The 55522-nt window shown below is 67.6% G+C and carries 54 protein-coding genes and 1 pseudogene (2 of these 55 only partly in view); 22 read left to right on the top strand and 33 right to left on the bottom strand.

The genetic code is table 11. The annotated features are described in order from the left end of the window. On the bottom strand, window positions 1–1130 hold the 5' portion of the coding sequence (locus ACYQ0R_RS12000; RefSeq protein WP_459824069.1) for an FAD/NAD(P)-binding protein. 139 nt of this gene lie to the left of the window's left edge; only the first 1130 of its 1269 coding nucleotides appear in the window; it begins with the start codon at window positions 1128–1130; its stop codon lies beyond the left edge, outside the window. Window positions 1131–1232: 102 nt separating this feature from the next. Between ACYQ0R_RS12000 and ACYQ0R_RS11995 the strand changes: the two genes are divergently transcribed. From ACYQ0R_RS11995 to ACYQ0R_RS11980, 4 genes are read left to right on the top strand one after another with little or no spacing between them, the layout of a single operon-like run. Beyond that, window positions 1233–2507, top strand: coding sequence for a GTP-binding protein (locus tag ACYQ0R_RS11995; protein WP_459824067.1), 1275 nt, complete (start codon window positions 1233–1235; stop codon window positions 2505–2507). 10 nt (window positions 2508–2517) lie between these two features. Next, on the top strand, window positions 2518–2715 hold the full coding sequence (locus ACYQ0R_RS11990; RefSeq protein ID WP_459824064.1) for a DUF7511 domain-containing protein: 198 nt from the start codon (window positions 2518–2520) through the stop codon (window positions 2713–2715). Between the two features lie 23 nt (window positions 2716–2738). Then, window positions 2739–2996 carry a hypothetical protein gene (locus tag ACYQ0R_RS11985; protein WP_459824061.1) on the top strand — a complete coding sequence of 86 codons (258 nt, stop codon included), beginning with the start codon at window positions 2739–2741 and terminating at the stop codon, window positions 2994–2996. Next, the gene (locus ACYQ0R_RS11980) at window positions 2993–3214 is read left to right on the top strand and encodes a 30S ribosomal protein S14 (RefSeq protein ID WP_459824058.1); all 222 of its coding nucleotides are present in this window, start codon (window positions 2993–2995) and stop codon (window positions 3212–3214) included. The genes ACYQ0R_RS11985 and ACYQ0R_RS11980 overlap by 4 nt, the downstream gene beginning before the upstream one ends. 84 nt (window positions 3215–3298) lie before the next feature. Here ACYQ0R_RS11980 and ACYQ0R_RS11975 read toward each other — a convergent pair whose 3' ends face one another. Then, entirely contained in the window at window positions 3299–3529 is a 231-nt protein-coding gene (locus ACYQ0R_RS11975) for a DUF7543 family protein (RefSeq protein ID WP_459824056.1), read from the bottom strand. Window positions 3530–3845: 316 nt separating this feature from the next. On the opposite strand from ACYQ0R_RS11975, the gene ACYQ0R_RS11970 reads away from it, so the two are divergent. Together ACYQ0R_RS11970 and ACYQ0R_RS11965 are read left to right on the top strand one after the other, a co-directional pair. Next, entirely contained in the window at window positions 3846–4955 is a 1110-nt protein-coding gene (locus ACYQ0R_RS11970; protein ID WP_459824054.1) for a M24 family metallopeptidase, read from the top strand. An 84-nt stretch (window positions 4956–5039) separates the two neighbouring features. After that, window positions 5040–5939 carry a dihydrodipicolinate synthase family protein gene (locus ACYQ0R_RS11965; protein WP_459824052.1) on the top strand — a complete coding sequence of 300 codons (900 nt, stop codon included), beginning with the start codon at window positions 5040–5042 and terminating at the stop codon, window positions 5937–5939. A 246-nt stretch (window positions 5940–6185) separates the two neighbouring features. Here ACYQ0R_RS11965 and ACYQ0R_RS11960 read toward each other — a convergent pair whose 3' ends face one another. The 3 genes from ACYQ0R_RS11960 to ACYQ0R_RS11950 all read right to left on the bottom strand — a co-directional run bounded on the left by ACYQ0R_RS11960 (window position 6186) and on the right by ACYQ0R_RS11950 (window position 11092). Continuing rightward, the gene (locus ACYQ0R_RS11960; protein ID WP_459824050.1) at window positions 6186–7247 is read right to left on the bottom strand and encodes a phosphotransacetylase family protein; all 1062 of its coding nucleotides are present in this window, start codon (window positions 7245–7247) and stop codon (window positions 6186–6188) included. A gap of 3 nt (window positions 7248–7250) precedes the next feature. Beyond that, on the bottom strand, window positions 7251–9359 hold the full coding sequence (locus ACYQ0R_RS11955) for an acetate--CoA ligase family protein (RefSeq protein ID WP_459824048.1): 2109 nt from the start codon (window positions 9357–9359) through the stop codon (window positions 7251–7253). A 65-nt stretch (window positions 9360–9424) separates the two neighbouring features. After that, entirely contained in the window at window positions 9425–11092 is a 1668-nt protein-coding gene (locus tag ACYQ0R_RS11950) for a PAS domain-containing sensor histidine kinase (protein ID WP_459824045.1), read from the bottom strand. A 247-nt stretch (window positions 11093–11339) separates the two neighbouring features. Here ACYQ0R_RS11950 and folP point away from each other — a divergent pair, with 247 nt between their 5' ends. Both folP and ACYQ0R_RS11940 read left to right on the top strand, forming a co-directional pair. After that, entirely contained in the window at window positions 11340–13856 is a 2517-nt protein-coding gene (folP, locus tag ACYQ0R_RS11945; RefSeq protein ID WP_459824043.1) for a dihydropteroate synthase, read from the top strand. Window positions 13857–13948: 92 nt separating this feature from the next. Further along, window positions 13949–15385 carry a DHH family phosphoesterase gene (locus ACYQ0R_RS11940; RefSeq protein ID WP_459824041.1) on the top strand — a complete coding sequence of 479 codons (1437 nt, stop codon included), beginning with the start codon at window positions 13949–13951 and terminating at the stop codon, window positions 15383–15385. 38 nt (window positions 15386–15423) lie between these two features. On the opposite strand, the gene thsA is transcribed toward ACYQ0R_RS11940, so the two are convergent. Further along, window positions 15424–16980, bottom strand: coding sequence for a thermosome subunit alpha (gene thsA, locus ACYQ0R_RS11935; RefSeq protein WP_459824039.1), 1557 nt, complete (start codon window positions 16978–16980; stop codon window positions 15424–15426). Between the two features lie 159 nt (window positions 16981–17139). On the opposite strand from thsA, the gene ACYQ0R_RS11930 reads away from it, so the two are divergent. Further along, on the top strand, window positions 17140–17970 hold the full coding sequence (locus ACYQ0R_RS11930; RefSeq protein ID WP_459824038.1) for an amidohydrolase family protein: 831 nt from the start codon (window positions 17140–17142) through the stop codon (window positions 17968–17970). Window positions 17971–18066: 96 nt separating this feature from the next. On the opposite strand, the gene ACYQ0R_RS11925 is transcribed toward ACYQ0R_RS11930, so the two are convergent. Then, the gene (locus tag ACYQ0R_RS11925) at window positions 18067–18657 is read right to left on the bottom strand and encodes an endonuclease dU (RefSeq protein ID WP_459824036.1); all 591 of its coding nucleotides are present in this window, start codon (window positions 18655–18657) and stop codon (window positions 18067–18069) included. Window positions 18658–18669: 12 nt separating this feature from the next. Then, window positions 18670–18852 carry a DUF5786 family protein gene (locus ACYQ0R_RS11920; protein WP_459824034.1) on the bottom strand — a complete coding sequence of 61 codons (183 nt, stop codon included), beginning with the start codon at window positions 18850–18852 and terminating at the stop codon, window positions 18670–18672. Between the two features lie 135 nt (window positions 18853–18987). On the opposite strand from ACYQ0R_RS11920, the gene ACYQ0R_RS11915 reads away from it, so the two are divergent. The 5 genes and pseudogenes from ACYQ0R_RS11915 to ACYQ0R_RS11895 all read left to right on the top strand — a co-directional run bounded on the left by ACYQ0R_RS11915 (window position 18988) and on the right by ACYQ0R_RS11895 (window position 22758). Beyond that, entirely contained in the window at window positions 18988–19611 is a 624-nt protein-coding gene (locus tag ACYQ0R_RS11915; RefSeq protein WP_459824032.1) for an MBL fold metallo-hydrolase, read from the top strand. A gap of 305 nt (window positions 19612–19916) precedes the next feature. Then, on the top strand, window positions 19917–20384 hold the full coding sequence (locus tag ACYQ0R_RS11910) for a 30S ribosomal protein S15 (RefSeq protein WP_459824030.1): 468 nt from the start codon (window positions 19917–19919) through the stop codon (window positions 20382–20384). Between the two features lie 45 nt (window positions 20385–20429). Further along, window positions 20430–21626, top strand: a complete 1197-nt coding sequence (locus ACYQ0R_RS11905) for an exonuclease RecJ (RefSeq protein ID WP_459825756.1) — start codon at window positions 20430–20432, stop codon at window positions 21624–21626. Then, window positions 21623–21881: pseudogene (locus ACYQ0R_RS11900) on the top strand (KEOPS complex subunit Pcc1); the annotation flags it as partial. The gene ACYQ0R_RS11905 and the pseudogene ACYQ0R_RS11900, both read left to right, overlap by 4 nt. Before the next feature lie 235 nt (window positions 21882–22116). Further along, the gene (locus ACYQ0R_RS11895) at window positions 22117–22758 is read left to right on the top strand and encodes a 30S ribosomal protein S3ae (RefSeq protein WP_459824028.1); all 642 of its coding nucleotides are present in this window, start codon (window positions 22117–22119) and stop codon (window positions 22756–22758) included. Window positions 22759–22808: 50 nt separating this feature from the next. On the opposite strand, the gene ACYQ0R_RS11890 is transcribed toward ACYQ0R_RS11895, so the two are convergent. The 3 genes from ACYQ0R_RS11890 to ACYQ0R_RS11880 are packed head-to-tail and all read right to left on the bottom strand — an operon-like array spanning window position 22809 to window position 24140. Further along, the gene (locus ACYQ0R_RS11890; RefSeq protein ID WP_459824026.1) at window positions 22809–23432 is read right to left on the bottom strand and encodes a DUF655 domain-containing protein; all 624 of its coding nucleotides are present in this window, start codon (window positions 23430–23432) and stop codon (window positions 22809–22811) included. 56 nt (window positions 23433–23488) lie between these two features. Next, window positions 23489–23845, bottom strand: a complete 357-nt coding sequence (locus ACYQ0R_RS11885) for an RNA polymerase Rpb4 family protein (protein WP_459824024.1) — start codon at window positions 23843–23845, stop codon at window positions 23489–23491. 1 nt (window position 23846) lies between these two features. Continuing rightward, the gene (locus ACYQ0R_RS11880) at window positions 23847–24140 is read right to left on the bottom strand and encodes a 50S ribosomal protein L21e (RefSeq protein ID WP_459824021.1); all 294 of its coding nucleotides are present in this window, start codon (window positions 24138–24140) and stop codon (window positions 23847–23849) included. 184 nt (window positions 24141–24324) lie between these two features. On the opposite strand from ACYQ0R_RS11880, the gene ACYQ0R_RS11875 reads away from it, so the two are divergent. Then, a complete protein-coding gene (locus ACYQ0R_RS11875) occupies window positions 24325–25128 on the top strand; it encodes an endonuclease III domain-containing protein (RefSeq protein WP_459824019.1) in 804 nt (267 codons plus the stop codon). A gap of 11 nt (window positions 25129–25139) precedes the next feature. On the opposite strand, the gene ACYQ0R_RS11870 is transcribed toward ACYQ0R_RS11875, so the two are convergent. The 3 genes from ACYQ0R_RS11870 to ACYQ0R_RS11860 form a co-directional block, all read right to left on the bottom strand. Beyond that, window positions 25140–25664: a DUF7332 family protein gene (locus tag ACYQ0R_RS11870; RefSeq protein WP_459824018.1), complete on the bottom strand. Its 525-nt coding sequence runs from the start codon at window positions 25662–25664 to the stop codon at window positions 25140–25142. A gap of 79 nt (window positions 25665–25743) precedes the next feature. After that, window positions 25744–26136, bottom strand: coding sequence for a methylglyoxal synthase (locus ACYQ0R_RS11865; protein WP_459824015.1), 393 nt, complete (start codon window positions 26134–26136; stop codon window positions 25744–25746). Between the two features lie 120 nt (window positions 26137–26256). After that, entirely contained in the window at window positions 26257–28182 is a 1926-nt protein-coding gene (locus tag ACYQ0R_RS11860; protein ID WP_459824012.1) for a beta-CASP ribonuclease aCPSF1, read from the bottom strand. A 230-nt stretch (window positions 28183–28412) separates the two neighbouring features. On the opposite strand from ACYQ0R_RS11860, the gene ACYQ0R_RS11855 reads away from it, so the two are divergent. Next, entirely contained in the window at window positions 28413–28916 is a 504-nt protein-coding gene (locus ACYQ0R_RS11855) for a DUF7984 family protein (RefSeq protein WP_459824010.1), read from the top strand. 38 nt (window positions 28917–28954) lie between these two features. Here the strand turns inward: ACYQ0R_RS11855 and ACYQ0R_RS11850 are convergent, their stop codons facing one another. From ACYQ0R_RS11850 to ACYQ0R_RS11840, 3 genes are all read right to left on the bottom strand, one after another. Beyond that, window positions 28955–29116, bottom strand: coding sequence for a hypothetical protein (locus tag ACYQ0R_RS11850; RefSeq protein WP_459824007.1), 162 nt, complete (start codon window positions 29114–29116; stop codon window positions 28955–28957). Window positions 29117–29210: 94 nt separating this feature from the next. After that, entirely contained in the window at window positions 29211–30077 is an 867-nt protein-coding gene (locus ACYQ0R_RS11845) for an SDR family oxidoreductase (protein WP_459824004.1), read from the bottom strand. A 30-nt stretch (window positions 30078–30107) separates the two neighbouring features. Next, on the bottom strand, window positions 30108–30875 hold the full coding sequence (locus ACYQ0R_RS11840; RefSeq protein ID WP_459824001.1) for a hypothetical protein: 768 nt from the start codon (window positions 30873–30875) through the stop codon (window positions 30108–30110). A 258-nt stretch (window positions 30876–31133) separates the two neighbouring features. Here ACYQ0R_RS11840 and nth point away from each other — a divergent pair, with 258 nt between their 5' ends. Then, window positions 31134–31817: an endonuclease III gene (nth, locus tag ACYQ0R_RS11835; RefSeq protein ID WP_459823999.1), complete on the top strand. Its 684-nt coding sequence runs from the start codon at window positions 31134–31136 to the stop codon at window positions 31815–31817. Window positions 31818–31891: 74 nt separating this feature from the next. On the opposite strand, the gene ACYQ0R_RS11830 is transcribed toward nth, so the two are convergent. The 11 genes from ACYQ0R_RS11830 to ACYQ0R_RS11780 all read right to left on the bottom strand — a co-directional run bounded on the left by ACYQ0R_RS11830 (window position 31892) and on the right by ACYQ0R_RS11780 (window position 43326). Beyond that, complete coding sequence (locus ACYQ0R_RS11830; RefSeq protein WP_459823997.1) at window positions 31892–33064, bottom strand: 3-dehydroquinate synthase II; 1173 nt, start codon at window positions 33062–33064, stop codon at window positions 31892–31894. Between the two features lie 44 nt (window positions 33065–33108). Further along, a complete protein-coding gene (locus ACYQ0R_RS11825; RefSeq protein ID WP_459823995.1) occupies window positions 33109–33900 on the bottom strand; it encodes a 2-amino-3,7-dideoxy-D-threo-hept-6-ulosonate synthase in 792 nt (263 codons plus the stop codon). A 178-nt stretch (window positions 33901–34078) separates the two neighbouring features. Beyond that, entirely contained in the window at window positions 34079–34984 is a 906-nt protein-coding gene (gene trpA / locus ACYQ0R_RS11820; RefSeq protein ID WP_459823993.1) for a tryptophan synthase subunit alpha, read from the bottom strand. 1 nt (window position 34985) lies between these two features. Further along, a complete protein-coding gene (gene trpB / locus ACYQ0R_RS11815) occupies window positions 34986–36281 on the bottom strand; it encodes a tryptophan synthase subunit beta (protein WP_459823991.1) in 1296 nt (431 codons plus the stop codon). Beyond that, complete coding sequence (gene trpC, locus ACYQ0R_RS11810) at window positions 36278–37087, bottom strand: indole-3-glycerol phosphate synthase (RefSeq protein ID WP_459823990.1); 810 nt, start codon at window positions 37085–37087, stop codon at window positions 36278–36280. The genes trpB and trpC overlap by 4 nt, the downstream gene beginning before the upstream one ends. A 168-nt stretch (window positions 37088–37255) precedes the next feature. Beyond that, window positions 37256–37738: an MGMT family protein gene (locus tag ACYQ0R_RS11805; protein WP_459823988.1), complete on the bottom strand. Its 483-nt coding sequence runs from the start codon at window positions 37736–37738 to the stop codon at window positions 37256–37258. 215 nt (window positions 37739–37953) lie between these two features. After that, a complete protein-coding gene (locus ACYQ0R_RS11800; protein WP_459823985.1) occupies window positions 37954–38436 on the bottom strand; it encodes a DUF371 domain-containing protein in 483 nt (160 codons plus the stop codon). After that, on the bottom strand, window positions 38433–40169 hold the full coding sequence (gene pheT, locus ACYQ0R_RS11795; protein ID WP_459823982.1) for a phenylalanine--tRNA ligase subunit beta: 1737 nt from the start codon (window positions 40167–40169) through the stop codon (window positions 38433–38435). The genes ACYQ0R_RS11800 and pheT overlap by 4 nt, the downstream gene beginning before the upstream one ends. After that, window positions 40169–41707: a phenylalanine--tRNA ligase subunit alpha gene (gene pheS / locus ACYQ0R_RS11790; protein WP_459823980.1), complete on the bottom strand. Its 1539-nt coding sequence runs from the start codon at window positions 41705–41707 to the stop codon at window positions 40169–40171. The genes pheT and pheS overlap by 1 nt, the downstream gene beginning before the upstream one ends. Window positions 41708–41796: 89 nt before the next feature. Next, window positions 41797–42906: a methylmalonyl Co-A mutase-associated GTPase MeaB gene (gene meaB, locus ACYQ0R_RS11785; protein WP_459823978.1), complete on the bottom strand. Its 1110-nt coding sequence runs from the start codon at window positions 42904–42906 to the stop codon at window positions 41797–41799. Continuing rightward, on the bottom strand, window positions 42907–43326 hold the full coding sequence (locus ACYQ0R_RS11780; protein WP_459823976.1) for a cobalamin B12-binding domain-containing protein: 420 nt from the start codon (window positions 43324–43326) through the stop codon (window positions 42907–42909). It lies immediately after the preceding gene. Between the two features lie 107 nt (window positions 43327–43433). Between ACYQ0R_RS11780 and ACYQ0R_RS11775 the strand changes: the two genes are divergently transcribed. Beyond that, window positions 43434–43856, top strand: a complete 423-nt coding sequence (locus tag ACYQ0R_RS11775) for an RDD family protein (RefSeq protein ID WP_459823974.1) — start codon at window positions 43434–43436, stop codon at window positions 43854–43856. Between the two features lie 41 nt (window positions 43857–43897). Here ACYQ0R_RS11775 and ACYQ0R_RS11770 read toward each other — a convergent pair whose 3' ends face one another. Then, window positions 43898–45313, bottom strand: a complete 1416-nt coding sequence (locus ACYQ0R_RS11770; protein WP_459825754.1) for a D-aminoacyl-tRNA deacylase — start codon at window positions 45311–45313, stop codon at window positions 43898–43900. A gap of 155 nt (window positions 45314–45468) precedes the next feature. Between ACYQ0R_RS11770 and ACYQ0R_RS11765 the strand changes: the two genes are divergently transcribed. Continuing rightward, on the top strand, window positions 45469–46956 hold the full coding sequence (locus tag ACYQ0R_RS11765; RefSeq protein ID WP_459823971.1) for a geranylgeranyl reductase family protein: 1488 nt from the start codon (window positions 45469–45471) through the stop codon (window positions 46954–46956). A 1113-nt stretch (window positions 46957–48069) separates the two neighbouring features. Here ACYQ0R_RS11765 and ACYQ0R_RS11760 read toward each other — a convergent pair. From ACYQ0R_RS11760 to ACYQ0R_RS11750, 3 genes are all read right to left on the bottom strand, one after another. Beyond that, a complete protein-coding gene (locus tag ACYQ0R_RS11760; RefSeq protein WP_459823969.1) occupies window positions 48070–48999 on the bottom strand; it encodes a branched-chain amino acid transaminase in 930 nt (309 codons plus the stop codon). A 93-nt stretch (window positions 49000–49092) separates the two neighbouring features. Continuing rightward, window positions 49093–49836: a 3,4-dihydroxy-2-butanone-4-phosphate synthase gene (ribB, locus tag ACYQ0R_RS11755; protein WP_459823966.1), complete on the bottom strand. Its 744-nt coding sequence runs from the start codon at window positions 49834–49836 to the stop codon at window positions 49093–49095. Then, window positions 49836–50582: a DUF120 domain-containing protein gene (locus ACYQ0R_RS11750; RefSeq protein WP_459823964.1), complete on the bottom strand. Its 747-nt coding sequence runs from the start codon at window positions 50580–50582 to the stop codon at window positions 49836–49838. The genes ribB and ACYQ0R_RS11750 overlap by 1 nt, the downstream gene beginning before the upstream one ends. A 211-nt stretch (window positions 50583–50793) precedes the next feature. On the opposite strand from ACYQ0R_RS11750, the gene argS reads away from it, so the two are divergent. After that, entirely contained in the window at window positions 50794–52566 is a 1773-nt protein-coding gene (gene argS, locus ACYQ0R_RS11745) for an arginine--tRNA ligase (protein WP_459823961.1), read from the top strand. A 42-nt stretch (window positions 52567–52608) separates the two neighbouring features. Next, complete coding sequence (gene ddfA / locus ACYQ0R_RS11740) at window positions 52609–52842, top strand: DdfA family disk-determining factor (protein ID WP_459823959.1); 234 nt, start codon at window positions 52609–52611, stop codon at window positions 52840–52842. A gap of 39 nt (window positions 52843–52881) precedes the next feature. Here the strand turns inward: ddfA and ACYQ0R_RS11735 are convergent, their stop codons facing one another. Continuing rightward, a complete protein-coding gene (locus tag ACYQ0R_RS11735) occupies window positions 52882–53274 on the bottom strand; it encodes an SHOCT domain-containing protein (RefSeq protein ID WP_459823956.1) in 393 nt (130 codons plus the stop codon). A 370-nt stretch (window positions 53275–53644) separates the two neighbouring features. On the opposite strand from ACYQ0R_RS11735, the gene ACYQ0R_RS11730 reads away from it, so the two are divergent. Further along, window positions 53645–55522, top strand: partial view of an amino acid permease gene (locus ACYQ0R_RS11730; RefSeq protein WP_459823953.1) — the 5' portion only. The gene runs 459 nt beyond the window's last position; the window shows 1878 of its 2337 coding nt (coding positions 1–1878); it begins with the start codon at window positions 53645–53647; the stop codon falls past the right edge of the window.

Genomic DNA, 55522 nt, shown 5'->3' with positions numbered 1-55522 from the left:
GTGCCGAGGGCCAGCGCTCCCGTGACGTACAGCGGGGCGGAGCCGCCGTCGGAGCGCCGCCAAGCGAGCGTGTCGTCGTCGAGGATCGGAATGCCCCGGTACCCCCGACCGAGGTCGAGCGCCTCGGCGACGGTGTCGACGAACGGATGCTCGAACACCGGCTCGAACCCGGTCGCGAGCACGACGCGGTCGCCGAGCAGCTCCATCCCGTGGTCCAGCGCGAGCCGAACAGACTCGTCGTCGCTCGCGGCCGACTCGACACATCCCTGAACGAGGGTGATCGAGTCGTCTGCGGTTCGCTCGTCGAGCTCCGTGTAGAGGTACGGCGGAACCGTCGCCGTGTGCCGAGCGTTCTCGACCACCTCGAACCGCTCGCGCGACCCCGGCGGATGGACGTGGAGGTTCTCCTCGATGTGCGACCAGTTGATCCACGGTGGATCCGCCTCGGACACCTCCCACTCGAGCGGGTGTCGGGTGAGCAGCACCACCGACTGGCTCTCGCTCAGCTCGCACGCGAGCTGTGTCGCCGTGATACCCCCGCCGACGACGATGGTTCGGTCGACCGACGCCGCGGGATCGAACCCCTCCCAGACGTGGTCGATGCGGTCGAGACCGCTCGCCCAGTCCGGCCATCGGTACCGGTCGCCGTGGCCGATCGCCAGAACACAGTGGTTCGTGACGACCGGTCCCGTGGTCGTCTCGAGCCGGAGCCCGGCCGCACCGGAGCGGTCGTGGATCGCCTCGACGGTAGCGCGTCGGTGGAGCGTGTCGAGCCCCTTCCGCTCGACGACGGCCTCGGCGTAGTCGGAAAACAGCTCGAGCGACGGCCGCGCCGGGTAATCGACCGTCGGAACGAGCTCGTCCGTTCGGTCGTGCCCCTCGGCGAAGCTCTCGAGACCGAACGGCTCCGTACCGACGTGGTGGACGAACGTCGATCGGAGCCGCTCCATCCCGCAGGCGGCTGCCTTCTCCTGAAACGAGGCGAGCAGTCGCTCGTGGGGATCGATGATGCGTACGTCGGATCTGTCGACCGGGGTGTCTTCGAGAAGCCGCTGGAGGAGGTAGCTGCCATGGACTCCGCCTCCAACGATCGCACAATCGAGCCGTCGGGGTGAGTTGCGTGTCGTCATACGATGCGTCGCATCCGTACTCGAAACCAGCCCGCAGGTGTTAATAAGAATTTTGAATAAGATAATAAGATATATTACTTTGTATGCCTACATTAGTAATACATGGCCGGAGAGACGATACCCGTGACGGTGCTGTCAGGGACGCTCGGTGCCGGGAAGACGACGACGCTCAATCACGTGCTCCGCGAGAGCGGCGACCGGGACCTCGCCGTCCTCGTCAACGACATGGGCGAAGTCAACGTCGACGCGGATCTCGTCGCCGAATCCTCCGACATTTCGGCGGATGACGAGGAGCTCATCGAGCTCTCGAACGGTTGTATCTGCTGTGAGCTGCGCGGCGACCTGCTCGACGCGATCGGTGGACTCACACGCGACCGCGAGTTCGATGCGGTCGTCGTCGAGTCGACGGGCGTCGCCGAGCCGCTTCCCGTCGCGCAGACGCTGACGCTCGGCTTCGACCAGTCGGATCTCGATCCGACCGAGTTCTACGAGGAAACCGGCGTCGAGCCGCTCGAGAACTGCCACCTCGATACGACGGTGACGGTCGTCGATGCCCATCAGTTCATGGAGGCGATGCAGTCGGACGAGATCCTCGACGACGACGGCACGAAAAAACATCTCGGCGATCTGCTCGTCGAGCAGGTCGAGTTCTGTGACATCCTCCTGTTGAACAAATGTGACCTCGTCGACGAGGAGACGCTCGCCGAGGTCGAGGCGACGCTCGAGACGCTCCAGCCACGGGCCGAGATCGTTCGGACGACCCACGGCGAAGTCGCCCCCGACAGTATCGTCGACACCGGCCGATTCGACTTCGAGGAAGCGAGTCGATCTGCCGGCTGGATGCGGGAGCTGCAGGAGCCACACGAGTCTGCCGAGGAGGAGCACGGCGTCACCTCGTTCGTCTTCGAGGCACGGCGACCGTTTCACCCCGAGCGGTTCGCCGACCTGCTCGACGCGTTCCCCGAGACGGTCGTCCGGTCGAAAGGCCACTTCTGGCTCGCCGGCCGCGAGGAGATGGCGCTCATGCTGAACGTCGCCGGGCGATCGATCCGGGTGGCACCCGCCGGACGCTGGGTCGCTGCCTTACCGGCCGAGGAGCGCGTCGAGCAGTTCGAGACACACCCCGAACTCGCGGAGGAGTGGGACGACGAGTGGGGGGATCGCGGAACGCGACTGGTCGTCATCGGAACCGAGATGGACCACGAGTCGATCCGCGACCGCCTCGAGCGCTGTCTCCTCACCGCCGAGGAGATGGAGGCCGACTGGGAGGCGTTCGACGACCGGTTCCCGACGTTCGAGGCTGCCGAGGAAGCGACCGAGGACGAGACGGAGTCTCCCGAAAATGACGGACAAGAAGAGATCGGAATCGCGGACTGAACGCGGCCGTGTGACCGATCGCGGGCCGGAAGCGACGACCCCACCGGCAGGAAGAAAGCCGACACCGGAGTGTCTCGCGGTCGTCGAATCGACCGACTCGGAAGGCGATCTGTGTACGATCTACTCGATCGCCTCCGAGGACTCGCTGGTGACGGCGTGGCTGTCGGCCCACGAAGGCTCGTACTGCACGCTCGAGGAGCGACGGTAACACATCACCATTCCAAGCAACCGATGTCCACGACGTTTCAAACTGCGGTCAACAAGCACGTATCGCCGACGAAGCGCCACGAAGCGATCGACGAACTCGCACGAGCGGGCGAGACGACGAACCTCGCGATCCTCGTCCGAATGGACGGGCTCCCCGGCGAGTTCCGCCGACGCGCCCTCAACGGACTCGCCGGGTGTAACGCCGCGGCGACTCTCGAGGAGCTCGCCGAGGACCAAACTGTCGACCCGTCGCTGAGACGGAGAGCGGAGACGTTGGCATGACGGAACGCGAGGCGTCGACTTCCACGGACGGGGCGACGGGCTCCGCGAGCGAACCGAGTACCGATGCGGACGGAGCGGAGACGCGACGGTCGGAGCAGCGACGCGTCTGTCGTGACACCGGACGGGAACAGGGGCTGGTTGGGGCGTACGATATCTGGCTGTGTCGACAGTCGTTCCGAGAGCTGGCCCGCGAGATGGGGTTTCGAAAGTACGACTGACCGGTCGGAACGGACCGAAGCGGCCTCCACCTCGTATTGGATGAGATCGGTCGTTTGGCTACGGAAACGACAGGCCGAGGCGGATCACTCGCTGTGCGTGTACGACTCGCGCCACTCGACTGCTCGGTCGGCGGCGTCGGCGGGGTCGTCGTAGCGCTCGCGCTCGTACACGCGCCCGTCGGCCGCCTGTTCCATCACGTCGAGGCGAACGACGGCACCGCCGTCGGTTCGTCTGCGAAGCCGCACCGTCGCGTACCCGTCCGACCGCTCCCACTCCGTCACGACATCGTCCGCACGCGAACGCGTCCACTCCATACTCGAAAGGGTCGCCGGCGTCGGGATAAGCGTGCGGGTCCGCGGTTCCACGCTCCGCTCGGCGGTCCGTCGAACCGCGTCAACCCTCCGTATCGGGTCCGGGAGTGTACTTACACCGCGGGCAGACGGGGTAGCCGAGGGTGTCGTACGGCACCGACGTGGACGGCGCCGTAGTTTCACATTTCGGACATTCAAACGTCGCTGAATCCTGGGCTGCCATGAGTACGAATAGCGCATCCGAGCATATAGTAACGCGCTGCTTATACGACCCGCTCGACACCTTCATTTATATATTCGTGTCGGACGGATCTTCTGTATGTCCGATGATGTGTACGTGAGACGACGAAAGCGAGCGGCGAGGCGGTGCCGCGAGACCGAGGCCGACGCGATCGTCTGTTTCCCGAGCCGGAACCTCCAGTACCTTACGGGCTACACGGAAGAGCCCGGCGAGCGCCACCTGCTTCTCGTCGTCCCCGCCGGCGGCGACCCGGGATTCCTCGTTCCGAAGCTGTCCGCCGCCCGGATTCGCGACGCCACGTCGGTCGATGACATCCGAACGTGGAGCGACGGCGACGATCCGGTCGTCGCGGTTCGCGAACTGCTCGCCGACCGTGGCGTGCGGGCGGGTCACCTCCTCGTCGACGATACGATGTGGGCGCGGTTCACGCAGGATCTCCGGACCGCCGCGCCGGACGCGACGTGGGGACTCGCGAGCGAGGCGCTCGCGGACCTCCGCATCCGGAAGGACGAGACGGAGCTGGCGGCGCTCCGCGAGGCGGCCGGGATCGCCGACACCGTCGTCGAGGAGCTGCGGGAGCTCGGAGCCGACGTGGTCGGCCGGACCGAAGCCGAACTCGCGGACTGGATCGACGACCGGCTGACCGCACACGGCGGGACCGAGCCCGCCTTCGAGACGATCGTCGCCGCGGGCGAGAACGGTGCGAAGCCACACCACCATCCCGGAGACACGGCGATCCGCACCGGCGAGCCGGTCGTCGTCGATTTCGGCACCCGGGTCGACGGCTATCCCTCGGACCAGACGCGCACACTCGCGTTCGGCGGGACACCGCCGGAGACGTACCGCCGCGCCCACGAGGTCGTCCGAGAGGCGCAGGCCGCCGCTGTGGACGCGGTCGATCCGGGCGTTCCCGCGGCGACGGTCGACCGCGCCGCCCGAGACGTCATCGCGGAGGCCGGCTACGGCGACGCGTTCATCCATCGGACGGGCCACGGCGTCGGGCTCGACGTCCACGAGGAGCCGTATCTCGTCGCCGGTAACGACCGGGAACTGGAGCCGGGGATGGTGTTCTCCGTCGAGCCAGGCGTGTATCTCGACGGCGAGTTCGGCTGCCGGATCGAGGACCTCGTCGTCGTCACGGCCGACGGCGTCGAACGTCTGAACACGACCGACCGCGGCTGGCGGTGAGCATCCGAAGCCATGGAGGTTGGCCGACGAGCCGCGTTTCGCCGCGAGGGAAACGGCTAGGTGGATGGCGTCGGACGGGCCGGCATGGAGCTCGGATCGGCAGTTCGTGGCGTCACGCCGCCGCTCGTGACGCCGTTCGACGGACCGGACGGAGAGACGGTCGACCACGACGCGCTCGCGAACGTCGTCACGCACGCCGTCGAGGGGGGTGTCGCCGGACTGTTCCCGAACGGCACGACGGGAGAGTTCGCGAGCCTTACCGCCGCGGAGCGCGCTGCCGTCGTCGAGACGACCGTCGCGAACGCCGGCGGTCGCCCCGTCCTCGCGGGCGTCGCCGACACCGCGATCCCGGACGTGCTGGCGCATACGGACCGGGCGGCCGATGCCGGTGCCGACGCCGTCGTCGTCACGCCCCCGTACTTTCACGCCGAGTCCGGCGAGGGCGGAAACCGACGGTTTCTCGAACGGATCGCCGACGACGCGACCCTCCCCGTGTTCGTCTACGACATCCCCTCGTGTACGGGGAATCCGCTGTCGCCCGAGACGGTCGTCGCGCTCGCCGACCACTCGAACGTCGTCGGAATGAAGGACTCGAGCGGCGACTTCGCCGGGTTCTGCCGGCTACTTCGCGAGACGCCCGAGGAGTTCGTGCTCCTGCAGGGGTTCGACGCGCTGCTCCTCCCGTCGCTTCGGATGGGCGCGACCGGCGGGGTGCACGCACTCTCGAACGTGGTCCCGTCGGCGTTCGCGGAGCTCTCTCGGCTCGCACGGACGAGCGAGGGAGAGTCCTCCGCCGCTCGCGCCGAGGAGTTACACGAGGGGATCGGCGCGCTGTTCGACGCCTGCCTCGAGTACGGGTTCGCGCCAGCGACGAAGACCGCGCTGTGCGAGCGCGACGTGATCGAGAGCGCCAGGGTGCGCCCGCCGCTGAAAGCGGCCGAGCCGGACGCGATCGCGGCACCGCTTGTCGGGTTACTGGACTGAAAGCCTGCTCGTCGACGCCTGTACCGCCGAAAGGAAGGAACGTGCGAGCGGGGTGTGTACGGGATGCCGTGTGCCTCGGCCCCCGTGCGGAGTTCGGCGGGCCTCGGTCATAGCTACACCCCCAAATATTTCCGCATCTCCCGCTCATCGCTCTCCGGCAATCTCGCTTCTCGGTTTCCGGCAATCTCGCTTCTCGGTCTCCAGCAAAGAACTCCCGCGAGCAACGACGCCCGCGGTCGTCGTGAATCAGACGATTCCGTCGACGTCGACGTGGTCGGAAAGCAGCCCGCGCATCGTCTCGACGGTTCGCGCGTCGCGGGTACGCCCGCCGCGAACGACCGACTCGGCACGGTCTATCGCGGTGACGGTGTCGGTGTTGAGCGCGAGCACCGGCTTGCCGGCTTCAGCCGCCTTCCCGAGCACGGCACCGGAGGGGCGGTGGCCCCCGGTCAACACGAGACATTTCACGCCGGAGGCGTCGATCGCCGCAGTCTGTACGTCCGCGCGGTCGCCACCGGTGATCACGGCGGCGTCGCGAGCGCGACGGAAGTGGCGAAGCGCCTCGTCGCCGCCCATCGCGCCGACGAGGAATCGTTCGACGAACGCGTCCGTCGGGGAGTCGGTTAGAAGCTCAGCGCCGAGCTCGTCGGCGAGGTCGCCCACGGTGACGCCCGCGAGCTCGCGCTGCCGCGGGATCGCGCCGAACACGGTGATCCCCTCCGATTCGAGGAACGGGATACCGTCCTGGTCTAGCGATTCGAACGCGGTGTCCGACACCTTGTTGAACACGACGCCGGCGAGCCGGTCGCCGAACGTCTCGGCGGCCGCGATCACCTCGTCGAGGTCGCCCGGCGTCTCGTAGCCAGCCACGAGCACGACGCGCGCGTCGAGCAGGTCGGCCACGTCGGCGTCGGTCAGATCGACGACGCCGCCGGTCGTCCAGTCACCGCCGCCCTCCACGAACATCTGGTCGCGGTCGGCGGCGAGCTCCTCGAACTCCTCTCGGACGCGCGCGTGAAGCGCATCGACGTCCTCGGTGCCGCGGATCGCGCCCTCGATGAACGTCGGCGAGTAGACGACGGGCTCCATCTGGTGCATCTCGGCGTCGAGACCGAGCACCTCGCGGGCGAGCATCGGGTCCTGGTCGAGCGTCTTGCCGACGTTCGACTGCAGACGCGTGCCCTTCGGTTTCATGTAGCCGACGCTCTCGTCGCGGTCGGCGGCGAGCCGCGCGAGCGCGAGGGTGATGGCAGTCTTTCCGGCGTGTTCTCCGGTCGCGGTGACGAGTGTGGTGGTGGTGTCTGTCATGAATTACTCGAGTCGTTCGGGGTCGACGGTGAGTCGTACGTCGACGGCGGCGGCGTTCGCCCCGTCGGCGTCGGGCAGTGCAACGAGCGGGTTGATGTCCAGCTCCAAGATCGCGGGGAAGTCGGTCACCAGCTGTGAGAGTCGACCGATCGTCTCGACGATCTCGTCGATGTCGACCGGGTCGCGTCCGCGGGCACCCCGCAGCAGCGGCGACGACTGGATCTCCTCGGTCATCTCGCGGGCCTCCGGCTCGGAGACGGGCGCGACGCGGAACGTCGTGTCCTCCATCACCTCCACGAAGATCCCGCCGAGTCCGAACATCAAAAGCGGGCCGAACTGCGGGTCGCGGTTCATGCCGACGATCGTCTCGACGCCGTCGTCGAGCTCGACCATCTCCTGCACCTGGACGCCAAGGATCGTCGCGTCCGGCTGGTAGTTTCGCGCTCGGGTGATCAGATCCTCGTAGGTGTCCGCGACGTCCTCGTCGGCGACGCCGACCGCGACGCCGCCGATGTCGGATTTATGCAGGATATCCGGCGAGACGATCTTCATCACGACGTCGCCGTCGATGTCGGCTGCGACCGCGCTGGCGCGCGCCGGCGACTCGACGATCGCGCCCTCCGGCGTCGGAATGCCGTAGGCGTCGAGCAGCTCCATCGCCTCGACGCCGAGGCGGTTGTCGTCGCGGTCACGAACCGACGAGAGGATCTCACGGGCGCGTTCGCGGTCGACGTCGAACGACATCGGCTCGGCGTACTCGCGCTCGCGGATATCCCGATAGCGACCGAGCGTCGCGAGACTCTCGATCCCGCGGGCGGGATCGAAGTAACAGGGGATCCCCTTCGCCTGCAGCCGCTGTTTCGGCTCCCGGGTCCGGTCGCCACCCATCAGACAGGCGGCGACGGGCGCATCCATCTCCTCGCTCACGTCGAGGATCGCGTCCGCGAGCTCGTCGAAGTCGATCGTCGCCGTCGGCGCGGCGAGCACGAGCGCGGCGCCGACGCCGTCGTCCTCGACGGTGATCTCGAGCGCCTCCCGGAATCGGTCGACATCGGCGTCGCCGATCACGTCGACGGGGTTGTGGATGTTCGCCTCGTCGGGCATCGACTCGCGGAGCGCCGCGGTCGTCGCCGAGGCAAACGACGCCATGTCGAGGTCGGCGTCACCGACGGCGTCCGTCGCCATCACCCCGGGGCCGCCGGCGTTGGTGACGATGGCGACGCTGTCGGTGTCCGGCAGCGGTTGGCTCCCGAGGATCCCCGCCGCGTCGAACAGCTCGTCGACGGACTCCGCGCGGATGACGCCCGCCTGGTCGAGACCCGCCTCGTACGCCTTCTCGGAGCCTGCGAGGGTGCCGGTGTGTGAGGAGGCGGCCTGCGCGCCGGCGCTCGTGCGGCCGGATTTGACGGCGACGATCGGGGTGTCCTGTGTCGTTTCGCGGGCGGTCTCGATGAACTCCCGGCCGTTCTCGATCCCTTCGAGGTAGCCGATGATCACGTCGGTGCCGTCGTCGTCGCCCCAGTGGTCGACGAAGTCGGTCTCGTCGAGCACCGCCTTGTTGCCGAGCGAGACGACGTCTTTGAAGCCGACGCCGTTGTCGTTCGCCCAGTCGAGTACGGCGGTGACGAACGCGCCGGACTGACTCATAAAGGAAAGCCCGCCCGGCAGGGCGTTCTCCGGGCCGAACGTGGCGTTCATCCCGGACGGCGTCGACATGATGCCGAGACTGTTGGGGCCGACGAGGTTCAGCTCGTACTCGTCGGCTATCTCTGCGAGCCGCTGCTCGCGGGTCGCGCCCTCCTCGCCCGTCTCGCCGAACCCGGCCGTGATCACGACGACGTTCGTGACGCCCGCCTCGCCGCACGCCTCGATGGCGTCCAACACGATCGACGGGGGGACGACGATCACCGCGACGTCGGCGTCGGCCTCGTCGATCTCGGCGACACAGGGCGTTCCGAGCACCTCGTCGTAGTTCGGGTTGACTGGAACCGTCTCCCCGTCGAAGTCGTCGAGCAGGTTCGACGTGACGGCGCGACCGACGGCACCCTCTCGGGTGGTCGCACCGACGACGGCGACCCGGTCCGGGTCGAACATCTCGTTGAGCGTACCCATCAACGTACGACTACGCGAGGCGCTGGTTTAAAAACGGGTGGGATGGCGTTCAGTAGTCGAGTCAATCATGTGAACGGGTCACGACGCCCATGATCAGCGTTCTCGGCCGTGTATCGATTCCGTGCCGAACGACGGCGCTCGCCCGACGCGCGCGGAAGCGAGACGGTGACGACGTTCCCGTTCGCGTGGGTGTCGAACGCGAGCTCGCCCTCGGAACGGTCGACGACCCAGTACACCAGCCACAACCCCATCCCCACGGGGTGATACAGGTCGGTCATCTCCCGCCGGTCGGTGACGATCTGCGTCTCCTCGGCCGGTATCGGTGGGCAGTTGTCCCGGATCGCTATCTCGATACGGTCTTCGAGCCTGTCGACCTCGACGCGGACGTTCGGGGTTTCGGAGGCGTGTTCGACGGTGTTTTCGAGCAGTTCGGCGAGCGCGTACTCGATCTCCGGATGCGTCGCGGCGATCGCCTCCGGTGGATGCTCCGCGACGAACCGCCCCTCCGGACAGGTGTCGCGAACCGCCGAAACGACGTCGGCGACCATATCAGTGACGTCGAGCGACGTCAGCGAGCCGTCGCGGTTCAACATCTCGATCACGTTGCGCTGTTTCTCCGCGGTGTCGAGAAGCTCCGCTCCGACCCGACGGATCGTCTCAGCGTGGTCCGCGATCGCGTCTCTTTTCACGTCGGCACTCGGACGCCCGCCCTCGACCGGGTCCGGCCGTCCACCCTCGACCGGGTCCGGCCGTCCACCCTCGACCGGGTCCGGCCGTTCACGAACGGCATCCGGTTCGTCCGAACGCGTACCGCCGTCCGAGTGAACCGCTCGGTCGGACCCGGTCTCTCGATCGGACCCGGTCTCTCGGTCGGCATCGCCGGAGCCCGCGGCGTCAGCCGTCGCCACCTGGCTGGCGATCCGCTCCGCGGTCCCGGTGATGACGTTCATGTCGTTGCGGAGCGTGTGCCGCAGAAGGTTGTCCATCACGGTGAGCTGGCGACTGCGTTTGTACTCCTCGCTTACGTCGCGGGCGAAGCCGGCGATCCGGACCACCTCGCCGTCCTCGCGGATCGGCTCGCCCGGCACCCGGACCCATCGGCTGTACTCCGTTGCGGGATCGACCCGATAGTCGATCTCGACGGACTCGCCCGCGGAGAGACGGTCCATCGCTCGTTCAACGTACGGACGATCGTCGGGGTGGACGCGGTCGAGAAACGCGGTCGGGTCGCGCTCGAGTTCGGACGGCGTGATCCCGAACACGGTCTCGGCGGCGTCGTTGACGAACAGCAGCTCCTCCCAGTCGGCCGTAAACATCCAGAGCACGTCCGAGGCGCTCGCCGCGATCTCTTGTAATCGCCGTCTCGTCTCCAGTTCCTGCGTGACGTCGCGTGCACTCACCACATACCCGTCGAGCCCCGTCTCGTCCGGCGAGTAGAGCCTGCACCGGAGCCTCGCCACTCCGCTGTCGGCGGTTTCGACCCGACACTCGATCCGGTCCCTCGACGGCTCTCGGCTCCCGGCGACGCCGTCCGCGAACCGGCGGCGGAACTCGTCGGCGTCGTCGGGGTGAATGAACTCGACGGCGTCGGCGCCGAGGAGGTCGTCCGGATCGTACCCGAGCAGCTCCTCGACCGCGGCGTTGCAGTAGCGGAACCGTCCGCTTGCGTCCAGCACGACGATCGGCTCCCGGGTGAGATCGAGGAGCGTGAACGCGTCGTGCCGGTCGTGCATGCTGGAACGACCGACCGACACGAATAAAACGGTGGTCATCTAATTATCATGGTTGAAAAAGAGGAGTCGGAGACGCGATGGGGGCTCGCAAGCGCGCACGTGATCTCGTCTCTCTGCCACCCGCCCGAGCGACCGGCCTGCCACCCACCCGAGCGACCGGCCTGCCACCCACCCGAGCGACCGGCCTGCCACCCACCCGAGCGACCGGCTTCGTTACGCCTAAGCGACGCCGCACTGACAACGTGATATGCACTACCACGAGGCGGCGAGGTTCCTGTTCGACCTCCGTCGCTTCTCCATGGAGCCGGGAACCGAGGGCGTCGAGGCGTTACTCGAACATCTCGGCAATCCGGAGGACGACATACCGTTCGTCCAAGTGGCCGGCTCGAACGGAAAGGGAAGCACCGCACGCATGACCGAGTCGATACTCCGCGAGGCAGGACTCTCCGTCGGCCTGTACACCTCGCCCCACCTCGAATCGCTTGCCGAGCGGATCCGCGTCGACGGACGACCGATCACGAACGAGGCGGTCGCGTCGTTCATCGAGGCGGTGAAACCGTGGCTCGTCGACCGCGCCGCCGCCGGGGAGCCGCTCACGTTCTTCGAGGTCGTCACGGCGATGGCGATCCGCGACTTCGCGCGGCGCGACGTCGACGTCGCGGTCCTCGAAGTCGGGCTCGGCGGCGAGTACGACGCCACCAGCGCGGTCGCTCCGATCACGACCGCGGTGACGAACGTCTCGCTCGAACACACCGCCGTCCTCGGCGACTCGATCGCCGAGATCGCTCGAACGAAATCCCGCATCGTCGCCGGCGGCGCGCCGGTCGTCACCGCCTGCGACGGCGAGGCGCTCGACGTGGTTCGCGAGGTCGCAGCGGAGTTCGACGCGCCGGTGACGACGGTTGCGGGCCCCGGCGTCGACCGCGGCGAGGAGCGCGACGACGCGCTCGTGGCGACGTACGAGGGACGGGTGAGTCCGACCGACGCAGGAGTCGGATTCGACGGTGCAGTGACCGGCTCCCATCGGATCCCCCTCGTCGGGGAACACCAGGCAACGAACGCGGCGGTCGCGACCGCGCTCGCGCTGCGGACGGTCGAAGCGCTCGGTGCGGAAGCTCCGGAGCGCGCGATCGCAGACGGGCTCTCGCGGGCGACGTGGCCCGGCCGGTTCGAGGTGATGGGAACCGATCCCCTCGTCGTGCTCGACGGCGCGCACAACCCGGCCGCCTGCGAGACGCTCGCGGGAACGCTCGCGGAGTACGACTACGAGGAGCTCCACCTCGTGTACGCGGCGATGCACGACAAAGACCACGCGGAAACGATCGCGGCACTGCCCGACGCCGCGAGCGCCGTCACGTGCCGTCCGGATCTCGACCGCGCCGAGGACCCCGAGGTGTTGGCCGCGGCCGCACGCCGGGCGGGAGTGCCGGACGTGACGGTTGGCGACGACGTCGCCGCCGCGTTCGCCGGCGCGTTCGAGCGCGCCGACGACGCCGACTGCGTGCTGCTCGCCGGGTCGCTTTTCGCGGTTGCCGAGGCGCGAACCACGTACACCCGAACGGTGACGCCGAAATCGCTTCGAAGTCAAAGCGGACCCGTTCGCGTCCTCGAGAACGAGGATGTCGATCCGGTGACCGCAGACCGAGTGCGGGATGGTATGGACCATCAGCTCGTGACGCTCCGGCTTCGCGGAAACACCGCGCGACGCGTCGCGGCGACGATGCGCGCGGTCGACGGTGAATGCGCGGTCGGCGGTGCGGGCGTCGAGAGCGGCGAGCTCGTCCCCGTCACCCTCGCCGGAACGATCGCGCAGTTCCGTGCGTTCCGTAACCGACTGGCGCGCGAGGACGACGGAGTTCGGCGAGTCGCGGCCGACATCGCGGCGCGGCTCGGACTCGCCGAGCCCGACGAACCGGAAGACGTGGCGACGAACGAGTACCCGTGGAGCGACGGGACGGCGGTGATGGGCGTACTCAACGTCACGCCCGACTCGTTCCACGATGGCGGGCGTCACGAGGCGTTCGCCGACGCGGTTGACGGAGCCGAACGGATGGTCGCGGCCGGCGTCGACATCATCGACGTCGGCGGTGAGTCGACTCGACCCGGGGCGGAGCCGGTGCCGGTCGACGAGGAGATCGACCGGGTCGTCCCGGTCGTGGAGGCGGTCAACGAGGCGGACGCCGTTGCCGACGGCGACGTGCTCGTCTCCGTCGACACGCGGAAGCCGGCGGTGGCGGAGGCGGCGCTTGACGCGGGCGCGGACGTGATCAACGATGTGACCGGGCTGGAGGACCCGCGAATGCGCGAGGTCGTCTCGGACGCCGGCTGTCCGGTCGTCGTCATGCACAGCATCGACGCGCCCGTCGACCCGGAGAACGATCCGGAGTACGGCGACGTCGTCGCCGACGTGATCGCCGATCTGCAAGAGCGGCTCCTGCTGGCCGAGAAGGCGGGTATCGACCGCGAGCGCGTGATCGTCGACCCAGGGCTCGGATTCGGCAAGTCCGCCGTCGAGAGCTTCGAGCTGCTCGGACGGACCAGTGAGTTCGCGGCGCTCGACTGTCCCGTCCTGATCGGCCACTCACACAAGTCGCTGTTCGAGGCGGTCGGCTGCGGCCCGGACGACCGCGAGCACGCGACCGTCGCCGGCACCGCGGTCGCGACCGCCAACGGCGCTGACATCGTCCGCGTCCACGACGTCGCGGAGAACCGGGCGGCGATCGACGTCGTCGCGGCCGCGATGGATCCGTCGTCGGTCGAGTAGCCATCGACCCCGGCGGGTGGCGGTCGGCAAATCTCGACCCGGTCACTCGGGGAGACGGCAGCGTTTTGAGTCGTCGCCCCACAGGTGCCGGCATGGTTCGACGCCTGCTCCTCGGCTGTAGCTCGGTCGGATACACGCTCGTCGAGCGGGCACAGGGGAGACGCGGCGAGCTGTACGCGATCACGGACGATCCCGGCTGGGCGTCGACGCTCCGTGACGGCAACGTCTCCACGGTTGAGGCCGACCCGACCGACCCGGAGACGTATCCCGACGACGTCGCCGTCGTTATCGTCGCGAGCGACGATCCGGGGTGTAACGCCGCCGCCACCGCCGCGGCGCGAGACAGGTTTCCTGCAGCGCTGATCGTTGCACACGTCGGCGAGGGACCGGCCGACGACCAGCGAGCGAGGATCGAGGCGGCCGCGGACCGCGTCGTCGACCCGGTGAAGGCGATCGCCGGCCGGGCGCTGCAGGCGGCCGGCGCGGACGCACAGGAGCGACCGGTTCGACTGCTCGACGCCCTCAGATCGCTCTCCGGGCCGCTTCTCGTCGTCGCCCACGACAACCCCGATCCGGACGCCATCGCGAGCGCACTGGGCGTGGTCAGGATCGCGGAGCTGGTCGGCGTTCCGGCCGACGCCTGTTACGGCGGCGACGTCGCCCATCAGGAGAACCGCGCGCTGGTGAACCTCCTCGACCTGGATCTCCGGACGATGGCGGAGATCGACATCGAGGAGTACGGGGGCGTGGCCCTCGTCGACCACTCCCGGGCCGGAATCAACGACAGTCTTCCGGAAGGACACCCGGTCGACGTCGTTATCGACCATCACCCGCCGCGCGGCCCCGTCGAGGGGTCGTTCGTCGACATCAGACCGGAGGTCGGCGCAACGAGTACGCTAATAGCTGAGTACCTCTCCCGGCTCGGGGTCGAGCCGGGTCGGACGCTCGCAACCGCGCTGGTGTACGGGATCCGGATCGACACGCGGGATTTTACCCGGGCGGTGTCGATCCCGGACTTCGAGGCGGCGGCGGAGCTGACGCCACACGCCGCCGACGACGTGCTCGAGCGGGTCGAGAGCCCGAGCGTGAGCCGCGAGACGTTGCGGGTGCTTGCCCGCGCGATCGAGAACCGCGAGGTTCGCGGGTCGACGGTCGCCTCCTGTGTCGGCGAGATAGCCGACCGCGACGCGCTCGCACAGGCCGCCGAACGGCTGCTCGACTCCGAGGAGGCGTCCATCACCTTCGTGTACGGTTACATGGATGGCGTGATCTACGGCTCCGCCCGCTCGCGGGGGGCCGACGTCGATATCGGCGAGCTGCTCCGCGAGGCGCTCGACCCGGTCGGCTCCGCGGGCGGTCACGCGAACATGGCGGGCGCACAGGTCCCCCTCGGCATCCTGGAGACGGTGTCCGACGACGAGTCGCTGCCGGACGTCGTCGCGGAGTTCGTCTCCGGGCGCTTCTTCGAGGCGTTCGAGGATCCGCCGTCGCTGCCGACGGGAGATCCGACGGAGTTTCCGACGGACTGAGTCGCGGTCCCGACTACGGCCCGAAGCGCGCGGCCGCGTCACTCAGCGGAGATAACGTCGTCGATGCGGAGGAGCATCGTCGCGGACTCCGTCGCCGACTCGAACGCCTCGCGTTTGACCGCCGCGGGGTCGACGATCCCGGAGTCGAGGGGGTCGCCGACGCGCGCGGCACGTCCCTCGGCGATGACGCCGGCACGGCCCTCCGCGTCGTGGCGCGCCCGGAGGTCGACGAGCGTGTCGATCGGGTCCGCGCCGGTGTTCTCGGCGAGCGTCCGGGGGATCGCGTCGACGGCGTCGGCGAACGCCTCGATCGCGAGCTGTTTGCGTCCCTCGACGCCCGCGGATTCGCTGCGGACGTGGGCTGCAACGGCGATCTCCGTCGCACCCGCGCCGGGAACGACGCCGCCGGAATCGAGCGCGGCGATAGCCACGTCGACGGCGTCGTGCATCGCGCGTTCGAGTTCGTCGACGACGTGCTCGGTCGATCCGCGGACGAACAGCGTCACCGCCCGGGCGGCGTCGCCGCCGCGGACGAACGCGAGCTCGTCGTCGCCGTACGCCTCGATCTCGATCGACTCGAGCCGACCGAGATCATCCGCCTCGATCTCGTCGAGAGTGCCGAGCCGCTTCGCGCCGGTGACGTCCGCGACGTCGGCCGCGTCGGAAGATTTCACGCTCTCGAACGCGAGAATCCCGGCGTCCGCGAGGAAGCCGGCGACACGGTCGTCGATCGACTTCCGGCAGAACAGCACGTCGACGCCGGCCTCGGAGAGCGTCTCCGCATAGCCGCGAAGCTCGGCGTCCTCTGCTTCGATAGCCGCGTTGAGCCCCTCGACGGAGCTGATCGAGTACTCGGCGTCGACGTCGCCCTGTCGGACCTCGAGTTTCGCATCGAGGATCGCGACGGTCGCGTCGCTCACGCGCCGGGGCATCTCGTCGTGGACGGGCTCCTCGTCGACGATCACGCCGTCCACGAGCTCCGTCGCCGCCGCCGCGGCGCCGGCCCGCGGGTGGACGTGAATCCGGTCACGGGCGACGCCGTCCTCGTCGGCGACGCGTCGGACGGCGTCGACGACGAGTTCCGCAAGGTCGCGGGCCGCCACGTCGCCGGTTCCCTTACCGGTCATCGACGACTCCGCGACGGACGCGAGCAGGTCGTCGTCGAGCTCGCCGTCGACGACGACGTCGTCGATCGCCTCGTTCGCGAGGCGCGCGGCCTCCGCGTACCCCTCGACGATGGTCGTCGGATGGACGTCGTCGTCGAGGAGGTCCTCTGCGCGGGCGAGCAGCTCGCCGACCAGCACGGCCGCGGTCGTCGTTCCGTCGCCGACGGCATCCTCCTGTGACTCCGCGACCTCGACGATCATCTGTGCGGCGGGGTGGTCGATATCCATCTCGTCGAGGATCGTCGCGCCGTCGTTCGTGATCACGACATCGCCCGTCGAGTCGACGAGCATCTTATCCATTCCTCGGGGGCCGAGCGTGGTGCGTACCGCCTCGGCGACGGCCTTGCCGGCCGACACGTTCGACTCCTGCGCGGCCCGACCGCGCGTTCGCGAGCTGTCCTCCGAGAGAACGTACATGGGTTGTTGCATACGAGACGCCATACTCGATCCGAGAGATGGTTTGCGGTTCTATATATATTTTGTTCCGACTCGATCAAAACTGGCGGAAGAAACGGCGGTGGATCGTGAGCGGTCGGTCACTCGGTCGGACCGACAGGCACATCCGTGATGAACTGGAGGTACGGATAGATGCTGGGGTTGGAACACGGGTTCCGGATCGTCGACATCCACACCACGCTCGACCCCGACGAGCAGTCCGTCGCGGCGCACGGCCGGGACATCACGCCGGAGCGGTTGGAACGGGAGATGCATCAGGCGGGCGTCGTTCGCGCCGTCGCCAGCCCCGGCCGTCGCGCGTCCGGGCGGAGCTACCTCCGCGCCAACAACGCCGTCGCCCGGCTCTCCGTCGACCGGCCGTTCGTCGCGTTCGCCCGACTCAACGGACCGCGCGATCCCAGGGATCACCCCATCGCGACGCTCCGAAATCTCCGGGCGGAGCGCGAGGACCACCACGCCCGTCCCGACGACGTCGAGCAGTACTCCTACGACGACCGGTTCCACGGATTTACCCTCGTACCGCCGTACGACGGGCTCCCTAACGAGGACGTGTTGGAACAGCTGGAGCTCGCCGATCTTCCCGTGCTCGTTCATGCTGGCGAGCGGTTTCCGCCCGAGGCGGTCGAGCGGGAGCTACTGTCGTACGACTTCCCGGTCGTGCTCGCGAGCTTCGGCGGCTATCCGCTGAACGCGGACCTGATGAACCGGACGCTGGACCTGCTCGGCGAGTACGACCGACTGTACGTCGACACCAGCGCCGTCCGATACCGTGAGGTGCTAGAACGCGGCGTGCTGGAGCATCCCGACCGGGTGCTGTTCGGCTCCGGCGCGCCGGACGTCCATCCGAACGTCGGCGTGATGGAAGTGTTAACGCTCGACGTCTCCGAGGACCTAATGCGTCGAGTGCTCGCGAAGAACCCGTCACGGATCGTCACCGGTCTCGCCGAAGGTGCTGACGCGTAACCGATCCCTCCCTACTTCGCTCGGCCTTTCGACATCGGGCCGGTAGCGACGATCGACGCGGCTCGCCAGCCAGCTCGCACGCTCACGAGGGAACGCTCAGTCCGCGATTGCGGCCCTGTGAGCGCTTGCGGCGATCGACGCGATCCTGACCGGCTCGGGCTGACGACACCCCTCACGGGTGAGTCGCCGGACGATATCGACCGCACGGTCGGTCTCGAGTCCGACGGCGCGGACGAACAGCGAGTCGGCGGTTCGCGAGGAGTCGGCGGTTCGCGAGGAGCCGGCGATGTCGACCCGGCGTCTGGGCGGGAGCGATCGATAGATTGCGAGCCGGCGTTCGAGTTCGTTGCCGTCGAACTCTCGCTGAAGGGCCGACTCGAGCCCCGGACTGGCCTCGTAGCTCACGGAGAGAACTGGCCGATCCAGCGTCTCGTGCAGTCGGTCGAGGTCGAGAACGTTGAACCAGGCCGGGGCGACGCCGGCACACAGCACCCGGCGGACGTCCTCGCGGCCGAGTTCGCGAAACAGCTCGATGACCGCGTCGGTCGCATCGACGCCGCCGACGGTACAGCGCTCGAAGCCGAGTCCGTCGAGGACGCCGTCGGCGCGGACGACCGATCCGGCGATGTAGCTCGTCGGATCGTCGTCTGAAAAGGCGATGCCGAGCGTGCGACTCCCCGGTTGCACTACGCCGCCTCGCTACGTCTCCTCGCTTTTGATCTCCTGGAGCCGGTCGAGAAGCTCGTCGTTCGAAGCGCCGGGCTCGTACTCCACGGACCCCTGGTGGGTCTCCTGGGCAGCGCGGACGCCGTCCTCGTCGTCGAAGTCCGCGTCGAGGTCTTGGTTCTCCTGTTCGGATTCATCGTAGCTCCCGAAGCCCATATTCACCTAAATATTAGGGATCATGACGGATAAATGCACGGTCAAGTGCGAGCGCCACTCGACCGCAGTCGGACGGCGACGTCGACCCCGGCGATGAGACACATCCTTTTCAACGATGGCGGCCATGTCGGCGGTATGGAACCGATAGCCGTCACCGCGAGCGCCGAGACGTTCACCTGCAACGCGTATCTCGTCGACGGCGAGGCGACGACTCTCGTTGACGCCGGCGCGATGCCGGGCGTCGAGGAGGTGGTGGCCGAGCAGGTCGACGAGCTGGATCGGGTCGTACTGACCCACCAACACGGCGACCACGTCGCGGAGCTCGACGCCGTCCTCGACCGGTTCGAGCCGCGTGTGCTCGCCCACGGCGACCATCCGCGCCGCGATGTCGCGATCGTCGACGGCGACGAGATCCTCGTCGGCGACGAGGCCTGCGAAGTCGTGCATACGCCGGGACACGCCCCCGACCACGTCGCGCTGATCGGCGACGAGCGGCTGTACAGCGGCGACGTCGTCGTGTACAACGACGGCGCGTTCGACGACGGCTCGTTCGGCCGAACCGACATGGCCGGGCAGTCCCGGGAGCAGCTGATCGAGAGCCTCCACGAGATCCTCGACCGACTTCCGGAGACGGTCTCCGCGATGTATCCGGGCCACGGCGACGTGTACCGCGAGGACGACGGCGAGACTGTCCGTGCGGTCATCGAGCGCGCGACGGAGCGCGCGGAGCGCCGGGAGCCGAAGTATCCCGAGGAGTAGTCGTGGTAGCCGGGGTGTCGTGGTAGCCAAGGCACCTGGATAGCCGAGGCGTCCGGCGGCCGCCCACGCACCGGCCGACGGGGCGACAAGAACACGCTTAAGAGGGGCGACGACGACCGTTTCGACGGGAACAGCACAGCTGCAGATCCGACTCGCCGGGGCGCTCGCCCACGGCTTGGGAATGTAGCAGTGCACCGACGCCTCCGGCGGCGCGGCCGTCGGACCGCCAAACGGTGGTTCGTCGCCAGCCGCGTCGCGCGGAGCCGCGGTCACGTTTTGCGGTTGTGCCGTTCCAATCTCAGACAATGGCACGAATGCACACGCGCCGTCGCGGCTCGTCCGGTTCGGACAAGCCGGCGACGGACGAAAACCCGGAGTGGAGCGACGTCGACGCCGAGGCGATCGAGTCTCGCGTCGTCGAACTGGCCGAACAGGGACACGACCCCAGCGTCATCGGACTCAAGCTCCGTGACGAGGGCGTCAAAGGCACCCCGATCCCGGACGTCAAACTAGCGACCGGGAAGAAGCTCACCGAGATCCTCGAGGAACACGACGCCGCCGCGGAGCTCCCAGAGGACCTTCGAAACCTCATGGCCCGCGCGATCCGTCTGCGCGAGCACATGGCGGAGAACGGACAGGACCACCAGAACAAGCGCGCGCTCCAGAACACGGAGTCGAAGATCCGCCGTCTGGTGAACTACTACCGCGGTGACGAACTCGACGAGGAGTTCACGTACACCTACGAGAACGCCGTCGAGCTGCTCGAGGAGTAACCGTCTGAACGCGACCGAGAGACCACGCCGACACACCACGATCCAGTGACCGAAACCGCTGCCACCCGAAACGCTGCCCCGGACGCGCTCGCCAGCGTGCTCGCCGACGCGTCGTTCGTTCGGCTCGTCGCGAGCGACGATGGCGACTCGCTGGCAGCGGCCGGGCTGATCGCGAAGGCGCTCCGCACGAATGCCACGCCGTTTCAGGTCCGGATCGACCGCGACCCCGGTCCCGACGGAGCCGAGGGAGGCCAGGCCGACGCCCGGAGGGAGCCGGACGACACCGCGATTCGGATCGGTACGATGGCCGGAGACCACGCAGTCCCGGGTGTCGACCGTCCGGCGAGCACGACCGCGTTCGCCGTCGCTCGCGAACTGGGCGACGATCCGGATCCCGTCCTCGCGCTGGCGGGCGTCGTCGCCGCGGGGTCGGTCCCCGGCACCGACGGCTCCGGCGATGCCCTCGCGGTCGCGGAGAGCGGCGACGTGGTGCGTCGACGGCCCGGCGTCGCGATCCCGGCAGCGGATCCCGCCGACGGAGTGTCGGCGTCGACGCTCGTCCGAACGTCGTACTCCGGGGATCCGGAGGCGACTCGCGCCGCGCTCGCGGAGCTCGGACTCCCCGCGTCGCTCGACGACGAAGCGCATCGACGGCTCGCGTCGTTGGTCGCGGTCGACGTCGTCGGCGCGGAGTCAGCGAGCGACCGGGCCGCTTCGGCAGTCGAGCGTGCGCTTCGACCGTACGCCATCGAACGTGTCGAGCCGGCCGCGCCGTTCGCGACCGTCGGCGGCTACGCCGACGTGTTGGAGGCGCTCGCTCACGAGGAGCCCGGTACGGGTGTCGCCCTCGCGCTCGCCGACGACCCGAGCGACGAGCTCCGGAGCGCGGCGCTTGACGTCTGGCGGACGCACGGCGTCGACGCCCATCGGGCGCTCGACGGAGCGACAACGGGACGATACGACGGCTGCGTCGTTACCCGCATCGACGCCACTCCGGCCACGCTGCCGACGATCGCCCGGCTCGTTCGCGACTTCAGGTCGCCGGAGCCGGTCGCGATCGCCGTCGACGAGGCGGCCGGCGAGATCGCGGTGAGCGCGGTCGACCCGCTGGGGATCGAAGCGGTCTGCCGCGGCGTCGCCCGCGAGTTCGACGGCGACGGCTGGGGCACCGAGACGCGTGGCGGCGTCAGCGTATCCAACGACACCACGGAGGCGCTCGCAGCCCTCAGGGAGGCGCTATGACGGACGACGAGACGAGAGACGAGACGAGAGTCGGCTCGCGGACGGCAGCCGTCCGAACGACCCACGCCGACGCCGACCGCGTAGCCGCCGCACTCGGCCCGGACAACACCGACTCCATGGCGATGCGAGTCGACGGCGACCGGATCGCGTGTACGGTCGAGCGGTCGACCACCGGCGGGCTTCGATCGACCGTGGACGACTACGTGGTGAATCTGCAGGTCGCGGACGAACTCATCGAGCGCGCACGCGCACATCGCGGCACGAACCGCGACGCGAATCGCGGCACGAACCGCGACGCGAATCGCGGCACGAACCGCGACGCGAATCGCAGCACGAACACGTTCCGCGGGGACGACCCCGCGGACGCCGACGCGTCCGGCGGGGAACGGTCCCGACCGGACGACACGGATCGCTCCCGACCGGATCCCGGGAGTCGATCCGAGACGACTGGCGGGGACCAGCCCCGCACGAACGGGTCCGACGACAACACATGAGCGAACGATCAGTGTCCAAGAGCAGAGGCGAAAAGCGCTGGTACACAGTACTGGCACCCGAACAGTTCGATCGCGCGGAGCTCGGCGAGACGCTCGCCGAGGAGCCCGACCAGGTGGTCGGCCGCACGATCACGACGACGCTCGACGAGCTCACCGGCGACTCGGGCGCGAACAACACGAAACTCACGTTCAAGATCACCGACGTCGGCAGCGACACTGCCTACACGGAGTTTATCACGTACGAGCTGACGCGGGATTACCTGCGCTCGCTCGTCCGCCGCGGCGCGTCGAAGGTCGAGGCATCGATCACCGTCCTGACGACCGACGACTACCGTATCCGCGTCCAGCCGGTCGCGCTGACGACGAAGAAAGCGGACCGGTCACAGGAGAAGGCGATCCGCCGCGTCATGATCGACAAGGTGCACGCGGCCGCAGAGGAGCGAACTTTCGAGTCGTTCGTCGACGCCATCGTCGACGGGAACCTCTCGTCGGCGATCTACGGCGAGGCGAAGACGATCTACCCGCTGCGCCGCGTCGAGGTCCAGAAGCTGACCCTCGAGGCGCGTCCCGCGGAGGTCGCAGCCGAGGAGGAGGCCGCCGTCGACGTCGATGCCGACGAAGTGGCCGTCGACGAGTAGCCGGCCGACAGCGCCGCAAGACGACCGGTAGCGCCGCAAGACGACCGGTCTCACTCCTCGCGGCCGACGAACGCCTGATACTTCAGGTCCTCCTCGCGGATCTCCTCGACGATCCGATCGACGATCACTTCCCGGGGCCGGTGGAGCCCGGAGACACGGTCCGAGAGCTCCTCGAAGCTCTCGAAGGGACCGCGCTTGCGCTCATCGAGCACGTTGTTCCGCAGCTTCTTGCCGATTCCGGGCAGCAGGTTAAGCTGGTGAAGCCGGAGGGTGATCGGCTGTGCCTCGTTGTAGAAATCGACGAACCGACGCTCCTGACTCTCGACGACGTCCTCGACCGCGTACTCGACCTCGGCAGCCGCGTTCCGGGTGAGATCGTCGAACGCGACCTCACGGTATCGGGTCACGGAGTCGTCGTTCAATGGAAGGCGGTCGCTCACGGAGACGTCGGTCTCCTCGGCAAGCGCCAGCTCGTACAGTCGAAACGCGTCGACGCCGAGTCCGTACGCCACCGGTGACTTCTGATACCCCGGCCGGTCGTCGTCCGGCCGACCGGTCGGGAGCACGTCGAGGAGGACGACCGCCGGTCCGGCGTCACCTCCTTCGGAGCCTTCGGCGTGGTCGGCGGCGGCATCTTCGCCTTCCCCGGCCGCCACGTCGTCGTTGTCGCTCATACGCGTATCTACGTGATGGATGGTTAAAAACAGCCGCCGCAGACGGGCCCGTCTCTTCAGGCGTACTTGGCGACGACGTCCAACACGTCGTCCAGCTCGTCTCCGTCAAGCGAGTAGCGTTCCTGGGCGAACACCGACCGAAGCTCCGTCCGGTCCTCCGGGAGAAGGTCCGCGATCTTGATCGCGGTCGGCACGTCGATCGGCTCGAGCTCGGCGAGCTCCTCGACGAGCTCGCGCGACTCGTCGGCGTCGAGGTGCGCGAAGCGGTTGACGTGCTCGATGGCGCGTGCGAGTTCGTAGCGCAGCTCGCGCGACTCGTCTTCCGCCCGCTCGGCTTCGATCTCGACGAGGATCTCCTTCGCCTCGGAGGTAGTAATGTACTCCTCGTCGATCCGCTCTTTGAAGATCGTCATCTCAGTTCTGCTGGGCGCTCATATGTGCGGCACGGACGATGAGCGTTTTCGTCTTGCCGCCGTCGGTGATCTCCACTTTGAACGCCGCACCCTGCTTGCCGACCACCGTTCCGGTTCGACCATCGAACCGGGGATGGAAGCGGCCTTCCTGGACGCTCGGGTCGATCTTGAGGTGGACCTGCGTCCCCTCGTCGAACTCCTGGATCGCGCGTTGCGGCGGCGACGTGCCGCGGTCTCGCGGCTTGTTTGACAGCTTATCGCGGGTCGCCTTCTGGGGCCCATTGGAACTCGGCATAGTCGTGTGCCCCTGTTCCGCTGCCGCAGTTATAAATCGTGCGTTACGGCCCGCGATAGCGGACGTGTACCACACCGTTTTGCCACCCACGCCGCGTCTCGGCACCGAAACCGTCGACTCACCGTCGTCGCCTCGATCGAAGCGGCCTCCGATCACCTTTCACCGCCGAGCACGAAGCGATCGTATGGCGGACGAGCCCGCGGAGAACATCAGCGGTGGGGCCAGCGGCGGCGGCGCGTTCGACGAGTTCGAGTCCGGCGAGCGCGACAGTCGAGCGGAGGCGGTCGTCGACGCACTCGGCGAGATGTACTGGCGGAAGGCGTACGGCGGACAGGACGGGTTCGAGTGTCTCGTCCGAACGATCCTCTCACAGAACACCTCCGATACGGCGAGCCAGCCTGCCCACGACTCGTTGATGGCTCGCTACGGGCCGGCCGAGGAGCTTGCCGCGTCGCTCGCGAACGCCGACCGCGACGAGCTGGCCGAGACGATCGCCTCCGCCGGTCTGTACAACCGCAAGTCGGCGGTTATTCAACAGGCAGCCGAGTGGGTGCTCGAGGAGTTCGGTTCGACGGACGAGTTCGACACGCTCGTCGTTGAGGGCGACCCGACTGCGGTACGCGAGACGCTGCTGTCGGTCGACGGCGTCGGACCCAAAACGGCCGACTGCGTCCTCCTTTTTGCCGGCGGTCGCGGCGGCGTCTTTCCGGTCGACACCCACGTCCACCGGATCGCGCGGAGACTGGGCCTCGCACCGCCGGAAGCCGACCACGAGGCGGTTCGCGAGGCGATCGAGGCGGATGTCCCGCCGGAGAAATGCGGATTCGGTCACACCGCGATGATCCAGTTCGGGCGGGAGTACTGTACGGCCCGGAAGCCCGCCTGTCTCGACGGCCCGGAGGCGTGTCCGCTGTACGACCTGTGTGACCGGGTCGGAGTCGACGAGATCGACGGCGAGGTCGTCGATCCCGCGAACGTCACCGACTAACACGAAACGAACTAACAGGGAACTGGTTCGGTCGCCCCCGACACGGGCGGGCGCTCCTCCTCGTATGCCGACTGTCCGATCGCACCGTCGAACATCGGCAGCCGGAGTTCGTACGTGTAGAGGATGTCGAACGCCGCGAACGGGTTCACGCCGGTCGCCACCAGCCCAGCGCGGCTCAGTCGGACGCCCGCCGCGAGGGTGACGATCCTATCGTTCTCGAGCGTGCCGGACAGCTCGACGCCGAACTCGCCGCCGTTGCTCGGGTCGGTCAGCACCGAGAGGTGGACCAGCGAATCGATCGTCGCCGGTGGGTCGCCGATGACGAGCGGATACCCCTCGCCGGCGAAACACTCCGTTATCGGGGCGACCTGCGCGTCGTCGACCCCGTCCACGGGATCCGTGTCGAGGGGTGCAGCCGACGCACCTCCGACACCGACTGCACCACTTCCGGTAAGCGCTCCCCCTGTCATGATGGCAAACAGCAGAACGCCGACGACCGCGACGGCGGCCGGACGGCTCGGCGACGGGTCTCCCATCGGATCGATCGATGCGTGTCGGGGACATAACTCCGGCGGGCGAGTTCTCAGTGCCGATATCGCTCCCCGGGCGAGCGCGTCACTGGTCGCCGACGTCGATGAGCTCCTCGACGATCAACCCCTCGACGAGCAGCTCCGCGGAGGCGACGTTCGTCGCCAGCGGGACGTCTTTCACGTCACAAACGCGCAACAGCGCGGAGACGTCCGGTTCGTGTGGCTGTGCCGTCAACGGATCCCGGAGAAACACCAACCCGTGGATCCGGTCGTTCGCAACCATCGCGCCGATCTGGAGGTCCCCACCGAGCGGTCCCGACGACTGGCGGTCCACCGTCAGACCCGTCTCGTCGGTGATGCGTTGTCCGGTCGTTCCCGTCGTGACGAGCTCGCAGTCCGCCAGCACGTCCGCATACGAGTTCACGAACGCCACCATCTCGTCTTTCAGTTCGTCGTGTGCGATGAGCGCGATGCGCATACACGGGTATCCCGCCGAGTACGCTTAAAAGGTCACGAGCGGTCGTTCGCGGTGAAGCGGTGGCCACGAGATGACACCCCGTATCGACGAGGTGTGTGATCGTGACAACGTTCGGGACCGCTACTTGAACCGGAACGTCTCCAGGTTCTTCGGCGCGAACGTCCGCATGTTGTAGTCGTGATACAGCGCCGAGGAGAGGTCCTGCACGGAGCGCTCGTCGCCGTGAACACAAAGCACCTTCTCGGGACGCGGGTTCATCGTCTTCACGAAGTTCTCCAGCCCTTGTCGGTCGGCGTGGCCGGAGAAGCCGTCGACCGTCTCGACGCCCATCTCGAGGCTGAGCGTGTCGCCACGGCCGCCGTTGCTCCAGCCGGAGACGGGGATCTCGTCCCAGCCGTTCTGGATCCGACGGCCGAGCGTCCCCTGCGCCTGGTAGCCGACGAACACGAGATTCGAGTCCGGATCGGAACCGACGTGGTGGAGCCACGACATGATCGGGCCTCCTTCGATCATCCCGGAGGTGGAAAGGATCACACACTGGTCGTCGTCGGCGACCTCCTGTCGCTCGTCCTCGCCCCCGTCGATGTGGTTGAACTCGTCCGCGAGAAACGGGTTTTCGTCCTCGTGGAAGATCCGGTCGCGGAGGTCGTCGCGGAGATACTCCGGATACGTCGTGTGGATCGCGGTCGCCTCCCAGATCATCCCGTCGAGGTGGACGGGCATCGAGGGGATCTCGCCCTCTCGCATCGCCTCCTCCAACACGAGCATGATCTCCTGGGAGCGACCGACGGCGAACGCCGGAATGACGACTTTTCCGCCCTGCTCGTACGTCTCGGTTATCACCTCCTTCAGCTTTCGCTCGGAGTCGTCCTGATCGGTCTGGTAGTCGTTGCGACCGCCGTAGGTGGACTCCAACACCAGCGTCTCGACGCGCGGGAAGTCGTTGACCGCGCCGTTGAACAGCCGGGTGTCCTCGTAGTGGATGTCGCCGGAGAAGGCAACGTTGTACAGCCCGTCGCCGACGTGGAAATGCGTCACCGCGCTGCCGAGAATGTGGCCCGCGTTGTGGAAGGTGAGCTTGATGTCCGGCGCGATGTCGGTGACGTCGCCGTACTCCAGCGGGATCGTGTGTTTGATCGCCTCGCGGACCTGCGCCGACTCGTACGGCGGCGTCCGCCCCTCCTTCGCGGCGACGTCGAGGTAGTCGAGCGTGAGCAGCCCCATCAGGTCGCGGCTCGGCTCGGTCGTGTAGATCGGACCGTCGTAGCCGTATTTAAACAGGAGCGGAACCAGCGCGGAGTGGTCGAGGTGGGCGTGGGTTAACACGACCGCGTCGAGCGTGGCCGCGCCCGCGCCGAGCGCTTCGGGGACCTGCAGGTACGGCACCTCCCCTTCGGCGCCGGGCTTGTCGCCGCAGTCGATGAGGATCCGGGTCTCGGGCGTCGAGAGGATAAAGGCGGCGCGTCCGACCTCGCGACAGCAGCCGAGCGTCGTGATCCGTACCCACTCGTCGTCCGACATCTCCTCGCGGTGGATCTGTCGGCCCACACGTTCGAGGATGTCGCGGCGCTCCTCGCGTTCGTTTTTCAGGAAGCTCCGGACGTTCGAGACCGTCGAGGACTCGATCGGCGGCGTTCGAACGACTTCCGGCGTCCAGCCGACCTCCTGGGTTATCTCCCGAAGCGTGGAGCCGCGTCGGCCGATCACCATGCCGGGTTTCTGGGCCTGAATGACGACCTCGCCGGTGTCCTCGTGGAAGTCGAGGTCGGTCACGCCGGCCTCCTCGGGAATCACGGAGCGAACCTTCTCCTCGGCCTGCCGCGGCGGCGATAACGACGTTGGGTCCGGACGGATCGTGATCCGCTTGCGGAGCTTGGAAGCGAGCCGCCGGATCAGGTCGCCGTCGCCGGCGAACCGCTTCGGGTCGCGGGTGTACACGACCAGCTCCGGGCCCTCGTATTTGACGTCCGTAACCGTGATGTCGGTCGGAATCTCCTGTTCGATCTCGGCTTTCAGATTCTCGAGTTGCTTATCGACTTGACTCATATCTCACTGCGGGTCGTCGGTGCCGACCTCGACGGCGGAAGCTGCCCGGAGAACCGATCCGGGACTCGTCGCCGAACGGCCGGCCATGACGGAGTAGGCATAATGGAAGTCCTGTCCGTAGTTGATACCGTGCGGGAACAGCCAGCGAAAACCCGCTTGCTCGGAAGTAGTCCGCGGTCGTTATAAAAGCCTTCGCAAAGAGCAAGCCGTTCGCGCCGGTATGCGGTCGTATGCACGTCACGCCCGCCGTCGTCACGGAGGAACACGCGTGGGTCCGCGATCGAGCCGACGTCGTGGTGCCGATACTCAACGACACTCGCGCGCGGCTCGGCGATCTGTTCGACACCCACGTCGACCCCGTCGACCCGGAGACGTATCGCCGCGAGGTCGACGTCGTCTTCGCCGACGGCGAGGCTGCGGTGAACGTCGCCGGCTACGCTCGCCTCCTGCGAGAGCTCGACGTCGAGGACGATTATCCGGGGTTCGTCGTCGACGAGGTGCTCGGGCGCGAGCTTGCGGCGACGATCGCCGGCGGACAGCCGCTCTCCCTGCTCGCGCAGGCGACGTTTCACCTCACGGACGTCCACGTCGGCACGGATGCGACGGCCGACGGACGAGGCGCGGCAGGAGCCGATGACCTCGACGCGGCGCTCGCCGCCGGCTTCCAGACGCGGCTCCCCGGCTGGGACTGGCGAGCCGAACCGAGCCCATTCGCCGTCGACCCAACGGAGTAGCCGCACCGTCGAGCCGGATCCGGGTCCCCGGTCGTGGCTCACCCGTCGTCGAGCTCGGTCGTCCGTTGCTGCAGGAACGCCACGTCGGAGTCGTTCGTCGACTGGAGCCGGACGTCGAGCGCCGCGTCGGGACTGATCCCCGCATCGGCGGCCGTCTCACCAGCGTCAGAATCGACGATAATGGTTTGAACACCCCGCAAGAGCGACGAACGCGCCCCGCCAGAGCGACGAACACGCCCCGCCAGAGCGACGAAGGCTCGAGGAGCGCGCGATCCGCGTGCGGCACGGCTGCCGCTACTTGACGAACTTCGCGATCGTCTCGAACCCCTTATCGCGGATCGAGTCCGGGAGCAGCCGAGCGAGGACGCTCGCCTTTGCGAGCGTTCCGGGCTGCACACGAGTGGGCGGCTTCGTCGCGCTCGCCGCGTTGAGGATCTCCGCGGCGACTAGCTCCGGCTCCACCGAGCCGGGGCCGTCGCCGCCGACGAGCTGTGTGTCCTCGAACAGCGTATAAAAGTCGTCGTACGCACCGGACCGTTCGATCCCGTCCGCCTCCATGGGATCCGCCTCGCGACCCGCGCGGTCGGCAAAGTTCGTCTTCACGGGGCCGGGCTCCACGACGACGACGTCGATCCCGAACTCCCGGACCTCGTTGCGCAGCGCGTCCGACATGGCCTCGAGCGCGAACTTCGAGCCGCTGTACACGCCGCTGCCCGGAAACGCGACCCGACCGGTCACCGACGACACGTTGATGATGGTGCCGTCGCGCTCGCGGCGCATACCGGGCAACACGGCGCGGATCAGCCGATGCGGGCCGTACACGTTCACGTCGAACTGCTCGTGGACTCGGTCGGTCGTCACGTCCTCGACCGGTCCGAACTGCCCGTAGCCGGCGTTGTTCACGAGCGCGTCGATCGCTCCCTCCTCGTCGAGGATCCGGTCGACGACGCGGTCGACGTCCTCGGGGTCGGTAACGTCGAGCGTCGCCAGCTCGCAGCCGGCCTCGCCGAGCGTTTCGATGTCCGCGGGGTTCCGAGCGGTGGCATACACCGTCCATCCCTCGTCGTTGAACGCGTGGGCCGTCGCCCGGCCGATTCCCGACGAACAACCGGTGATGAGTACCGTCTTCTGCACGCGTCGATGCTTGGCCGCCGACGGCATAACTCTCCCGACCGGGACCGACGTGGAGAGCTACGCGTCTGGCTTCGGCCGGATGAGGTCCGCGAGCGCGACGAGGAGCCCAAGGAACCAGCCGAGCGGGATGGAGATGCCGACCCACATCAGCACGTAGCCGAGTCCGGGGAGCCCCCACTGTTCACCGAACGTCTCGAGGTCGAACGCGCCGCGGAGCCACTCGTTGATCCCGCCGACGGACAGGAACGTGTCGAGGATCCAGCGGGCGAGATCGTAGCTCGGCGGAAGGATGATCTGCTCAAGCGTCGGCGTCACCAGCGCGGCGACGACCGGCGGAAGGAAGATCGCGGTCATCGCGAACGGGTACGCGAGGAGAACGCTCACGAACCGCCCGCCGACTTTCGAGAAGCCGGCCGCGAGCGCAGCGGAGACGATCGCGACGACGCTCGCGGCTCCGACCGCGATCACGTCGTCGAACGGGAGCTGGAGATGCGTCACGAGTGTGAGCGTCCCCCACAGCACCGTCGCGACGATCACCGCGCCGGCGATACCGAATCGCGCGACTGCGGAGTCGAGCTTCGCGGCATAAAATCGGGTGGCGAACCCCACGAGGAGCAGCGGATACGCCACGGCGACGAGCGGCGCACCGATCGCCGCCCACAGGTAGTACGCGACGGTTTGTGGCGTCGTCTCGGGTTGCCACTTCCCCAACACCGTGCTCGGATCGAGCTGTCGCGGAAAGACGAGCTCCATCCACGTCTCATGGAGGCGGACCACGTCCAGGAGGAGCGCCTCTAGCAGTCCGATCTGCCCTCGTCGTTCCATCCTCGACAACTCACACCCCCGGTGACGTGAACTTTGTGCCTTCGACACGTTCGTCGGACGCGCGTCGGCTCCGGCTCACGACGGGCGATCCACCTCGGAGCGACGCGATGTGCCGATCGCTGTGACGGCCACGACGACACGACGACACGACGACACGACAACAAGACGACACGACAACACGACGACACGGCGTACCGTCGATCGTCGAGCGTCGACCGGTTCCGAACCGTTCAATGTTGCCGACGCGCAGTACCGCATATGGGCATGCCGCACGATGATCGCGAAGCGCAGGTCACCGAGGTTCTCGACCGGCTGTACGAGGAGTACCCCGACTCGACGATCTCGTTAAACTACTCGAACCGTCTCGAACTGCTTATCGCCGTGATCCTCTCGGCGCAGTGTACGGACGAGCGCGTGAACGACGTGTGTGCCGACCTGTTCGAGACGTATCGGACGCCGGAGGAGTACGCGAACGCGCCACAGGAGGAGCTGGCGTCGGCGATCGACTCGATAACATACTACAACAACAAGGCGTCGTACATCCGGTCGGCGTGTGCGGACATCGTGGCACAACACGACGGGGAGGTGCCGGATACGATGAGCGATCTCACCGACCTCGCGGGCGTCGGTCGAAAGACCGCCAACGTCGTGCTCCAGCACGGTCACGACATCGTCGAGGGGATCGTCGTCGACACCCACGTCCAGCGCATCTCTCGACGGCTCGGGATCACCGAGGAGCAGCGCCCGGAGGCCATCGAGGCGGATCTCCTCGAGATCGTTCCCGAGGAGGACTGGCAGCAGTACACGCACCTGTTCATCGACCACGGTCGCGCGACCTGTACCGCGATCAACCCGGACTGTGCGGACTGCGTGCTCGAGGACGTCTGTCCCTCCTCGAAGCTCGACTCGGACGTGGATCTCGCAAGCAACGATCCGTGGTGAGAGAGTCAGCGACGAGCGTCGACGCGCAGATAACGTATGACCATCACGCCTCCGACGACCGCATCTCGGTACACCTACTTTTCGATGATGCTCTCCTCGACCGCCTCGCCGAAGTGTCGAGCGACGTCCTCGTAGTAGACGAGCACCTCGTCGCCGGCTTCCAGGTCGGTGACGGCGGTGCGACCGGACGCGGTGGCGACTTTCACCGTCTCGGCGTTCTGGATGAGCGTCTCGACCCGGTCGACGCCGTCGTCCGTCTCGATCTCCGCCTGGATCCGGAACATCGGTCGCTTTTCTATCTTCACGCGGCCGACGATCGCCTCGCGAGTGTGCCCGTCGGTGTCGACGACCTGTACCTCGTCACCGCTGGATAGCTCCGCGAGGTAGTTCGTTCCCCCCTCGGGGTTGCGGACGTACGCGTGTACGGCACCCGCGTTTACGCGGAACGGACGGGACTCGACGTACGGGGATTCGGCAGTCTCCGCGTGGACGAAAAACAGTCCGCGGGACATCGAGCCGACGAGCATCCCCTCGTCGTCGTCCATCAGCGAGCCCGTGTCGATACACACTCGGTCGGCCATACCCGTCCGTTCGACCGCGGTGACCTCCGCGTGCCGTAACTCGAGCCGCTCGCGGTCGGCGGCGTCGCGGGCGTCGACCGCACCGCGGATCTCGTCGGGGGAGTCAGCGTCGAGCAGGACGCCGTCCGCACCGATCTCCAGCGTCTCGAAGGCAGTCCGTGCCTCGGCTGCGGTCGTCGCACCGGCGATCAGGTGCGTCTCCTCGCCGACGCGCGCGATGAGGTTCTCCAGCGGGATGATCGACCAGTCCTCGCCGACGACCACGGTATACTCGGCGTCCGCGGCGGCCTCCTCGGCGAACGTCTCGTACTCCGTGCCGAGCACGCGAACGTACACGCCCTGCGCGCGGTCGTCACGGCGGCGGAGCGTCGACAGGTCGGCCGACCCCGCGAGGTCGTTCGGAAGCTCTATCGTCCCGTCACCCTCACCGTCCTTGCCGACGAAGTAGGCGTCGGCCTCGGCCGTCTCCTCGTCGCCGTCGACGACGTCCGCCTCCGAGCGGAACGCCGCGACGTTCACGTCGCCCAGTTCGCGTACCCGTCCCACGTCGCCCTCGTCGACGAGCACCCAGTCCGCGCCGGCCTCGATCGCCGTCGTGATCCGCCGCTTCCGGGACTCCCAGTCGCCGACGCTCGCGTCGGCTTTGATCCAGACGGTCCGTGTCATTAATTCACGGTTGCGGCGGCGGGGCTTGAAAACTGCGGAAGCGACTACGCCTCGAGGAACCCGCCGGCCTCCAGCGCCTCGTCGATGCCGGCGTCGTCGTGGATGATCGCCGAGACCGCGCTGGCGATCCCTTCGGGGTCGTCGTGCTGGAAGATCGACCGGCCCATCGAGACGCCGGCCGCGCCGCCGTCCATCGCGCCCCGGACCATCTCGACCGTCTCGCGGTCGGTCCCCTTCGATCCGCCCGCGATGACGACCGGGAGCCGAGTGGACTCCGTGACGCGCGCGAAGGAGTCGCCGTCGCCGGAGTATCCCGTCTTCACGACGTCCGCGCCGAGCTCCTCGGCGAGACGGACGGCGTGGCCGAGCGACTCGGGATCGGTGCCGTCGACGCCCGGACCGCGCGCGTACGCCATCGCGAGCACCGGCAGACCGAGGCGTGTCGCGTCGTCGGTCAGCTCGGCGAGCTCCTCGATCTGTTCGGGCTCGTGGTCGGAGCCGACGTTGATGTGGAAGGAGACGGCATCCGCGCCCGCGCGAACCGCCTCCTCGGCGGTCGCGGTGACGCGTTTGTCGTTCTCGTCGGGACCGATCGTCGTCGAGGCGTTGGCGTGGACGATAAAGCCCGCGCCGTTCTTGTTGTCGTGCACTCGCGGGGCGATACCCTTCTGGGTGAGCACTGCGTCCGCGCCGCCGCGCGTGACGCCGTCGATGGTGGCCTCGATGTCGACGAGCCCCTTTACGGCGCCCATCGTGATGCCGTGGTCCATCGGGACGATGAGGTAGCGGTCGTTCGTGGAGATGCGGTCGAGTCGTGCGGCGAGTCCTGCTGTCATGTGGATGGCTCGTTGTGTGAGAGTGTGGCAATCAAGCGTAAGTGGGTTTCGTTCGGGGACGAACTCGCTCGGTTCGGTAGTCGCACCGTCGACACTGGAGTCGTCCCGCCCCAGTACGGCGATCGGATCCGCGGCACACGAAAACGACCCCACGTGTCAGCAGGATCCGTCCTCGAGGTCATCCGTCGTCTTCGTGGATTCCAGCGTCCGTTCTGGCGGCGTATCCTCGCCGGGAACCCTCCTTCAGCTCCCGCGAGAGCGCCTCGAGGTCAGCCGCGACCGCGTCGGTCGCGCGGTCGGCTTCGTGTCCGTCCGCCACGATGTCGACGAGCGCGGAGCCGACGATGATCCCGTCCGCGCCGGCCGCGACGATCCGTTCCGCGTGCTCGCCGGCGGAGATTCCGAACCCGACCGCCTTCGGCACGTCGTACTCGCTGAGCCGCTCCAGACTCTCGGTCGTCTGGTCCGAGACGTCGCTTTTCGCGCCGGTCGTACCGAGCCGCGCCTGCACGTACACGTATCCCGACACCCGGCGCATGATCCGGTCGAGCCGGTCGCCGGCGGTCGTCGGTGCGACGATGAACACCAGGTCGAGCCCGAACTCGTCGCACGCCTCCCGAAGCGGGTCCGCCTCCTCGGCGGGCAGGTCCGGAACGACGAACCCCTCGAGGCCGACAGCGGCCGCCTGCTCGACGAACGACCGGGGGCCGTCCGAGGAGCCGTACTGGTAGATGAGGTTGTAGTAAGTCATACACACCAGCGGAGCCTCGACGTCGATATCCTCGACGAACTCGAAGAACCGATCCGGCGTCATCCCACCCTCCAGCGCGCGGACGACCGCGCCCTGAATCGTCGGTCCCTCGGCGATCGGCTCCGAAAAGGGGAGCCCGAGCTCGATCACATCGGCCCCGCCGCGGTCGAGCGCCTCGATGTACGCCAGCGACGACTCGTAGTCGGGGTCACCCACCGCGAGGTACGGGATGTACGCCGGGCCGTCCGCGAATGCCTCGGCGATCGCCTCGCTGTTGCCGGTTCGCGAGGCGTCCGTGACCGCCGAACCGCCGTCGGCGACGTGCTCGGCCATCTCAGATCCCCCCCGTGAACATCGACATGTCCGGGGCGTTCGCGATCTCGCGCTGGTCCGTCTCCTCGATCGCGGCGTCGAGGTCCTTGTCACCACGCCCTGAGACGGTGACGACGACGCGGTCGCCGAGTTCCGCGGCGTGCTCCTCGAGATAGCCGAACGCGTGGGCGGTCTCCAGCGCGGGGATGATCCCCTCGATCGAGGAGAGTCGGTGGAACCCCTCCAGTGCGGCGTCGTCGTCGACGGCGACCGGCGTCACGCGACCCTGGTCGACGAGGTACGCGAGCTCCGGACCGACGCCGGCGTAGTCGAGCCCGGACGACACCGAGTGGCTCTCCATGATCTGTCCGTGTGAGTCCTGCAGGAGCTTCGTGCGCGCGCCGTGGAGCACGCCCTCCTCGCCGGCGAAAAGCGAGGCGGAGTTCGGCGCGACTCCCTCCTCCTCGTCGATCTCCAGCGTGGAGCCGCCCGCCTCGACCGCGTGGAGATCGACCGACTCGTCGTCGACGAACGCTGCGAACGACCCCATCGTGTTCGAGCCGCCGCCAGCGCACGCGACGACGTCGGTCGGGAGGTCGCCAGTCGTGTCGATCACCTGCTCGCGGGCCTCCTCGGAGATGACCGCCTGGAAGTCACGGACCATCACCGGGAACGGATGTGGACCGACGACCGAGCCGATGACGTAGTGGGTGTTCTCCACCGTCGCGGCCCAGTCGCGCATCGTCTCGCTTATCGCCTCCTTCAACGTCCCACGGCCCGCGGTGACGGGTTTGACCTCGGAGCCGTTGAGCTTCATCCGGAACACGTTGGGACGCTGGCGGTTGATGTCGCGCTCGCCCATGTAGATGGTGCAGGGCATGTCGAGATGGGCGGCCGCCATCGCGGTCGCGGTGCCGTGCTGGCCGGCCCCCGTCTCCGCGATGATCCGCTCTTTGCCCATGTACTTCGCCAAAAGCACCTGCCCGAGGGCGTTGTTCAGCTTGTGTGCGCCGCCGTGGAGGAGGTCCTCGCGTTTGAGATACACGTCGCAGTCGTAGCGCTCGGAGAGCCGATCCGCGCGCTGGAGCGGCGTCGGCCTGCCGCCGAAGTCGGCGAGTCGCTCGCGGAACTCGTCCATGAAGTCGTCCTCGTTGTCGAGGACGTAGCGCTGGTACGCGTCAGCAAGCTCCTCGATCGCGGGCATCAGCGCCTCCGGAACGTACTGGCCGCCGTAGCGGCCGAACTTCCCGTCCTCGCGGCCGCGCTCGCGGCCCGGTCGTCGCGTCGTCTCCGTCGTCGTGGGTTCGGTTTCGCTCATGTGGGTGTATCGTGTGTCGATGTGGTTCGCGTTGGTGTGTCGTCCGTCAACTCGGCTCCGGCCAGCTCCCGCGTGTTCGCCTCGACGTCGCCGTCCATGATCGCCGACCCGACGAGCAGCGCGTCGGCTCCGGCCGAGCGCATTCGTCGGACGTCCGCGGGCGTGGAGATTCCGCTTTCGGCGATCAGCGTCACCTCGTCGGGAACGTCGGGCGCGACCGACTCGAAGGTTCCGAGGTCGACCGCGAGTTTCGCGAGGTCGCGGTTGTTCACGCCCACGATCGACGCGCCGGCGTCGAGTGCGCGCTCCAGCTCCTCACGGTCGTGGACCTCGACGAGCACCTGGAATCCGCGGTCACGGGCGGCAGCGAGCAGATCGGCGAGCTCATCGCCGACGAATCGAGCGATAAGCAGGACGACGTCGCTCTCGACGGCGTCGAGCTGCGCCTCATGAACGATGAAATCCTTCCGGAGCACGGGGACGTCGACGGCCTCGCGAACGCGAGCGAGCGTCTCGACGCTCCCCCCGAAATGCTCCGGCTCGGTGAGCACCGAGAGCGCGGCCGCACCCCCTGCGACCATCTCCGCCGCGAGCTCCACCGGGTCGTCCTCGCGAGTCCCCTCGGTCGTGGGGCTCGTCGGCTTTACCTCCGCGATCACCGGAACGTGATCCGCAGCTTCCGCTCGGTCGAACGCCGTCAGCAGGTCGCGCGGGTCGACGTCGAGCCGACCGCTCTCCCCGGTCCGGTCCCGCGCGGCCGACAGGATCGACCTGACCGCGGGTGCCAGCGCATCTGGATCGTCCATTACTGTACACTAATGTACTCATCTGTACATAAGACTTGCGGGGAGCCGGCGTGAACTGCTCCGGGGCCGAGCCCCGAGACACTCGTCTCGTTGACCCGTAGCGGGGAATGACGGAGTGACTGGCTCGTCGAAGCGCTCGGGTCGAGCGAAACGAGGTGAACGGGGTCGTCACACCGCGTAGCCGTTTCCTATTTCTTCTAACCGCCGAATCGTGTCGCGGACGCCTGCGGGCGTCGCGTACGGACCACCCTGCACACGGTGGTCGGGGATCAAAAGCGGGACGGGGTTCTCGCGGAGCGTCCGTTTGACGAGGTCGAGATCGTCGGGGTCGTTGTCGTCCAGTGCGGCGAGTCGCGTCACCCGACTCACCGACACCGCCTCCCCGTACGGTACGTCGCGGAGCGCCTCGAGCACGGCGCGCTGGTCCGTCGGCACCGTGAGGCCGATGGCGACGTCGGTGAACTCGTCGGGCTCGCCACGAAGATACGCGCCGATCCGATCGAGCAGCTGGTGGTCGCCAGCAGCGTCGTCCGGAGGCGTCGCCGGAAACGACACGGCGATCACCCGACCGCCCGCGAATCCGACCTCGACGGCGGCGTCCAGCTCGTCGTACGCCCGCGCAAACACCCCCGATGTCCCCATGCTTACCATGTCGCGGTCACCATGTGCGTTCGTGTGCCCCGCTGGGGTTAAAGGGCGGCCCCCGCGAGGCGGACGACACGGGAGTCGGTTCGGATCTTGCGGACAAACCTGTACACCGTCGGGTACACATCATCGATGGTCGACGAATTCGAACGTCTGACGCGCGGATATGGTCGAATCGAGACGCACACCGAGTCGTGACGCACACCGAGTCGTGACGCGTGTCAATCGACCGCGAGCCGCAGCGTGACCGGCGCACCATCGGCGAGCGCATCGACCAGATCGCGGTCGAGATCGGCCGCGGCCGCGTCCGCCTCGACCAAAATCGTCCGTTCGTCGTCCGTGTACGTGCTGGTACGGCCGACCATCGACCGATCGTCGAGAAGCGTAAGCTCCGGATCCCCGCGACCCGTGATCCTCGCCTCGTGGGTGTCGTCGCCGTCGACGACGATCGTCGCCGTGATCGTCGCATCGGCGTCCCGACAGGCGCGCTTGAACGCCGGGTCGAACTCGCGAGGCGTTCGGTCCGCCTCGATCCCGAGGATGCAGTCTCCGCCCGGCGTGAGCCAGTCATCGGTCGTGAACTCGAAGGTGCTCGCGTGCTCGGCAGTGACGTGTTCGTGGCCGCGGGCGTGGACCTCCTCGACGAGCGACGCATCTTCGCCGAACGATCCCTGTTCGCCGGGCGGGTTCTCCTCACCCGTCATGCGAGCGCGTCGAGGTCGAACTCGAACGCCGCTACCGGCAGTTCGAGGTCGTGTTCGACGAGCAGTTCGGGATGAAGCTCGCCGATGACGCCGACGCGCTCCCCGTCGATGACGACCGACGCGGTCCGACCGTCGATGAACGACGGATGTTCGATCCGGGGCGTCTCCAATTCGACGCCGAAGTCGTCACAAAGCGCCTGTAATCGGCTCTTTGCGGCCTCGTAGGAGGCATCCCGACGGGCCAGGGCTGCGGCGACGTGGCGACGCTCGGCGACGTTCGTGTTCTCGTCGTCGTCGCGCTCGGCGACGAAGCCGATCTCCGCGACGTCCTGTGGATACGCGTTGTGCGTGTTGCGCTCGAGCAGCATCACGATGGAGGGAAGCGCCCACGTCCGAAGCTGCGTGTACTCCTCGCTGTACGGCTCCGTGATCTCGACGGGGTCACCGCCGCCGAACGCCGACGTGTCGGGCTCGATCCCCATCCGCTCGTAGTTCTCGACGCCGGAGGTCATATGGAAGTTCAGCAGGTCCTCGAATCCGAGCCCGATCAGGCTCGTGCGGACGGCGTCCTCCAGTCGCGAGCGCTCGTGGCGACCGCCGACCGTCCCGACGTCGGGGTACCGCGGCTCCAGCCGGTCGAAGCCGTACGCGCGCCCCACGTCGTCGACGAGATCCATCGGATGGAGCACGTCGACGCGGTACGGCGGGATCGTCACCTCGTACGTCGTCTTCTCGCCCAGCGTGTACGTCGCGTCGAGGCCGGACCGCTCGAAGCAGTCGACGACCTCCTCGGCGTCGAGATCGACGCCGAGCAGCGTCTCGATCCGGTCGTGGCTCACCGACTTCTCCGTGGTGTCGAGATCCGGCCGGACGAGCTCGGCACCGTACTCGCTCGGGTGGGTCGCCCCGTCGGCGTACGCCACCTCGACCGCCTCGATCGTCGCCCCGCGCGCCGACAGCGCGTAACAGATGATCGTACACATCTTGTCGATCGTCCACTGGTCGGTGCCGGTGAGCTCGACGAACAGCTCGCGGGAGCCGGTCGTCACCTCCGTTCGCTTCCCGTTGATAACCGGCGGGAACGAGAACAGTCCGAGCTCGTCGTAGATCGCGGGGTAGCGGTCGTACTCGCTCACGAGGTCGGCGTACGTCCGGCCCGTGTCGTGCTCCTCGAGCACGCCCGCGGGCGTCAGCTCGTCGTTCGAGTCGAGCGGGACGAACGCGTCGCCGTCGGGGTCGACGCCGCGGTAGGTGATCGACCGCTCGGCGCCCTCCTCCAGCGGCGCGCCCTTCAGCATCGCGAGATCGTGGATCCCGATCGCGCCCTTCGCCCGACCCCGCCCCATCGTCGCGTGGAGCTTCTCCTGGAGCTGGATGAGCGACTCGAGGGCGTCCTCGTCGAGGTCGACGCCCCGGATCACCGCGCCGGTGACGTACGGACGCTCGTCGGGCACCGACTCGTCGACCTCGATCGTCCACTCCGGATCGTTCGTCTCGGGGACGTAGACGCCGCGGGCGTCGCCGTAGTGGTAGCGGAGCGACCGGGCGACTCCCTCGACGGAGAGGCGGTCGAGTCGGTCGGGCGCGAACTCGAACTGGAGGTCACCCGTCTCCGTCTCCCCCTCGAACTCCAAGCCGAGTCCGAACAGGTCCGTTTTGAACTCCTCGTCGCTTTTCGCCTCGTAACCGGTGAGATCGCGTAGCTCGTCGGGGTCGACGTCGACGACGGGCATCAGTACGTCACCTCCGCGTTCCGCAGGAACTCGATGTCGGCCAGCGTGCCGTGCAGATCGCGGATATCCTCCGCACCGGTGGTGAGCATGGCGAGCCGCTCTAAGGCGAGCCCCCATGCCATCACGTCGCAGTCGACGCCGAGCGGCCCGGTCACCTCCTCGCGGAAGATGCCGGAGTTGCCGATCTCGATCTCCTCGCCCGTCTCCGGATGCTCGCCGAACAGCTCGAAGGACGGCTCCGTGTACGGGTTGTAGTGTGGCTTAAACCGAATCCCCTCGATCCCGAACTGACGGTAGAACTCCTCGAACGTCCCCATAAGGTCGCGTACCGAGAGGTCCTCGGCCATCACCCACCCCTCGATCTGGAAGAACTCGAGGAGATGTGTCGGATCGAGCGTGTCGTTGCGGTACACCTTCTCGACGGAGAAGTACCGCTGTGGCGGCTCGAGCTCCGCGCCGGCGATCCCGGAGAGGTAGCGCATCGACAGCGACGTGGTGTGTCCACGTAACGCAACCTCGCGTGCGAACTCCTCGGACCACGGCGAGTGGTAGCCGTCGCCGTCGATCCCCCAGCCGTCACGGTGAGCCGCCTCGACGCGCCGGATCAGCTCGTCCGGAATCGCCTTCATCGGGTCGACGTCGAGCGCGAACCGATCCCAGTGGGTCCGAGCCGGGTGGTCTTGCGGCATGAACAGACAGTCGTTGATCCAGAAGTCGCTGTCGGCGTGAGGACCCTCCATCTCCTGGAACCCCATACCGACGAGCACGTCCTTCACGCGGTCGGCGGTCTCGCGCAGGACGTGCTTCCGGCCACCCTCGATCGCGGGCGCGTCGGCCTCGACGTTGTACGCGGCGAACTCGACGTCCCGCCACTCGCCGCTCGCGAGCAGTTCGGGGGTGAGCTCGCTGACGGTCTCAGCGGCCTCGACGCCGGTCATCAGCGCGTCGACGCCGTCGTCAGTGAGCGTGATCGACCGCGTCGTCGACGATGCTCGCTCGACGAGACCACGGTCGACGAGCCGGCCGACCGTGGCCTCGTCGGCGACGGCCGAGAGGTCCGCGTCGTCGGCGGTCGTCGCGTCTTCTCCGGCCGCGAGCGCAGCGAGCACTGCCGCCTCCGGATCGGCGTCGACGTCGGCGTCGGGATCGGCCGTGAGCTCGCCGGAGTCGATCGCACCGAACCCCTTCCGGGGGAAGTTCGAGAGCGCGATATCCACCTCGGGGCCGTCGAGCTCGGCCCGGCCGATGACCGTACCCATCGGGACGGGCTCGTCGACCGCGCCCGCGTCGAGCGCCGCCCGGTACAGCCGCGTCTCGGGAAGTCCGTCGTCGACGTATCGCCGCCCCTCGTCGGTAAGTTCGAGCGTCTCGGCGGTCCGTTCGTCGACGGCGACGAGCCCGTCGTCGCGCAGATCGAAGGCGGCACCCGTCACTGTAGCGGGTTTGAGTCCCGTCTCCGCCGCGATCTCCTCTACGGTCCGTTCGTCCGTCGCGCTTGCGGATTCGAGCACCGCGAGCTGTCGTTTCGGGAGTCGCATTCGAGTTGTATGAGTACGTGTGCGGCTAGTTGGTAACGGTTCCGGGATGGGTCGAGCGGTCTGCAGGGTCGTCCGCGTTCTTCGGGGACCTAATCGTCTCCGTCGCGGGCCTCGTCGACGCAGTCGGCGATCGGCTCGACCACCGCGTCCGCGACCGTGTACGGATCCGTCTCGCGGCGGCGAACGCGCTCGGCGAGCGCCTCGACGCCGCCCCGCCGCTCCAGCTCCGCGGTCGCGAGGTCACCGATGTCCGACCGCACCAACGTTCGGATCTCCTCGGCGTACCGCAGCCGGTCCCGACGTTGCAACGCCTCCGACTCGCGGAGGTGGTCGGCGTGTGACGTGCACGCCTCGATGAGTTCGTCGACCCCCTCACCCGTCGTCGCGATCGTTTGCAGTACCGGCGGCGTCCACGTCGTCGCAGTCTCGTCCCCGTCGGATGATTCCCGATCCGGGTCGTCGTCCGGATGCCCCGGCACCTCGACTCCGTGATGACCGGTGTCGAGTCCCGCCGTCGGGCCCTCGCGTCGGTGAACCATCTCCTCGAGCTCCGCGACCGTCCGCTCCGCGCCGTCCATGTCGGCTTTGTTCACCACGAACACGTCGCCGATCTCGAGAATACCGGCTTTCAGCGTCTGGACATCGTCTCCCGAACCGGGTTGGACGAGGACCGCGACCGTGTCGGCGGTGCGAACGACGTCGACCTCGTTCTGGCCGGCCCCGACCGTTTCGATTATCACCACGTCCTTGCCGAACGCGTCGAGGGCACGGACCGCATCCGCGGTCGCCATCGAAAGCCCGCCAAGCTGGCCGCGAGCGCTCATCGAGCGGAAAAACACCTCCATATCTCCGACGTTCGAGGCCATCCGGATCCGGTCGCCGAGCACCGCCCCGCCGGAGTACGGCGAGGAGGGGTCGACGGCGACGACGCCGACCGTCTCACCGCGTTCGCGATGGGTGGCCGCGAGCTTATCCACCAGCGTGGATTTACCGGCACCCGGCGCGCCAGTCACCCCGATCACCCGCGCCGAGCCGGTGTGTTCGTGGAGCGCGGCGACCAGTTCGCGATACCCTGGCGACCGATTCTCGATCCGGGTGATAGCCCGCGCAAGCGCCCGGTGGCTCCCCGCAAGCAGCGCCTCAAGGAGGTCGGTGGAGTCGTCGCGGTCGGCCGCCCGTTCGCTCCGCTCGCCGACCATCTACGCGCGCTCCGGGGCGTGCGCCCGAACGAACTCGATCGTTTCCTCCATCGGCGTGCCGGGTCCGAACACTTCGGCCACGCCGAGCTCCTTGAGCTCCGCCTCGTCGTCGTCGGGAATGATCCCGCCGACGAGAACGAGCGTGTCCTCGAACGCGCCGTACTCCTCCAGCCCCTCGATCACCTTCGGGACGAGCGTGTTGTGTGCCCCCGAGAGGATCGAGATCCCGAGCACGTCGACGTCCTCCTGTACGGTCGCCTGAACGATCTCGTCCGGCGAGCGGTGGAGCCCGGAGTAGACGACCTCGAATCCCGCGTCGCGGAACGCCCGCGCGATAACGTGTGCCCCTCTATCGTGTCCGTCCAGGCCAACCTTCGCGACCAGACAGCGGATCGTTCGTTCCTCGGGTTCGATGCTCATACACGAGGATGCGTCACCCCGGCGTTTGATTCTAACGGCCGTTTCGACGGCACCGATCGGGCGTCGTTCGCCCACTTTTATATATGATCACGGACGCAACGACATCCATGGAACGACCACGCCCGCGTATGGGCACACACACCGAGACGTTGTTGCCGCGGATCGCCGCGTTCATCGTCGACTTCCTCGTACTCGGAATCGCGCTCGGACTGCTCGTGTTCGTCGTGGGGCTCGTCAGTGACGGACTCGCGGTCGCGGTCGGCGGCCTGTCGGGGCTCGTCGTGTTCGCCTACTTCATCTACATGGAGGGGGCGTACGGACAGACGATCGGCAAGCGCGTCCTCGGCATCGTCGTCGTGAAATCGGACGGGTCGCCGTGTGATATGAAGGCGTCCGCCATCCGGAACGTCCTGCGGATCGTCGACGGGCTGTTCGCTTATCTCGTCGGGCTCGTCGTCATCCTGCTCACCGACGACGATCAGCGCGTCGGCGACCTCGTCGGCAACACCGTCGTTGCACGGACGGGGTAGGCGAGACCGTCGTTGCACGGACGGGGTAGGCGGAGCGTCAGCTACGCCTCGTCGATCGCGGCCGCTCCACGAACCGGGAACCGGTCCTCGGTACGACGCGAGACGTCGGTCGGCTCCACGGTTTCGCCGTCGACCTCGACGGACTCCCCGTCGGCAAGCCGGCCGAATGCGGGACCCTCGGGGACGCCACGCTCGGCTGCCAGTGTCGGGTCGAACGCTTCGGTCCGGGCGATGACCGCCTCCGTCGTGACGTGAACCTCGTCGTATCTCGCGTCGAGTACCGCCGCGAGATCGGTGACGAGGTCGGCGTAGCCGCGCGACCGGGCGGAGTCACCCCCGCTGCTCGCGTCGAACGCAGCCTCGCCGACCGCACGCGCTCCGGCCTGTTCGGTGTCGAACGCGACCGTGTTCGACTCGACTGCGGCGCGCGCCGCGTCCGCGTCGATCCCCTGTGCGCGAGCCAAAAGCTCGGCCGGAAGCTCCCGGACGATGATCGTGTCCGCAACGACGTCACCGAACCGGAGCCCGTCGTCGACAGTGGCGAGTCGTTCCGCGAGCGTCTCGACGAGCGCGAGCGGTCGATCCCCGACCTCCCGGATCCACGTCTCGCTCACGACATCGTACCCCAGGTCCGCGATCGTCGACGCCAGCTCCGGACGCGTTCCCTCGATGACGGCGCGGTCGGAGCGACTCCGTTCGAACGCCCGGTCCACGAGGTCGGCGTTCGCTGCCGGCGACCCCATCGCGGCGAGCCCCCAGTCGGCACCGACGTGGCCCACGGCCCACGCCGTCTCCCGAACGATCCGCGTGAACCGTGGCGCGTAGTGGCCGCCGCCGAACCCGACGACGTGACGGGGGCGACCGTCGGAGCCGACCAGATCCGGGCCCGTCCCCTGGAGATCGAGCACCGCTCGTGCGACCGCGCGGGCGGCGGCAGGATCCTCCCACTGGGGCGTGTCGGATCCGACCTCGACGAACAGCGACGGGACCGAGACGTCCGTCGGGCCGTGGTGGGTGCACTCGATGCCGACGTCGTAGCCGTCGGGCGCGTGTCGCGCCAGCGCGTCGATGACACGTTTCTCGGCTCCGGGCGCAGCCCGGGCGAGAGCATCGGGGTCGCCGCCGTACTCGGCGGGTCCGAAGTTCCCGGTGACGTGGGCGGTCAACAGCGCCCCCGTCTCGCCCGAGTGTCGCGAGACGAACACGAGAAACGTCGGATCGCGGGGATCGGACGCCGACGAGGACGAGGAGCCGAACGCTGCTGCGGGGTTTTCGAGGTGAATGTGGAGGTCGTCGAACTCGCGAAGCTCGAACCCCTCGGTTCGGTAGTACGTCCCGCCACCGTCGGCGTCCGGACGCGTCTCGTCCGTTCGTCGCTCCCAGTCGCCGAGTTCGAGGAGGCGCTCGCCGATGTGCTCGGAGGCGCGGTCCGCCCGGCTGACGACGATCGCTATCACTGCGATACCGTCGGGCACGGGTAGTCGAATACCCATCGATTCGTCCGTCGTGCGACCGGACGGAGTGCACTCGCGTGACGAGCCACGCGGTCGCCTCACGCTACCGCAACTGACAGTATCGTACGCGCGCATACGACTACTACGAGCGATCTCAGATGGTGAACGAAAGGTACGACGTTGTCGTTGTGGGGGGTGGGGTCGCGGGGTGCTTCGCGGCAGCAACGGCGGCAGCCGACGGGGTAGACGTGGTACAGCTGGAACGAAAACCCCGCGAACGGAGCGGCTTCATCGCGTGTGGCGACGCGATGAAGAGCCCGCGGGATCCGGAGAAATACCCGGGACCGATCGACATGGACGCGATCGCCGCCGACGAGTCGGTCCTCGTCGACGGGAACATCGATCGGATCGAGTGGTGGGACGAGGAGGTTGGCGTACGGAAGACGTTGCCGTACTCCGACGGAAGCAACGTCATCGACCGATACGAGTTCGGCCAGCGCCTGCTGGAGCAGGCAGCCGAACAGGGGGTAACACAGCAGTACGACACGGTGGTGAACGGGGTGACACAGAACGGTCGCGTCACCGGCGTCGAAGCGGTGCACGGCGGGACGGCGGTTCGATACGACTGCGACGTGGTGATCGACGCCGCGGGTGCACAGTCGATCCTCCAGGATATGATCGCTTTCGACGAGCTCGACACGTCCGCCGAGCCGACGTTCGAGGTACCTCACTACACGCAGTTCGGGTCGGCCTACCGCGAGATCATCGAGACCGAGGAGCCGGTCGCGTACCACGATGCGATCGTCGGAAAACCGCTGGAGGAGATGGGGTATATCTGGTACTTCCCGCGCACGCCGACGGAGATCAACGTCGGTCTCGGGTTCCAGATGAGCAAGGATCCGATCCCGCTCGCCGACCGGCTACGTCGGGATATCGAGGACCGGCCCGAGTTTGAGGACGCCCGCGTCGCCGAGAAGTTCGGGACGGGAAACAAGCTCGGCTCGTCGATCGCGCTTCGCCGACCGCTCGATTCGATGGTCGCTCCCGGGTACGTCGCTGCCGGCGGCGCAGCGGCGACGACCCATCCAATCACGGGCAAGGGGATCCGCGGGGCCGCCTACTCCGGGTACTCCGCCGGTCGTGCCGCCGCACAAGCCGTCGAGAACGGCGATCCCTCGGAGCGCGGGCTGTGGGAACACAACCGCTGGCTGTATCGCGAGCACGGGGAGGCCGCGAAGCTCGCCGCGTGGGACGCGTACAACGTCGCGGCGGGCTCCATGGAGGTGAATACGTTTCGCGCCATCACCGCTCTGCTTCCGGAGCGGGAGCTCAGGGAGATCGTCGGGACGTCCAAGGAGGTGGACGACTGGCGGAGCATGGGCTTCGTCGTCGCCGGCGTCGTACGCAATCTCGGTGCCGAGTATCGAAACGGGACGTTCGAGACCCTCGGGGTGAGTGGGAGCGATCTGTACGAGGCGATCATCGGACTCAAGCGGACTCGCGACTACGTCTCCAGATACGAACGCCTGTACGAGGCGTATCCCACGGAGCCGGCCGGATTCGGCGACTGGCTCGATGAGCGAAACCGCCTCGACGAGCAGTTTTACGAGGCGCTCGGGCTGGCCCCTGACGAGTATAAGTACTGATCCAGAGGGTGTCATACAACGGTTCACACACGTACACAGGAACTGCCCAGTGTAGATCGCGGCGATCGATCTCGGGCGTACGTCGCTCACGAGGATGGATGGTTGGTTTATAAGTGAGTGTGTGGTAGGATTGTCGGCTGTTTATAAGTGAGTCGCGGGAGCGATAGCTCCGCGACGAACGATCTGAAAGCCCCAGCCGGGAGGCGGGCGCACGCTCGCTGCGCGCTTCGGTCGCTCACGTCGTTCGCTCCCTGCAGTGCTTGCCTTGCAAGACGTTCCGGGCTGCCTGCAGTCGCGGGCTGCCGGGCTGCGACTTGCTGGCTCCCGTTCGCTTCGCTCACGGGAACGTCGCCTGCGCCCGCCTCCCGGCTGCCCCTTTCAACCCCACCCGACCGCACCGCAACCGCACCTCGCGCCTCCCCAGCCTCGTCGGCGGCTCGCGCGTTCCGCGCTCGCCGCCGCCTCCCTCGCACGCGCTCCTCGCGCCCTAAAAAGGGCGCTCGGAGGCGCGCGCCGACCGCCCGCCGTTACCTGATACATGAATCATGCTCTGCGGTGTGGTTGCGGTGGCGCGCGCCGCGAGCGGGCCTTCGGCCCGTGAGCGAGCGCGCGAGGGAGACCGGAGGGGGCCGCCGAGCGGTGCCGGCGGCCCCCTCCGGTCGAGGCTGGGGCGGTCCGAGGCTGCGGGGCGGTCGGGTGGGACTGGAAGGGGCAGCCGCGAGGGCGACGCACGGCGACGAAAGCACTGCAGGGAGCGAAGCGACCGAAGCGCGCAGCGAGCCGCGCGAGCCGTCGCGGCTGGGGCTTCCGAGGGAGTCTCCTCTCCACCGCTCACTTATATATCGCTCTTCTCCACATCGAGTGAGCCTTTATAAGCATCTACTCGAACTCACACTGCGCAATATACGCCCGATATCGAGCACGCAACACGCAGCGTCGCACGCTGATTCGGGTATGCGATCATGGCATACACCATGCCAAGCGTTCTATGATACCCTGGCTCACGCGGGATACGAGCTGAGACGCCGGAGGGGCCGGACACTTTTGCGTATCGCGTCCGCCCGATATTGACGAGGCGTCCGACGAGAGCGAGGCGTCCAGTGACGGCGACGCCTACAGGTAGGTGAACCAGTCGTCGTGGTCGTCGGTCCGGCGTTCGATCAGCTCGAAGAAGGCGCTCTGTAGCTCTTCGGTGACCGGCCCGCGCGTTCCCGCGCCGATCTCCGTATCGTCGACGCTCCGGATCGGCGTCACCTCCGCCGCGGAGCCGGTGAAGAACAGTTCATCGGCGGTGTACAGCTGTCCGCGGGAGATGACGGCCTCCTCGTGAACGGTGTAGCCGTGCTCCCGCGCCAGGGTGATCACGGTGTCACGAGTGATCCCCTCGAGGATCGACTGGGCGGGGCCGGTCGTGTAGATCTCGCCGTCGTTCACCATGAAGATGTTCTCCCCGGGGCCTTCTGCGACGTTCCCCTCCTTGTTCAACACGATCGCTTCGACGTAGCCGTTCCGGCGAGCCTCCTCGCCGGCGAGCATGGAGTTGACGTAGAGACCGGTCGTCTTCACGTTCGTCGGCACCTGCGAGGAGGCGTGTTTTCGCCACGAGGACACCATCACGTCGACGCCGTCCTTCTGTGCCTCCTCGCCGAGATACGCGCCCCACGGCCAGGCGGCGATGGCGACGTCGGTCGGACAGTCGGCCGGCGAGACGCCGAGCGAGTCGTAGCCGTAGTAGGCGATCGGGCGGATGTAACAGGACTCGAGCTCCTCGCGCCGGAGGAGTTCGACGGTCGCCTCGGTGAGCTCCGCGTGGCTGTGACCGAGATCCATGTCGTACATCTTCGCCGAGTCGAACAGTCGGTCGAGATGCTCGTCCCAGCGGAAGATCGCCGGGCCGTGCTCCGTGTCGTAACAGCGGACCCCCTCGAACACGCCGCTGCCGTAGTGGAGGGCGTGGGTAAGCACGTGGGTCGTCGCGTCTTCCCAGTCGAGAAACTCCCCGTTCTTCCATATCGTGTCGACGTCCATCTCGTCGAATCCCATGATCCGTGCGTCGGGTCGGGCGGGCTTAAAATTAGGAGATACCGTGTCAGGAACTCACGTTCGGCGTCGTTCCATTCCGACGTCTCCCGGCACCTACCGTAGCGCCGAAACGAGATCCGCGCCCTCGACGTACGGGATGCCACGGCGTGCGGCGTAGGTGGCGGCGTCCTCGGGAGCGAGAGCCGCCCCGGTCTCGTCGTCGAGCATCTCGCAGACGACGGCTGCGGGTGCGTCGTCGACCGCATCGGCGAGCGCGAGCGCAAGCTCCGTGTGACCGACGCGATCCGCTATCCCGTCACGTGCCCCCCGAAGGACGTGGACGTGCCCGGGCGAGCGGAACTCCGCGGCGAACGACTCCGGCGTGTAGCCGTCGGGATTCCGGTCGACCGTGGCGGCTGCGTCCGCGAGCGCGGTAATGGTGAGCGCGCGGTCGTCGTCGGTGATCCCGGTGAACGTATCACGGTGGTTCACCGGGAGCGAGAACGAGGAGCGGTCGTCGTACTCCGGCGTGTCGTCGACGGCGGGGTGGTCGAGCGCGTCAGCGAGGAACGGCAGGCCGAACGCGTCGGCGACGTGGTCCGCGACGGCGACGCAGACGAGCCCCCCCGCGTCGTTGCGCATGTGGGAGACGGCCTCGGCATCGACCGCGGTCGCGGGATAGACGATATCCGTCTCTCCCTCGCGGTCGGCGAAGTCGTGCACGCACACGGGATTGCCCACCCGGAACGCATCGAGCGCGCGGTCGACGGCATCCGTCGCCTCGTGTCCCGACGCGTCGGCGTCCGGATCTGCGTCGGCCGCGCTGCCCCTCTCGTCGGCGTCGACATCGGCGCGCATCAGGCTACCTCCACGCCGGCGCGGTCGGCCGGTTCGTCGACACGTCCGTCAGCCTCGACCCTGATCTCGATCGGATCGCCGTCGGCCAGACTCAGGACGTCACGAAGGCGGTCCGGCGCGATCAGCTCCAGCTGGTCGTCGTCGTGGTGGGTTCGGTCGGGGACGATCGCGTGAGCGTCCTCGTATCGCTCGCCGTCCGCGACCAGCGTGACGGCGTAGCAGGTCGCGGCCCCGTACGTTCTGTCTTCGTCCTCCCACGTGTCGATCGGCACCGCGTCGACACCCGCGATCTCGCCGCGTCGCCGGACGCTTTCGGCGTCGAGATCGACGTTGAGCGTGCCGGGAAACGGCTCGTACCCCAGTCGCGCCTCGAACTGTTCGGCGTAGCCCGGCAGGGTGATGTAATGTTTCCCCTCACCCATGCCGCCGGTGACGGTGCCGGCGAGCACGAGCTCGGTGTCGGTCTCGAACAGCCGTCGGTAGTCGGCGTACTCCGCCCGCAGCGCCGCCTCGCCGTCGTCGGTGAGGACGACCCACTGACCGTCGCCGACGACCTCGCGCTCGATCAGCCCCGCAGATTCGAGCGCCTGCAGTCGTCGAGAGGCCGTCTGTGTCGACGCGTCGAGCTCGTCGCCGAGCGCCGCACACGACACCTTCGTCTCCGAGAGTGCGCCCACGAGCGCGACGTGTTTCAGCGCCGCAAGCTCCGCCGGATCGGGTTCCGCAGTCGTCGCCGGTTCTGCCATACCCGATCTTCGGCCGTCGCACGCAAAAGGATAACGAATGTGTTATGGATCTCAGAAACGTGAAAAGGCTTTTGAGTTTTCGGGCCCGATCCCGGCCTCATGACATCCGATTTGAACTCCGAACGGGGTGCACCTAAGCGCTCCGGTCGCGGCGGCTCCCGCCGGTCGCGCTTCGGAAGGGCCTTTTAGCCCCACCGACGAACGGGGAGGTATGTTCAGGCAGTTCCGGTCGGAGGTGAAGTCGGCGCTCGCGGACGCGCTTGCGAGCCGCGACTTCCCGACCGACGACCTCGGTATCGAGCGACCGCCCGACGAGATGGAAGCGACGCTCGCCTCCAGCGTCGCGTTCCGACTCGCGGGCGAGGCCGGCGCAGCTCCTCCGACCGTCGCGGCCGACATCGCCGACGCGGTCGACGTCGCCGGCTACGAGTATCTCGACGCCGTCGACACCGCGGGTCCGTACGTGAACTTCCACGCTGGCGACCGCTATCTCACCGACGCCCTGGCGGCCGCCGCCGGGGACGAGGAGTACGGTACGCTTCCCGACCGCGACACCTCGGTCGTCGTCGAGCACACGAGCGCGAATCCGACGGGTCCCGTCCATGTCGGTCGCGCGCGCAACCCGATCGTGGGGGACGCGGTCGCGAACGTGCTCTCGTACGCCGGCTACGACGTCGACCGACACTACTACGTAAACGATGCGGGACGACAGATGGCCGTGTTCACGTGGGCGTACGAGACGTTCGACGAGGCGAACCTCGAGGAACCGCCGGCACGCGACCGGATCGAGTACGATCTCGTCCGATACTACCGGAAGGGAAACGCCTACCTCGAAAACGCCGACCCGAACGACATCGAGGCTGCGGAAGCGGAGATCGCCGATATCCTCCAGGGGTTGGAGGCCGGCGACGAAGAGACGTACGAGCGCGTCGGCGAGGTTGTCGACGCGGTGCTCGGCGGGATGAAGGCGTGTCTCGCGCGGCTTCCGGCGGAGTTCGACGAGTTCGTGAAGGAGACGCGGTTCATGCGAGACGGGTCGACCGACGACGTCGCCGATCGCCTGCAGGCCTCCGACCACGCCGTCTACGACGAGGACGCCTGGCAGCTCGAACTCGACGCGTGGGGGATAGAGAAGAACCTCGTGTTCCTGCGTTCGGACGGCACGAGCCTCTACACGACGCGCGATCTGGCTCACCACGAGTGGAAGTTCGACAACTACGACCGCGCGGTGACGGTGCTCGGCGAGGACCACAAGCTGCAGGCCGACCAGCTCGATGCCGCCCTCGAGATCCTCGGCAACGACACCGACGCGCTCGGGCACGTCATCTACTCGTACGTCAACCTCCCGGACGGGAAGATGTCGACCCGTCGGGGGACGGGCGTGATGCTCGATGACCTCCTCGACGAGGCGATCGACCGTGCTCGCGAGGAGGTCGAAACCCGGATGGACGACCGGATCCGCGACGACGACCTGACCGACGAGGACGTCGAGCGGATCGCCCGGCAGGTCGGTATCGGCGCGGTCCGGTACGACATCGTCTCGAAACAGCCGACGAAGGCGATCACCTTCGAGTGGGAGGACGCGCTCGACTTCGAGGCGCAGTCCGCGCCGTACGTCCAGTACGTCCACGCGCGCTGTTGTGGAATTCTCGACGAGGCCGACGCCGCGGGCGTCACGACCCCGGACGCTGCGAACGTCGACGCCGACGCATTCGAGACGGAGGCGGCGCGTGACCTGCTGCGGGAGGTGGCCCGGTTCCCGGCGGTGATCGAGGCGGCTGCCGACGATCTCGAACCGCACACGGTCGCGACGTTCACGCGACAGATCGCGGAGGCGTACAACGGGTTCTACCGCGAGTGTCCAGTGCTCACCGCGGACGACGATGACGTTCGTGACGCTCGTCTCGCGCTCGTCGTCGCCGCCCGGAACACGATGGCGAACGCGCTCGACGTGCTCGGCGTCGAAGCACCCGCATCGATGTGAGACACCAGACTCTTGGGGTTGCTGTGTATTACTCCGTTCCATATGCCCCGTAAGGGAAAGATAACTGAAGACGTGGTTTCGGCGGTTGCGGACCGAGAAGGCGTCTCACAGGATGCACTTCCGCCGTTGTACGAGTACGTTGAGACGGACGCTCTCGAGCAGCTGTTCGAACATGCAACCACGGGCCCGGACGCCGATCTGTTCGTGCGGTTCTCCTATGCAGGGTACAGAGTAACGGTTCAAGAGCCCGGTGACGTCTCCATCGACGAGCGCTGACGCTGACTGGTTGATCCCCAAAAGGAGCACGCGGGGATGTCAGCGCTCGCGACTCAGCTCTCGGTCGAGGTCGCGTTCCACGGACTCGCTTTCGAGTTCGCGGGCGATCCGCCGCTCGAACTCCTCCTCGCTTATCCGTCCCTCGACGTACTGTTCCCGGAGGCGTTCCTGTGGGTCCGCGGGCTCCGTCGAGGACGTCGACCGGCTCGATCCGAACTCGTCCGTCGCCGTCCCTCCGTCGTCGCCGAGAACCCACGCCCCCGTCTTATAGACGACGTAGACGACTCCGAGGAGTATCGCGAGCGACACTGCCGCGGAGACGACCGCCCACGCCAGACTCAGGATCGTCGAGACGACGGAGACGACGATGCTGACGGCGAACAGGACTCCGATCGCGATCACACCGTAGTAGAGGGCTTTCTTGAGGGCCATATCCCCACGTCGTCGGTCCGTCTGGAAATACCTTCGGCCGGCCGCCGCGGCGGGTCTTCGTGCGTTGCCGGAGTCGATCGCGCACGAACTGAACACCCGAACGCCGTCTCCGCCAGCTCGTCAGTCGTTCGTGCGGACACGACGTGCGGCCGATGTCGATGAGACCCCATCGGTGATGGAGGACGTATCCGACTCGATCGGTCCACGCACACGGTGTCTCGTCACCGACTACAGCAACGTCAGGTACACCATTTATTTTTAATTCGCTCCAATTTCTCGCCGTGGAAATGACTGATCTGACCGGTCGGTCACTCGCGCATCACGCTCGCTCTCCGACACGACGGCCGTCGTTCGCTGGCGGGGTGATACGATGCCATCGGGGCTGAAACGCGATCTCGGACTGCCGGAGACGTTCGCGATCGCGGTCGGCGCAATGATCGGCTCGGGGATCTTCGTGCTCCCGGGCGTCGCGTGGTTCTTCGCCGACTCCGCCGCCGTGCTTGCGTTCGTGATCGCCGCGGTGTTGGTGCTTCCGGCCGCGCTCGCGGTGGCGGAGATGGCGACCGCGATCCCCGAGGACGGCGGCCCGTATCTCTACGTCGAGCGGAGCATGGGGCCGCTGCTCGGCACCATCGCCGGCGTCGGAACGTGGCTGATGCTCACGCTTAAAAGCGCGCTGGCGCTGGTCGGCGGGGTCCCGTATCTCGTGTACGTCGACCCGACGCTCGCGGAGTTCGTCATCGTTCTCGCGGTGTCGCTCGCGCTGCTTTTCACCGTCGTCAATCTCGTGAGCGCGGAGGGGTCCGGGAAGCTCCAGTTCGCGATCGTCGGGATCCTCCTCGTGATCCTCGCGGCGTACGCGGTCGCTGGCGTCCCCGAGATCGATCCCGAGCGGACCGCCGGCGCGTTCGACCCGACCACCGGCGGGATCCTCGCGGCCACCGCGATCGTGTTCATCTCGTACGCGGGACTGACGAAGATCGGTGCCGTCGCCGAGGAGGTCGAGAACCCCGGCCGGAACCTGCCGCTGGCGATCCTCGGCGCGCTCGCGTTCGTCACCCTGACGTACGCGCTGGTGGTGTACATCACGATCGGCGTTCTGGACGTCCCCGCGGCGATCGAGGGCACGAGCCCGGCGGTGCTCTCCGAGGACGGCGAGGGGGCGATCATCGCGCTCGCGGCCGAGGAGGTGATCGGCGGCGTCGGTGCGATCGCCATCGTCGTCGCGGCTCTGATGGCGCTTGCGTCGACGGCGAACGCCGGGCTGCTTGCGGCGTCGCGGTTTCCGCTGGCGATGGCTCGGGACGGCGTGTTCCCTTCGAAACTCGAGGAGATCAGCGAGCGGTTCGCTACCCCGGCGTACGCTGTCGCGCTGACCGGCGTCATCCTGACCGCGATGACGTTTCTCCCGATCCAGGCGGTCGCCGCGTTCGGTAGCGCGTTCCAGATCCTCGTGTTCGTCCTGTTGAACGTCGCGCTGATCGGATTTCGGGAGGGGGCGATCGAGAGCTACGACCCGGCGTTCGAGACGCCGCTGTATCCGTGGATGCCGTTGTTCGGGATCTTCGGCGGCGTGCTGGTGCTGTCGTACATGGAGACGATCGCGATCGTCGGCGCGCTCGGGATCGGCGCGCTCGCCGGGCTCTGGTACCTCTTTTACGTCGTGTTCTACCGCGACGGTCTCGACCGAGAGGGTGCCGCCCGAACTCGCGTTCGGCAGGATGTCGGCGAGCGCGCCGTCGAGCGGACACGCGAGCTGTTCACGGCCAAGACTGCCGGCACGTACGACGTACTCGTCGCCGTCACCGAGGGGACGACGCGAGCCGCTCGTCGGGACATGCTGCGGATCGCGTCCGATCTCGGTCGGCTCCGGACGACGGTTATCTCCGTCGTCGAGTTCATCGACGTTCCGGACCACGTCTCGCCTGGCGGCCAGACCGGCGTCCGCTCGGCCGACACGCCGGAGTTCCTCCCGACGGACCCCGACGAGGCTCCGGACTGGTTCCCCGGTGGGAGTCAGCCCCGGACGTCCGGCGGTGTCGCGGCCGATTCCGCCGCCACTGACGATCCGCGCGCCAGCGTCGACTACCGCGAGATCGGCAGCCGGGACCACAGGCAGGCGATCGTCGACTTCGCCACGTTCGAGGACGTCGACCTCCTGTTCCTCGAGCGTCAGGCCCGCGAAGGGTTCAGCCACCTCTTCGGCAGTCGGGAGACGGCGTGGATCCTCCAGCACGCTCCCTGCGGG

It is taken from the genome of Halorubrum luteum (genome assembly GCF_054652935.1).
This window is presented reverse-complemented; position numbering and strand designations above follow the sequence as displayed.

Coding starts and splice junctions, on each gene's coding strand:
- ACYQ0R_RS11995 (WP_459824067.1), top strand. CDS start 1,233: ATGGCCGGAGAGACGATACCCGTGACGGTGCTGTCAGGGACGCTCGGT.
- ACYQ0R_RS11985 (WP_459824061.1), top strand. CDS start 2,739: ATGTCCACGACGTTTCAAACTGCGGTCAACAAGCACGTATCGCCGACG.
- ACYQ0R_RS11980 (WP_459824058.1), top strand. CDS start 2,993: ATGACGGAACGCGAGGCGTCGACTTCCACGGACGGGGCGACGGGCTCC.
- ACYQ0R_RS11975 (WP_459824056.1), bottom strand. CDS start 3,529: ATGGAGTGGACGCGTTCGCGTGCGGACGATGTCGTGACGGAGTGGGAG.
- ACYQ0R_RS11970 (WP_459824054.1), top strand. CDS start 3,846: ATGTCCGATGATGTGTACGTGAGACGACGAAAGCGAGCGGCGAGGCGG.
- ACYQ0R_RS11965 (WP_459824052.1), top strand. CDS start 5,040: ATGGAGCTCGGATCGGCAGTTCGTGGCGTCACGCCGCCGCTCGTGACG.
- ACYQ0R_RS11960 (WP_459824050.1), bottom strand. CDS start 7,247: ATGACAGACACCACCACCACACTCGTCACCGCGACCGGAGAACACGCC.
- ACYQ0R_RS11955 (WP_459824048.1), bottom strand. CDS start 9,359: ATGGGTACGCTCAACGAGATGTTCGACCCGGACCGGGTCGCCGTCGTC.
- ACYQ0R_RS11950 (WP_459824045.1), bottom strand. CDS start 11,092: ATGCACGACCGGCACGACGCGTTCACGCTCCTCGATCTCACCCGGGAG.
- folP (WP_459824043.1), top strand. CDS start 11,340: ATGCACTACCACGAGGCGGCGAGGTTCCTGTTCGACCTCCGTCGCTTC.
- ACYQ0R_RS11940 (WP_459824041.1), top strand. CDS start 13,949: ATGGTTCGACGCCTGCTCCTCGGCTGTAGCTCGGTCGGATACACGCTC.
- thsA (WP_459824039.1), bottom strand. CDS start 16,980: ATGCAACAACCCATGTACGTTCTCTCGGAGGACAGCTCGCGAACGCGC.
- ACYQ0R_RS11930 (WP_459824038.1), top strand. CDS start 17,140: ATGCTGGGGTTGGAACACGGGTTCCGGATCGTCGACATCCACACCACG.
- ACYQ0R_RS11920 (WP_459824034.1), bottom strand. CDS start 18,852: ATGGGCTTCGGGAGCTACGATGAATCCGAACAGGAGAACCAAGACCTC.
- ACYQ0R_RS11915 (WP_459824032.1), top strand. CDS start 18,988: ATGGAACCGATAGCCGTCACCGCGAGCGCCGAGACGTTCACCTGCAAC.
- ACYQ0R_RS11910 (WP_459824030.1), top strand. CDS start 19,917: ATGGCACGAATGCACACGCGCCGTCGCGGCTCGTCCGGTTCGGACAAG.
- ACYQ0R_RS11895 (WP_459824028.1), top strand. CDS start 22,117: ATGAGCGAACGATCAGTGTCCAAGAGCAGAGGCGAAAAGCGCTGGTAC.
- ACYQ0R_RS11890 (WP_459824026.1), bottom strand. CDS start 23,432: ATGAGCGACAACGACGACGTGGCGGCCGGGGAAGGCGAAGATGCCGCC.
- ACYQ0R_RS11885 (WP_459824024.1), bottom strand. CDS start 23,845: ATGACGATCTTCAAAGAGCGGATCGACGAGGAGTACATTACTACCTCC.
- ACYQ0R_RS11880 (WP_459824021.1), bottom strand. CDS start 24,140: ATGCCGAGTTCCAATGGGCCCCAGAAGGCGACCCGCGATAAGCTGTCA.
- ACYQ0R_RS11875 (WP_459824019.1), top strand. CDS start 24,325: ATGGCGGACGAGCCCGCGGAGAACATCAGCGGTGGGGCCAGCGGCGGC.
- ACYQ0R_RS11870 (WP_459824018.1), bottom strand. CDS start 25,664: ATGGGAGACCCGTCGCCGAGCCGTCCGGCCGCCGTCGCGGTCGTCGGC.
- ACYQ0R_RS11865 (WP_459824015.1), bottom strand. CDS start 26,136: ATGCGCATCGCGCTCATCGCACACGACGAACTGAAAGACGAGATGGTG.
- ACYQ0R_RS11860 (WP_459824012.1), bottom strand. CDS start 28,182: ATGAGTCAAGTCGATAAGCAACTCGAGAATCTGAAAGCCGAGATCGAA.
- ACYQ0R_RS11855 (WP_459824010.1), top strand. CDS start 28,413: ATGCACGTCACGCCCGCCGTCGTCACGGAGGAACACGCGTGGGTCCGC.
- ACYQ0R_RS11845 (WP_459824004.1), bottom strand. CDS start 30,077: ATGCCGTCGGCGGCCAAGCATCGACGCGTGCAGAAGACGGTACTCATC.
- ACYQ0R_RS11840 (WP_459824001.1), bottom strand. CDS start 30,875: ATGGAACGACGAGGGCAGATCGGACTGCTAGAGGCGCTCCTCCTGGAC.
- nth (WP_459823999.1), top strand. CDS start 31,134: ATGGGCATGCCGCACGATGATCGCGAAGCGCAGGTCACCGAGGTTCTC.
- ACYQ0R_RS11830 (WP_459823997.1), bottom strand. CDS start 33,064: ATGACACGGACCGTCTGGATCAAAGCCGACGCGAGCGTCGGCGACTGG.
- ACYQ0R_RS11825 (WP_459823995.1), bottom strand. CDS start 33,900: ATGACAGCAGGACTCGCCGCACGACTCGACCGCATCTCCACGAACGAC.
- trpA (WP_459823993.1), bottom strand. CDS start 34,984: ATGGCCGAGCACGTCGCCGACGGCGGTTCGGCGGTCACGGACGCCTCG.
- trpB (WP_459823991.1), bottom strand. CDS start 36,281: ATGAGCGAAACCGAACCCACGACGACGGAGACGACGCGACGACCGGGC.
- trpC (WP_459823990.1), bottom strand. CDS start 37,087: ATGGACGATCCAGATGCGCTGGCACCCGCGGTCAGGTCGATCCTGTCG.
- ACYQ0R_RS11805 (WP_459823988.1), bottom strand. CDS start 37,738: ATGGTAAGCATGGGGACATCGGGGGTGTTTGCGCGGGCGTACGACGAG.
- ACYQ0R_RS11800 (WP_459823985.1), bottom strand. CDS start 38,436: ATGACGGGTGAGGAGAACCCGCCCGGCGAACAGGGATCGTTCGGCGAA.
- pheT (WP_459823982.1), bottom strand. CDS start 40,169: ATGCCCGTCGTCGACGTCGACCCCGACGAGCTACGCGATCTCACCGGT.
- pheS (WP_459823980.1), bottom strand. CDS start 41,707: ATGCGACTCCCGAAACGACAGCTCGCGGTGCTCGAATCCGCAAGCGCG.
- meaB (WP_459823978.1), bottom strand. CDS start 42,906: ATGGTCGGCGAGCGGAGCGAACGGGCGGCCGACCGCGACGACTCCACC.
- ACYQ0R_RS11780 (WP_459823976.1), bottom strand. CDS start 43,326: ATGAGCATCGAACCCGAGGAACGAACGATCCGCTGTCTGGTCGCGAAG.
- ACYQ0R_RS11775 (WP_459823974.1), top strand. CDS start 43,434: ATGGAACGACCACGCCCGCGTATGGGCACACACACCGAGACGTTGTTG.
- ACYQ0R_RS11765 (WP_459823971.1), top strand. CDS start 45,469: ATGGTGAACGAAAGGTACGACGTTGTCGTTGTGGGGGGTGGGGTCGCG.
- ACYQ0R_RS11760 (WP_459823969.1), bottom strand. CDS start 48,999: ATGGGATTCGACGAGATGGACGTCGACACGATATGGAAGAACGGGGAG.
- ribB (WP_459823966.1), bottom strand. CDS start 49,836: ATGCGCGCCGATGTCGACGCCGACGAGAGGGGCAGCGCGGCCGACGCA.
- ACYQ0R_RS11750 (WP_459823964.1), bottom strand. CDS start 50,582: ATGGCAGAACCGGCGACGACTGCGGAACCCGATCCGGCGGAGCTTGCG.
- argS (WP_459823961.1), top strand. CDS start 50,794: ATGTTCAGGCAGTTCCGGTCGGAGGTGAAGTCGGCGCTCGCGGACGCG.
- ddfA (WP_459823959.1), top strand. CDS start 52,609: ATGCCCCGTAAGGGAAAGATAACTGAAGACGTGGTTTCGGCGGTTGCG.
- ACYQ0R_RS11735 (WP_459823956.1), bottom strand. CDS start 53,274: ATGGCCCTCAAGAAAGCCCTCTACTACGGTGTGATCGCGATCGGAGTC.